36 protein-coding genes and 3 pseudogenes (1 of these 39 cut by a window edge) are annotated in these 45,081 nt (G+C 73.4%); 20 read left to right on the top strand and 19 right to left on the bottom strand.

Annotated elements, in window-relative coordinates; genetic code table 11:
- The first annotated feature begins 623 nt into the window (after nt 1–623).
- From ACIRST_RS32525 to ACIRST_RS32515, 3 genes are all read left to right on the top strand, one after another.
- Nucleotides 624–1,085 (top strand): hypothetical protein, encoded by a 462-nt coding sequence (locus tag ACIRST_RS32525; RefSeq protein ID WP_402806742.1) that lies wholly within the window; start codon nt 624–626, stop codon nt 1,083–1,085.
- A gap of 45 nt (nt 1,086–1,130) precedes the next feature.
- Nucleotides 1,131–1,520 (top strand): zeta toxin family protein, encoded by a 390-nt coding sequence (locus tag ACIRST_RS32520; RefSeq protein WP_402806741.1) that lies wholly within the window; start codon nt 1,131–1,133, stop codon nt 1,518–1,520.
- 912 nt (nt 1,521–2,432) lie between these two features.
- The gene (locus tag ACIRST_RS32515) at nt 2,433–2,822 is read left to right on the top strand and encodes a lytic transglycosylase domain-containing protein (RefSeq protein WP_402806739.1); all 390 of its coding nucleotides are present in this window, start codon (nt 2,433–2,435) and stop codon (nt 2,820–2,822) included.
- 463 nt (nt 2,823–3,285) lie between these two features.
- Here the strand turns inward: ACIRST_RS32515 and ACIRST_RS32510 are convergent, their stop codons facing one another.
- The 3 genes from ACIRST_RS32510 to ACIRST_RS32500 form a co-directional block, all read right to left on the bottom strand.
- Nucleotides 3,286–4,197, bottom strand: a complete 912-nt coding sequence (locus ACIRST_RS32510; protein ID WP_402806736.1) for a helix-turn-helix domain-containing protein — start codon at nt 4,195–4,197, stop codon at nt 3,286–3,288.
- Between the two features lie 155 nt (nt 4,198–4,352).
- On the bottom strand, nt 4,353–5,573 hold the full coding sequence (locus ACIRST_RS32505) for a hypothetical protein (protein ID WP_402806733.1): 1,221 nt from the start codon (nt 5,571–5,573) through the stop codon (nt 4,353–4,355).
- A 42-nt stretch (nt 5,574–5,615) separates the two neighbouring features.
- A complete protein-coding gene (locus ACIRST_RS32500) occupies nt 5,616–6,122 on the bottom strand; it encodes a SigE family RNA polymerase sigma factor (RefSeq protein WP_402806730.1) in 507 nt (168 codons plus the stop codon).
- 374 nt (nt 6,123–6,496) lie between these two features.
- Between ACIRST_RS32500 and ACIRST_RS32495 the strand changes: the two genes are divergently transcribed.
- The 4 genes from ACIRST_RS32495 to htpG all read left to right on the top strand — a co-directional run bounded on the left by ACIRST_RS32495 (nt 6,497) and on the right by htpG (nt 10,538).
- Nucleotides 6,497–6,760, top strand: coding sequence for a hypothetical protein (locus ACIRST_RS32495; RefSeq protein ID WP_402806727.1), 264 nt, complete (start codon nt 6,497–6,499; stop codon nt 6,758–6,760).
- A gap of 83 nt (nt 6,761–6,843) precedes the next feature.
- A complete protein-coding gene (locus ACIRST_RS32490) occupies nt 6,844–7,317 on the top strand; it encodes a PH domain-containing protein (protein WP_402806724.1) in 474 nt (157 codons plus the stop codon).
- Between the two features lie 403 nt (nt 7,318–7,720).
- A complete protein-coding gene (locus tag ACIRST_RS32485; RefSeq protein WP_402806722.1) occupies nt 7,721–8,416 on the top strand; it encodes a type III effector protein in 696 nt (231 codons plus the stop codon).
- A gap of 193 nt (nt 8,417–8,609) precedes the next feature.
- Entirely contained in the window at nt 8,610–10,538 is a 1,929-nt protein-coding gene (gene htpG, locus ACIRST_RS32480) for a molecular chaperone HtpG (RefSeq protein WP_402806720.1), read from the top strand.
- 207 nt (nt 10,539–10,745) lie between these two features.
- Here the strand turns inward: htpG and ACIRST_RS32475 are convergent, their stop codons facing one another.
- Entirely contained in the window at nt 10,746–11,414 is a 669-nt protein-coding gene (locus ACIRST_RS32475; protein ID WP_402806717.1) for a glyoxalase, read from the bottom strand.
- 396 nt (nt 11,415–11,810) lie between these two features.
- Here ACIRST_RS32475 and ACIRST_RS32470 point away from each other — a divergent pair, with 396 nt between their 5' ends.
- From ACIRST_RS32470 to ACIRST_RS32445, 6 genes are all read left to right on the top strand, one after another.
- On the top strand, nt 11,811–12,314 hold the full coding sequence (locus ACIRST_RS32470) for a hypothetical protein (protein WP_402806758.1): 504 nt from the start codon (nt 11,811–11,813) through the stop codon (nt 12,312–12,314).
- Nucleotides 12,284–13,702: a hypothetical protein gene (locus ACIRST_RS32465; protein ID WP_402806755.1), complete on the top strand. Its 1,419-nt coding sequence runs from the start codon at nt 12,284–12,286 to the stop codon at nt 13,700–13,702. Before ACIRST_RS32470 ends, ACIRST_RS32465 begins: the two co-directional genes overlap by 31 nt.
- Complete coding sequence (locus ACIRST_RS32460) at nt 13,699–15,135, top strand: VWA domain-containing protein (RefSeq protein WP_402806714.1); 1,437 nt, start codon at nt 13,699–13,701, stop codon at nt 15,133–15,135. Before ACIRST_RS32465 ends, ACIRST_RS32460 begins: the two co-directional genes overlap by 4 nt.
- A gap of 74 nt (nt 15,136–15,209) precedes the next feature.
- Entirely contained in the window at nt 15,210–16,325 is a 1,116-nt protein-coding gene (locus tag ACIRST_RS32455; RefSeq protein WP_402806712.1) for an AAA family ATPase, read from the top strand.
- A gap of 5 nt (nt 16,326–16,330) precedes the next feature.
- Nucleotides 16,331–19,132: a hypothetical protein gene (locus ACIRST_RS32450; protein ID WP_402806752.1), complete on the top strand. Its 2,802-nt coding sequence runs from the start codon at nt 16,331–16,333 to the stop codon at nt 19,130–19,132.
- A 482-nt stretch (nt 19,133–19,614) separates the two neighbouring features.
- Nucleotides 19,615–21,639, top strand: coding sequence for a sensor histidine kinase (locus ACIRST_RS32445; protein WP_402806709.1), 2,025 nt, complete (start codon nt 19,615–19,617; stop codon nt 21,637–21,639).
- A 164-nt stretch (nt 21,640–21,803) separates the two neighbouring features.
- Here the strand turns inward: ACIRST_RS32445 and ACIRST_RS32440 are convergent.
- A pseudogene (locus ACIRST_RS32440) lies at nt 21,804–22,445 on the bottom strand (aldo/keto reductase); the annotation flags it as partial.
- 299 nt (nt 22,446–22,744) lie between these two features.
- Between ACIRST_RS32440 and ACIRST_RS32435 the strand changes: the two are divergent.
- The 3 genes from ACIRST_RS32435 (at nt 22,745) to ACIRST_RS32425 (ending at nt 28,453) form a co-directional block, all read left to right on the top strand.
- The gene (locus tag ACIRST_RS32435) at nt 22,745–25,597 is read left to right on the top strand and encodes an AAA family ATPase (RefSeq protein WP_402806706.1); all 2,853 of its coding nucleotides are present in this window, start codon (nt 22,745–22,747) and stop codon (nt 25,595–25,597) included.
- Nucleotides 25,598–25,848: 251 nt separating this feature from the next.
- Nucleotides 25,849–27,180 (top strand): hypothetical protein, encoded by a 1,332-nt coding sequence (locus tag ACIRST_RS32430; RefSeq protein ID WP_402806703.1) that lies wholly within the window; start codon nt 25,849–25,851, stop codon nt 27,178–27,180.
- Nucleotides 27,181–27,952: 772 nt separating this feature from the next.
- Nucleotides 27,953–28,453, top strand: coding sequence for a hypothetical protein (locus ACIRST_RS32425; protein WP_402806700.1), 501 nt, complete (start codon nt 27,953–27,955; stop codon nt 28,451–28,453).
- A gap of 75 nt (nt 28,454–28,528) precedes the next feature.
- Here ACIRST_RS32425 and ACIRST_RS32420 read toward each other — a convergent pair whose 3' ends face one another.
- The 5 genes and pseudogenes from ACIRST_RS32420 to ACIRST_RS32400 all read right to left on the bottom strand — a co-directional run bounded on the left by ACIRST_RS32420 (nt 28,529) and on the right by ACIRST_RS32400 (nt 31,841).
- Nucleotides 28,529–29,173, bottom strand: coding sequence for a cysteine hydrolase (locus ACIRST_RS32420; RefSeq protein WP_402806698.1), 645 nt, complete (start codon nt 29,171–29,173; stop codon nt 28,529–28,531).
- Nucleotides 29,174–29,276: 103 nt separating this feature from the next.
- Nucleotides 29,277–29,882, bottom strand: coding sequence for a TetR family transcriptional regulator (locus tag ACIRST_RS32415; protein WP_402806695.1), 606 nt, complete (start codon nt 29,880–29,882; stop codon nt 29,277–29,279).
- A 272-nt stretch (nt 29,883–30,154) separates the two neighbouring features.
- A complete protein-coding gene (locus ACIRST_RS32410) occupies nt 30,155–30,361 on the bottom strand; it encodes a hypothetical protein (protein WP_402806692.1) in 207 nt (68 codons plus the stop codon).
- Nucleotides 30,362–30,369: 8 nt separating this feature from the next.
- A pseudogene (locus ACIRST_RS32405) lies at nt 30,370–30,487 on the bottom strand (3'(2'),5'-bisphosphate nucleotidase CysQ); the annotation flags it as partial.
- Between the two features lie 244 nt (nt 30,488–30,731).
- On the bottom strand, nt 30,732–31,841 hold the full coding sequence (locus ACIRST_RS32400) for an FAD-dependent oxidoreductase (protein ID WP_402806690.1): 1,110 nt from the start codon (nt 31,839–31,841) through the stop codon (nt 30,732–30,734).
- A gap of 128 nt (nt 31,842–31,969) precedes the next feature.
- Between ACIRST_RS32400 and ACIRST_RS32395 the strand changes: the two genes are divergently transcribed.
- A complete protein-coding gene (locus ACIRST_RS32395) occupies nt 31,970–32,563 on the top strand; it encodes a TetR/AcrR family transcriptional regulator (protein WP_396553483.1) in 594 nt (197 codons plus the stop codon).
- A 135-nt stretch (nt 32,564–32,698) separates the two neighbouring features.
- Here the strand turns inward: ACIRST_RS32395 and ACIRST_RS32390 are convergent.
- The 5 genes and pseudogenes from ACIRST_RS32390 to ACIRST_RS32370 form a co-directional block, all read right to left on the bottom strand.
- Nucleotides 32,699–32,947 (bottom strand): annotated as a pseudogene (locus ACIRST_RS32390) (nuclear transport factor 2 family protein); the annotation flags it as partial.
- A 235-nt stretch (nt 32,948–33,182) separates the two neighbouring features.
- The gene (locus ACIRST_RS32385; protein WP_402806688.1) at nt 33,183–34,202 is read right to left on the bottom strand and encodes an NADPH:quinone reductase; all 1,020 of its coding nucleotides are present in this window, start codon (nt 34,200–34,202) and stop codon (nt 33,183–33,185) included.
- 103 nt (nt 34,203–34,305) lie between these two features.
- Nucleotides 34,306–35,199: an aldo/keto reductase gene (locus ACIRST_RS32380; RefSeq protein ID WP_402806686.1), complete on the bottom strand. Its 894-nt coding sequence runs from the start codon at nt 35,197–35,199 to the stop codon at nt 34,306–34,308.
- Nucleotides 35,196–35,753 carry a TetR/AcrR family transcriptional regulator gene (locus ACIRST_RS32375; RefSeq protein WP_402806683.1) on the bottom strand — a complete coding sequence of 186 codons (558 nt, stop codon included), beginning with the start codon at nt 35,751–35,753 and terminating at the stop codon, nt 35,196–35,198. The genes ACIRST_RS32380 and ACIRST_RS32375 overlap by 4 nt, the downstream gene beginning before the upstream one ends.
- A gap of 65 nt (nt 35,754–35,818) precedes the next feature.
- Entirely contained in the window at nt 35,819–36,064 is a 246-nt protein-coding gene (locus ACIRST_RS32370) for a hypothetical protein (protein ID WP_402806681.1), read from the bottom strand.
- Nucleotides 36,065–36,143: 79 nt separating this feature from the next.
- On the opposite strand from ACIRST_RS32370, the gene ACIRST_RS32365 reads away from it, so the two are divergent.
- Nucleotides 36,144–38,390 carry a histidine kinase gene (locus ACIRST_RS32365; protein ID WP_402806679.1) on the top strand — a complete coding sequence of 749 codons (2,247 nt, stop codon included), beginning with the start codon at nt 36,144–36,146 and terminating at the stop codon, nt 38,388–38,390.
- Between the two features lie 100 nt (nt 38,391–38,490).
- Here ACIRST_RS32365 and ACIRST_RS32360 read toward each other — a convergent pair whose 3' ends face one another.
- Nucleotides 38,491–39,105 carry a DNA-binding response regulator gene (locus ACIRST_RS32360; RefSeq protein ID WP_402806677.1) on the bottom strand — a complete coding sequence of 205 codons (615 nt, stop codon included), beginning with the start codon at nt 39,103–39,105 and terminating at the stop codon, nt 38,491–38,493.
- Between the two features lie 86 nt (nt 39,106–39,191).
- Here ACIRST_RS32360 and ACIRST_RS32355 point away from each other — a divergent pair, with 86 nt between their 5' ends.
- Both ACIRST_RS32355 and ACIRST_RS32350 read left to right on the top strand, forming a co-directional pair.
- Complete coding sequence (locus ACIRST_RS32355) at nt 39,192–39,926, top strand: ABC transporter ATP-binding protein (RefSeq protein ID WP_402806674.1); 735 nt, start codon at nt 39,192–39,194, stop codon at nt 39,924–39,926.
- Nucleotides 39,923–42,406, top strand: a complete 2,484-nt coding sequence (locus tag ACIRST_RS32350) for an FtsX-like permease family protein (RefSeq protein WP_402806671.1) — start codon at nt 39,923–39,925, stop codon at nt 42,404–42,406. The genes ACIRST_RS32355 and ACIRST_RS32350 overlap by 4 nt, the downstream gene beginning before the upstream one ends.
- Nucleotides 42,407–43,410: 1,004 nt before the next feature.
- Here the strand turns inward: ACIRST_RS32350 and ACIRST_RS32345 are convergent.
- From ACIRST_RS32345 to ACIRST_RS32335, 3 genes are all read right to left on the bottom strand, one after another.
- On the bottom strand, nt 43,411–43,905 hold the full coding sequence (locus tag ACIRST_RS32345) for a hypothetical protein (RefSeq protein ID WP_402806669.1): 495 nt from the start codon (nt 43,903–43,905) through the stop codon (nt 43,411–43,413).
- A 101-nt stretch (nt 43,906–44,006) separates the two neighbouring features.
- Nucleotides 44,007–44,546 carry a transposase gene (locus ACIRST_RS32340; RefSeq protein WP_402806750.1) on the bottom strand — a complete coding sequence of 180 codons (540 nt, stop codon included), beginning with the start codon at nt 44,544–44,546 and terminating at the stop codon, nt 44,007–44,009.
- Nucleotides 44,543–45,081 carry the 3' portion of a winged helix-turn-helix domain-containing protein gene (locus tag ACIRST_RS32335; protein ID WP_350526862.1) on the bottom strand. The gene runs 1 nt beyond the window's last position, so 539 of the gene's 540 nt are visible here — the last part of the coding sequence; only part of the start codon is in view: it crosses the right edge, with 2 bases visible at nt 45,080–45,081; it ends in the stop codon at nt 44,543–44,545. The genes ACIRST_RS32340 and ACIRST_RS32335 overlap by 4 nt, the downstream gene beginning before the upstream one ends.

Raw genomic sequence — 45,081 nt, 5'->3', positions numbered from 1 at the left:
GGGTACTTCATCGGTGCAGCCATGGCAGAGGCTCCCTTCTCATGGCCCATCAGGCCATCTCCGGCAACCTTCCGCACGTCGGGGGAACCTCAGGTGGTGGCGCCCGGCGGGAACCACGCACCGCGGCACCGACAGCCCGTGGAGGCACGACATGGACGGCCACCCGGGCACCCGGCACAACCTCCGGCAGCCGCTGCCCCTCCTCGGCGCCGACTGCGCACTGTGCACGCGCTGGGTCGCCGGGGCCGAGCGCCGCTGCGGTGGCGAGTCTTCACCCGCGCGGGCCTTCTTGAACGTCCGGAGCCGCCTGTACTTGTTGCGGATCCAGCGCATCAGGTAGGCGATGATGCGCAGGAGGAGGGGATGCAGCGCGGAGCGGTAGAACGCTCCGTTTGTGCTCGCCTTCCTGATCCCCACCTGACGCCTGACAGGCGCCTTTTCCACATCGCTCACCACGATCGCGTCACCGCTCCCGCAGCATGTGGAGGTTTGAAGCCTCCCCCGTAGGGCGGCCCACCTTCGGTCCGTCCGGACACGATGACCTTTTCGAGGCCACGCAGGACTTCGACGGTGGACGGCCTGTCCGCGCCAGCCGGGCGCGGACGAGATCAGGGAGCCGCAGCGTGATCAAGAGACTTCCCGTACTTGCCGCAGCTGTCGGGCTGCTCCTCGCGCCCCTGGCCGGTACCGCGTCGGCTGAGACCACCACACCGGCGAAGCCCGCAGTGGGCTCCGCCCTCACCAGCGGTGTGTGGAACACCGCCACCTACAGCCTCGGCGGAAACACCAACACGGTCGAGATCAGCCAGTACGTCGGCAGCGACGGCCACCACTACGTCACCGGCTGGCTGTATGCCGGGAGCAGCAACGTCGCGTTCTACTACGACCAGTCCTTCGACGGCGGCCGGACCTGGAACAGCTTCCTCGACCGGCGGTACGTGGGCCCTGGCGGCTGGTACACCCTGCCGGTGAAGTACGACGACGGAGGCGTGTGGTACCGCGCCTGTTCGGCCGCCGAATGGGCGGGGAGCCCGTACGCGAACCCGCAGTGGGGGTACAACATCGCCTGCACCAACTGGTACTGACGCCAATCCCCGGGACGGCTCGCCGGATCGGCGGGCCGTCCCGGCTTGGAGCCAATCCGCGCCGACTACCGGGCTTGGCAGGCGAAGTCCGAGGCCTGTGTGCGCGAGCGCCGTGGCAGCCTCGTCGTCGGGACGACCCCCGCCGACCCCGCGAAGTTCGCCGCCGAGGCACGGACGTTCCGGCGGGCCGGGTACCAGGTGGAGCTGCTCGTGCCGGCCGTGCGCGCGGCCGACTCCCGCCGGGGCACCGCCCACCGGTACGCCCGGCTCAGCGCGCGGGGCCTGCCCGCCCGGTTCGCCACCGCGGCCGGCCACGACACCCACCACCTGGTGCTGCTCGCCGCCGTCGCGACCGCCGAGGAACTGGCGGCCGTCGACCAGATCACCGTGATGCGGCGCGACACCACGGCCCCGTACCGCAGCCGGCCGACCTGAACCGACCCCCATCACCCGGCGGCGGCGCCGGCCCTGCTCGCGGAGCAGGCGCGCCCCTGCACCGACCAGGAGGCGGTGTTCTGCTGCTCCTCCGTGCCGGGCGGGCACGGGCTCGGCCGGCGCGGCCGGTCCACCCTCGGACGCCGCCTTCAGCGCGGCGATCCAGGGGGTGGCGGTGGCGACGTAGGAGAAACCGGTGTACCCGGTGCGGATGTCTCCGCCGCTCAGCGCCCCGCTCGTGGTCGGGACGGGCGTGCGGTCGGCGCGGGCGATGAGGGCCCAGTACGACGTGCGGCTCGCGGGTGAGGGCGGCCGGGTCGTCCATCCTTCCGCCCTGGTCACACGGACTTCGGCGGTGCGGGCGCGCACGGGTGCCATCGGACGGCTACCGAACGTCACCACGGTGTGAGCCGGATCGCTTCCCGGAGAGTGCCGGAGGGGGGTGCCCGGTGACGGTCGTCACGCGCCCCGGGCACCTCCTACCCTTCCTAGTGGGCCGTTCACCGGTTCCGGTCACCGCGGCCGGGCCGTCCGCCTCCGTCGCTGCCGCTCCCCCGCCGCTACCGCAGGGTCTCCGGTGTTGTCGCAGGTCGAGACCTTGCAAATCGTCCGAAAAGTCTGAATTCGCCCAGGTTTGGACGCCTGGATGACGGGTGCCGGGCCGTCTTCCACCGGCGCGTTCACCCCGCCGCACTACGACGCCGCGTCGTAACGGGCACCCCTTGGAGCCGGGCCCCGAGCCCGCTAACAATGGCTGAGTCGCCAGCTGCGGCGGTGGTCCGATCCACTGCCGCACCTTCCGCCGGCGGTCACCATCCGTGACCGCCCCGGTGCCGACTCCCGCCCGCCGGCCCTCCCGGGTCGGCCGAGCCGCGGGACGAGGCACCCCCATGATTGAGGTCGAACTCCCACATGCCCGTGATCGCCACCCGCATGCGCAAGTCCGCCGCCCTGCTCACCGCCGCCGCCGGCATCGCCGTCATCGGCGCCGCCGTCGTCCCGACCGCCGCCTCGGCCACCACGCCGCAGGAGCTGGCCGCGAGCATCGTCCCCGCCGACCAGCTCGCCTCCTTCAGCCAGATCATCTCCCACGAGAGCGGCTGGAACGTCACCGCGACCAACGCCTCCTCGGGCGCCTACGGCCTGGGCCAGGCCCTGCCCGGCAACAAGATGGCCTCCGCCGGCGCCGACTGGAAGACCAGCGCCTCCACCCAGATCAAGTGGGCCTACGACTACATGAACGGCCGCTACGGCAGCCCGAACCAGGCCTGGGCCTACTGGCAGATCCACCACAACTACTGACCGGGCTCGGCAACGGATCGGCCGCACCCCGGCGATCCGCCGCTCGACCCGGCCGCCCCACGAGCCACGACGACGGCACGAGCCGAGCCCGCGGCCGCACGGGGCCGGCCCCGGAGGGGCCCGGTGCGCGTGGTACGCGCACCGGGCCCCTCCGCCGTTTCCGGGACCGATGGATACCGTGGGACCGGTGGGCCATATGTACCGAGTGACCGAGTGCGACCCCGCCTGACGGCGTGCTGCGGGCCCGCCGGCGGACCGACCCCACCCGGGTGACCGCGCCCGGCACTGCTACGCGGGCTCACGGCCGGCGAGGTCCGCTCGCGGGGGAGCTCCCGGGGTCGGGGTCGGGATCGACGGCGTGGTGACCGCGGTAGGCGGGAGACGAGTGCCGGGATCGTGGCGGCGGACCGGGGACGGGAGCGGGTCTCGGCGGTGCTCCAGGCGCCGGCGGCCCGGCGGCGCGTCAGGAGCGGAACGTGCGACGGTAGGTGTCGGGGGGCACGCCGACCGTGCGGTGGAAGTGGCGGCGCAGCGTGGTGGCGGTGCCCATGCCGGTCGCGTCGGCGATCCGCTCCATCCCGTCGTTGGTGGTCTCCAGCAACTCCTGGGCGTGGCGGATGCGTTGGGCGAGCAGCCACTGCAGCGGCGTGGTGCCGGTGACCGCCCGGAAGTGCCGGCCGAGGTGGCGCGAATTCATCCGGGCCTGCCGGGCGAGGTCCTCCACCGTCAGCGGCTGGTCGAGGCGCTCCAGCACCCACGGGAGGAGGTCGGCGAGCGGGTGGCTCTCGGGGGCGGGCACCGGGGTGGTGACGAACTGGGCCTGCCCGCCGTCCCGGTGCGGCGGGACCACCAGACGGCGGGCCACCGTGTTGGCGACGGCGGCGCCGTGGTCGAGGCGGACCAGGTGCAGGCACAGGTCCAGGGCCGCAGCCTTGCCCGCGGAGGTGAGCACGCTGCCGTTGTCGACGTAGAGCACGTCGGGGTCGACCGCCACCCGCGGGAAGCGGGCGGCCAGCACGTCGGTGTGGGCCCAGTGCGTGGTGGCGCGCAGGCCGTCCAGGAGTCCGGCGGCGGTGTGTACGTCGGCGGTGCCCTGGGCGGTGACCTGCGCGGCGGTGACCAAGGCGGCGGCGGTGGCGGTGAGTTGGCGACTGACGGCGGCGGTGAGCGCGTCGGCGGCGGTGTCGATCTGGGTGACGGCCTGGCTGATCTGCCGGCTGCCGGCGGCGACCTGGGAGGCCCGGTCCGCCCGGAACCGCCCGGCCCGTGCGCCACCAGCAGCCCCCCGGCCGGCACGTCCACGTCGACGTTCTCGAACACCGGCCCCCTCGGCCCCCTCGGCCCGCGGACACTGATTCCCCGTGCGATCACGCACTCCCCGGTCATCTTCACTACGTCCGGGTGACCCGTTTCGCCGATCCCATCCGCCCCGACGCCCGGCGCTTCCGGTGCACGTCGGATTCAGGCCGGACGACACGGTCGTGCTCCGCACGTCAGGAACGCCTTTCCGTCACGCGACTTGCGGGCGGCTCAGTGCCGCCAGGCTGGGGCGGTGGCGATCGTCTTGAGCTGGTCGACCGTCAGTGCCGGGATACCCGGCAGTGCCTGGGCCTCGCTGGCGCCGTTCCACTCGGACGTGAGGACCTTGGTGCCGTCGGGGTGCAGCACCTCCACGCTCCACCGCAGCGTCGGACCCCCGCCGGTCTTGGTCGCGCCTGTCTCCCGCACCAGCACGCTGGACCCGTCCGGGGTGTGCGTGAGCGTGCCCGACGTGTCCTTCTCGAACGCATCGCGTTCGCGGGCCACTGCGGCATTGTCGCTCGGGCGCGGCTGCACGTGGACGGCGAGCATGCTGGTGCGCCCGTCCAGGGTGAGCGCGAGGTGAGCCTGCCCAGGGGTGTGTTGTTCGGCGCCGGTGTCCGTGCGGGTGCCGGATGGCAGCAGGGTGGTGGCGGTGGCGAGGATCTGCGCGGGCGCGGGAGCAGCGGTGTCGGCCGTGTCTGGCGCCGTGCCCGGGGCGGGCTTGGCGAAGACCGGGTCCCAGGCGCTGCTGGTGACGGCCGCGACGAGCTGTGCGCTGGTCAGCGGCGGGGTGGGGCGGGTCAGCGGGGGCCCGAAGCTGGCGGAGTTGACCTCCCAGATGGTTACCTGGCGTCCGTCGGTGCCGGTGTAGGTCGCCTGCCACTTGCGGACCTGGGCCTGCGCGTCGGGGGCCAGCTTGTCGACCACCACGATGCCCCCGCCCGGCAGGACGGTGCGCTCGCAGCCCTCGCTCGGCGTCTCGACCGGGTCGGCGCACTGGGTGCCCCAGGTGGCGTCGGTGATCGGCAGGGCGACGCGGCCGGTGGACAGGGTCACCATGCCGGCTCCGCTGCCGTCGTCGTAGAGCAGGTGCGCGGACGGCGGGAGGTCGGGGACGGGCCCGTCACCGACGCCGTAGCCGCCGGCCGCGCCGACCTGGCCGGGCGGCAGGACGGAGGTGAGGGTGTCGGCCATGAACCGGGCGGTGATCTGCTCGGGCCACCCCCCGGCGGGCGCCGCGGTGCCGCTGCCGCCGGTGCCGGGCAGCGGTACGGCCAGAACGACGACGGCGGCCGCGGTGACGACCCCGACACCGGCCAGTACCGCCTGGCGGCGCCGGCGCCGCCGGTGGTGCCGGCGGGCGCCGCCGGCAAGATCGGCCGCCGGCGGAACGGGTGCCAGGTCGGCCGCGTCGCGCAGAAGGTCCGCGAACTCCTCGTCAAGGGACATGCCGTTACTCCTCATCTCGTTCGTGGGTGTGGGCGCGGTCGTTCAGGAGCGGGCGAGGTCGTCCAGCTCCGTGCCCAGCACGGCGCGCAGCCGTGTCAGGGCACGGGCGCTGCGCGACCGTACGGCGCCGGCGCTCAGGTGGAGGGCGTGCGCGGTCTCCTCGACGCTGCGGTCCTCCCAGAAGCGCAGGACGAGGACGGCCCGGTCCTGCGCGGGCAGTTCACCCAGTGCCCGCAGCAGGGTCAGGCGCAGGGAGGGGTCCGGGTCGGTGACCGGGGCCTCGGCGATGGTGTCGGTCACATGCTCGGTGCTGCTGCGACGCCGGCGGTGCGACAGGAAGGTGTTGACCAGGACGGTCTGTGCGTAGCCGCCTGGGTTGTCCAGGCGCGCCACGCGGCGCCATTTCCCGTAGAGCTTGCCAAGGGTCTCCTGAGTCAGGTCCTCGGCGAGGTGCGCGTCGCCGCCGGTCAGCAGGAAGGCGGTCCTGACCAGGTGTTGCCCCCGTGCCGCGGCGAACTCCTCGAATTCCGGCGTGGTTGTGCGGTCCATGCCTCTCTAACGCGATGGGGGCTGGGTTACGTCGCACGCATTTTCGCAGGTGTCGCAGACCGGCCCTGAACTCCCCACGTCGAAGTCGGCCCGCCCGAGCCCGCTACGGCAAGATCCGGTGGATCCGACTCCGCAGCCGGTGGCGGTTGGCCGTCCGGTCTCGCCGGTCGGCCAGTGCCCGTGCGTTCGTCCTCGGCCGGTGGCCCGATTGTCTGAAGCCGTGCGCCGGCGCAGTCTTCGTACGGCGCCGCTCCACGCTCTCCTGCGCGACGGCGTCCAAAGCCTCGGTGCCGCGCTCGCCGCCGCGCACCGCGGGACCAGGCCCCACGGGAGGGCCCGCCTCGGGTCCCTGACAGGATCGGCACCCACGGTGCGTGCCGCACCCCATTGCCCGGCCACCGCCCCGGCCCGCCACGAACGACGGCCGGGCCCTGCCCGGCATCCACACCCGCCTGGCACGCCGCAAACCGTTGCCCGCCGAGCACCTGGTCGCCGGCGAGTTCCTCGGTGCTGCGCTGCGAGCGGTGATCGGCGACGGCCGGGAGGCAGAGCAGCTCGCGCAGGTCGTGGTTGGTCACCACCGGCACGACCGTGCCCCGGCCGTTCTGCCGGCCATCCCGGCGGTGGCCTGTCGGTGAGCAACTCCCGCTCCTATACTGCGAGTTCGACCGTCCGTCGACCATGACGGCGGACCGGCGAAGAGGATCGAGGGGTGGGCGGGATGAGCGACGGTCGACTGGGAGTCCCTCACGAGTACCGGGTGGCGACGACGCGGGTCGGGGGGCTCGCGCTCACCATCCTGCTGCTGTCCTTCGGGGCACTGCTGCCGATCTGGAGCGACAAGGAGTTCGCGCCGTCCACCAAGGCGATCGGCTCGCTGCTGGTGATCGGCTTCTGCCTGCTGGTGATCGTCGGCGTCGCCCGGGCCGGCACACTGGTCACCGCCGACGGGATCACCGTCCGCGGGTTGATACGCCGCCGCCGGCTGCCCTGGGCCGAGATCACGCAGTTCGGCAAGGCTCCCAACCCGAACGCGCACACGGGCCGCGGCGCGCCGGCGTTCCTCACCTACGCGTTCCGTGCCGACGGCCGCAAGGTCCACCTCCCCTATGTCGACGACAAGCACGTCCTGGTAGACCGCGAAGTGGAACGGCTGAACACGCTGCTGGCCGAACGCCGCGGCGACGCCGACTGAACTCGGGATGAGCCCAGTGCCTGCCGCCGGACGGGCCGGCGCACGCCCGTTCGGCACCGCCGCCACGGGGAAGACCACCCCCTCCCGGAAGTCGGCCGCCCCTGCCGCCTTCACTCCGAGGACTCCTGCCTGACGGGGAAGACCGCCTCTGAGCCCCCTCGCAGGCGGCTCCGCCGTCGGTCGTCGCGGCCCCGATGTCCCCGTTCTCGGCGACGGGCCGGCGTCGTGGGAACTCTCGGAAGTTGCTGCGGGTCCGTGGCCGCCGGCCGCCCCGGGCCGACCGCGCGGCGCCCTGCGGATCGGGCGGCGGGGGCCGGTGCGGCGCGACACGGCGTTGTACCATCTCGCTCGGAACATGTCGTCCATGCGATGACATGGGGCAGGTCAACGAAAGGGCGACGGCATGACGGTGCGGGACACCGGCACGGCCGGGACCGGGCCGGCCTCGTTCCTGGCCGCCGCCGCCGCGCTGGGCACGATGGCCGCCGCCGCCCGCACGGCCCGCCGCGCACCTGCGGACACCGCGGACACCGCGCGCCGGAGCGACCCGCAGCAGGCCCTGTCCGCACTCCTGATGCTGCGCCACCTCCGTGAGGAACTCTCCGGCTGGGAGACCGGCCTGATCGAGACCGCCCGCGGCGCCGGTGCCACCTGGGCCGACCTCGCCGAACCGATGGGCGTCCGCAGCCGCCAGGCCGCCGAGCGCCGCTACCTGCGCATGCGCCCCGACAGCGACGCCGGCACCGAGGTGGGCAGCACCGGCGAGCAGCGCGTCCGGGCCGCGCGCGACCGGCGCGCCGCCGACCGCGCGGTGATCACCTGGGCCCGCGCCAACGCCGCGGACCTGCGCCGCCTCGCCGGACAGATCAGCTCCCTGGACGGCCTCGCCACCTCGGCGGCACCCGCCGTACGGCGCCTGCTGGACGCCCTCGGCCACCACGACCCCGCCCGCCTGCTCGCCCCGCTCGCCGAGACCCGGCCCCTCCTGGCGGCGGATCACCCGACGATCGCGGCCCGCCTCGACGAACTCACTGCCCGGACCGAGCAGTTGCGCACCGACAGCGGTCGGCAGCGGCGCAGACCCTCCACCGGCCAGTGACCGCGAGCCCGCCGGGCCGCGGCCCGCAGAGCACGGGACGTGTCGGACCCGACCCGCGGACCCGCCCCGCGCCGTCCCACCAGCCCTCGACCGCATCCGAAGACCGGGTCCGGCCGCGCGACACACCCGGCCGGCAGTCGCCCGGACCGAACCGAACCCTTTCCCGTCCGTACACCTGAAGGAGACGCCACCCGTGGCCAGCCCGACCGAGACGCTGGAGTTCCAGGCGGAGACCCGCCAGCTGCTGCAGCTGGTGATCCACTCGATCTACTCGAACAAGGACATCTTCCTGCGCGAGCTGATCTCCAACGCCTCCGACGCCCTCGACAAGCTCCGCCTGGAATCCCTCACCGACACCGGCCTCGCCGTCGACACGTCCGACCTGCACATCTCGCTGGAAGTCGACCAGGAGGCCCGCACCCTGACGGTGCGGGACAACGGCATCGGCATGACCCGGGACGACGTCGTCGACCTCATCGGCACCATCGCCAAGTCCGGCACCGCCGGTCTGCTGGCCAAGATCAAGGAGGCCAAGGACGCGGAGGCGGCGCAGAGCCTGATCGGGCAGTTCGGCGTCGGCTTCTACTCGGCGTTCATGGTCGCCGACAAGGTCACCCTGCGCACCCGCCGCGCCGGCACCGAGCAGGGCACCACGTGGGAGTCCGACGGTGAGGGCACCTACACCGTCGCGCAGGCCGACGGCCTGCCGGTGGGCACCTCCGTCACGCTGCACCTCAAGCCCGCGGACACCGAGGACGGGCTCGGCGACTACCTCGCCGCACGGAAGATCCGCCAGATCGTCAAGCAGTACTCGGACTTCATCCGCTGGCCCATCCGGATGGCCGCCGAACCCGTCGCTGCGAACACGGACGCCGGGGACGCGGCCGCGGACGGCCCGGAGACGCTGAACTCGATGAAGGCCCTGTGGGCCCGCCCGCGCAGCGAGGTGACCGAGGCCGAGTACAGCGAATTCTACCAGCAGATCAGCCACGACTGGCGCCCCCCGGCCGAGACCGTCCACATGCGCGCCGAGGGCACCTTCGAGTACGAGGCGCTGCTGTTCGTCCCCGCGCACGCCCCGTTCGACCTGTTCTCCCGCGACGCCAAGCGGGGCGTGCAGCTGTACGTCAAGCGCGTGTTCATCATGGACGACTGCGATGCGCTGATGCCGGACTACCTGCGCTTCGTCAAGGGCGTCGTCGACGCCCACGACCTCTCGCTGAACGTCTCCCGCGAGATCCTGCAGCACGACCGCCAGATCACCGCCGTCCGCCGGCGCCTCGTCAAGAAGGTCCTCACCGCGCTGAAGACCATGCAGACCGCGAAGGCCGACGCCTACGCCGAGCTGTGGGAGCAGTTCGGCCGGGTGATCAAGGAAGGCCTGATCGAGGACCGCGACAACGCCGACGCGCTGCTGGAGCTGGTCCGCGCGGCCTCGACGAACGACCCGGAGCAGGCGACCACGCTGCGCGAGTACGTCGCGCGGATGAAGGACGGCCAGGACACCATCTACTACCTGACCGGCGAGAACCGTCAGACGGTGGAGAGTTCCCCGCACATGGAGGCCTTCGCCGCCAAGGGCTACGAGGTGCTGATCCTCACCGACCCCGTCGACGAGGTCTGGACCGACCAGGTCCCCGCCTTCGACGGCCACCGGTTCCAGTCCATCGCCAAGGGGCAGGTCGACCTCGACCACGACGCCGACGCCGACGCCGAGGCGAAGGCCGAGAAGGCCCAGCGCGACAAGGACTTCGCCGACCTCCTCGGGTGGCTGCAGACCACCCTGGGCGAGCACGTCAAGCAGGTCCGCCTGTCCACCCGGCTCACCACCTCCGCCGCGTGCCTGGTCGGCGACGCCCACGACCTGACCCCCACCCTGGAGAAGATGTACCGGGCCATGGGCCAGGAGCTCCCGCCGGTCAAGCGCATCCTCGAACTCAACCCCGGCCACCCGCTCGTCACCGCCCTCCACCAGGCCCACCGGGCGAAGCCCGACGACCCGGCACTCGCGGACACCGCCGAACTCGTCCACGGCAGCGCCCTGCTCGCCGAGGGCGGCGACCTGCCCGACCCCGCCCGCTTCACCCGGCTCCTGACGGACCGCCTCTCCCGCACCCTGTAACCGCCGCGCACGGGCGCACGTCCGCCGGGGCCGAGGAGCCCTGCGGCCGGACCCGGCACGCCTCCTGCTGCCGCGTCGGCGCGGCGCGAGTGCCCGCGGTCCCCCTGCCGGAGCGTCCGGGAGGGGGGCCGTCACGGCCGGGACACCGGGACTGCGCCGGAGGCTGCCGTCTTGTTCACACCGCTTCCGGTGGAGGTCGGTCGCGGGTCAGGACCGTGCGGACGGGCCGGCGGCGGCCTGCACCGCGGCCTCCCAGGCGAACCCGTCCGGGTCGGCGAAGGAACCCGCGGTGCTGCCGAGGACGATCCGGTGCGAGCCGGTGCCGTCGACGGGAACGCCCACCTCCTTGGCCAGGGCGCGGCGCTTGTACAGCGCCAGCTTGACGGCGCCGGCCTCACCCGGGGCGAACTCGGTGTACTTGCCGCCGAAGCTCCTGGCCACGGTCAGGCCACGGCCCACGTAGAACTCCCTGGTGGCCTTGACGTTCTCGACGCCGAGCAGCAGGACGACGTCGTCGATCTCGCGGGTGGCCGGGCCGGTGTCCTTCTTCGCCGAGGTCGCGACCTTCCAGGCCGTCCCGTCCGGTGCCTGGACGGAACCCCCGTAGCCCCACAGGGACTTCGTCGCGGGCTTGATCACGGTGGCGCCGGCGCCCACGGCGGCGGCGAGGAAGGCGTCGACGGTGGCCGGCCCGGCCACGGTGAGCGCCAGCGCGAAGCCACGGAACCCGGTGGACGGCGCCCCGGACTCCCGCAGGCGAACGTGCCGGTCCACGCCGAAGGCGGTGTAGAAGCGGTGGGCGTCCCCGGTGTCGGCCACCTCCAGGGTGACGGACGCGAGGGACACGGTGGACGCGGTGGTTTCGTTGTTTCCCATGTCCGTCACGCTACGGTCGGCCCGGCGCCCGGGGCTTCTCGAATCCTGATCGGTCCGGCCCGGCCCCCGTCCCCTGCTGCGCCGCGCGGACGCCACCGCCGATGTCGCCGCGGATGCCCTCGCCTGCCAGGACGCCTCCGGTGGGAGTGGCGAGGTGGCCTCGCAGGATCGATGACCGCGCCGTTCTGCGCAACGCGGCGCGGGACCGACACGGACGCAACCGCAGCAACCTCGCACAGGTGCCGACGGGGGCGAGGCCTCGGGCCTCGGCGGGCCCACGGCTGCCGGAAGCCGCGCTCCGGCGGCCGTGTCAGTGGGCGGCCTTATGTTGATCAGCACGAACGCCGCTCCGATGCGGCGTGAATCCCCCTGTCATCCTGAGGAGCTGGTGTGCTGTTGCCTGCCTGGGAGGAATCGAGCACGGCCCGGGTGGTCCCACCCGCCCGGCCGCGCAAGCTCGCCAAGGTACCGTTCGTCCAGCTGGCCGACGGGCGCCTGCAAGGCGTCGTTTCCAGCGGCTCGGACATCGGCCGGGTCTACGTGTCGTCGATCGCGGCCGGCACCTTCGAGTTCGCGTGCAGCACCAACAACAACCGCCCCTGCGGCGGTGCCCACGGCGGCTACTGCAAGCACCTCCACGCCCTGATCGCCGAGGGAGTGGTGCAGTTCGGCGGCCCACGGGTCGTCCGCTACCTGCGGGTGGACACCGACACCGCGGAGCCCGATACCGCGGAGATCGGCCGCGTCATGGCTGCGGCCCGCCCGGCGAAGGCCGGGAGCTCGCCGGCGGCCTCGGTGTTCGCCCGGTTCCTGAACCACCTGGAATACCTGGAGTTCGACGCGGCGACCGAGCCCCTTCCGGACATGCACTGGTTCCCGACCGCCGGGGCGGTGGCGTGATGCGCACCGACCTCCTGTCCGCACCGGTCGACGGCCTCGACGAGGCCCTGGCCGTCGTCGACGCCTTCGACCGGGCCCTGTCCGCCGGCCTGCTGCGGCCCCAGCCCACCCAGGCCGAAGCACTGGGCCGGCTGGCCGACGCGCTCACCGGCTGCCCGCTCGCCGCGCGCGTCGCCGAGGCGGCCGACCGGGCGGCCTCGGGCGCAGCCGACGAGGAGCACCTGCTGGTGCTCGCCGCCGCGCGCACCGCGCTACTGGGCGCCGCCCACGACGCACTCGCCGCGACCGTCGGCGAGGCCACCGGCCGCACACGCGGCGAGTGGACGGCTTCCGGACCGGGCCTGCCGGGCTCGCCGAATCTGCTCGCCGCGGCCCGGTCCTGGCTCACCGACCTCGCCCGGTCCGGCTGGCGCGGGATGGACCACGACATCGTCTCCGGCGCCGCTCCGGTCGTCTCCGCGATGCTCCCGGATCCGGGGCTGCGCCGGTTCGGGGTGCTGCTCGACGGCTTCGCCGGCGAACTCGCCGCGTCGTGCCCGGGCGCGCAGCTGGACCGGGTCCCGGCACGTCGGTGGGCCGATCTCTGGTCGCGGGCCATGCTGCTGACGCACCCGGGTGCGGCCGGCGCCGGGGCTGCGGGGACGGTGACCGGCCGGCTGCTGCCGCTCGGTGTCGACCTGCAGGAGCACGCCACGGCCGCGCAGGCGCAGGTCCACGCGGTGCTGGAGCCGGCCGACGGCTCCGCGCCGCGCCTGGTCCGGGCATCCGTGTCCGTCCCCAAGCCGGACAGCGTCGTCGGCGCCGGAGTGTGGCAGCTGCTGCGCCCGCGCCTGTCGCTGCTCGCCGCGGCCGGTGAGGGCCTGGCGATGGACCTGACCGACATGCCGGTCACAGCCGAGGGCGACCTGCTGTGGCACGAGGGATGCGCACGGTCGGCCGGGGCCGCCGACCCGTTCGCCACCGCGCGGGCCGTGCTGCCCACCGCGGTCGGCGCGGCGGTCGCGCCGCTGGAACGGCACCCCGTCCGGCTGGCCGAACCCGTTCTCCTGGAGAACTACACCGTCCAGGAGGAGGAAGGTGGTCCGGTGTTCACGCTGGCCGGCCACCCGGTGACCGTCGACACCGGCCGCGTCCCGGCGGCCGGGCCGCTCACCCCGCAGGCGGTCGCCGCGTCCACCGCGTGCATCGGTCTGCTCCGCTGGGACGCCGGGGCGTTCCGGCTCCAGCCGCTCGCGGTGGAGACCCCGGTCAAGCGGCGCACGGTGGCCGTGCACGCGGGGGCGTGGGCCGGGGGCACCACCGACAAGGCGGCCGCCAAGGCCGAGGCCGCCGCGACCGAGACCGTGGCCGTGCTGCGCGAGCGCGCCGGAAGGCTGCTGCGGAAATGACCGACGACCCCATACTCCAGGCCGGCCCCGCCGTGACGCCGGAGGAGAACCGCCGCCAGGTCCTCTACTGGCGCCTGCTGGCGAACCTCTTCGACCCCGTGGAGCAGCCCGCCCTGGAGACGGCGAGCATGGCCGTCGTGGAGGACCTCGCACTGCCGGCGGGCCTGCTCGACCCGCGCACGTCTGTCGACTCCCTCGTCCAGCGTCACCCGGGCCTGGCAGCCGGGTTCGACGGCCTCATGGCGCCGGACGCCGACCCGGCCGACGCCGGCACGACCGACGGCGACCGGGACCGCGCCGCCGAGGTGCGGCGGGCGGCGCTGTTCTCCAAGGTCCTCCTCAACACCTTCGCCACCGGAACCGGCACGGTGACCGCCGGACAGCTGTCCCGCTGGCAGGGCGACGCCGGATGGCTGGAACGGGCTCTGGGCTTGCGTCCGGGCGATCTGCGCGCCGGGCGCACAGGCGGGACGGGGCCCGGGGCCGCCGGCCCGGTTGCCGGGTCAGGCAGCGCCGCAAGCCCGGACCTGTCGGCGCTGATCCCCGTGATCGGCCCCGAACTCGCCGCCCTCGAAGCTGACCTGGTCAAGCGGATGCATCTGCGCGAGGTCCTCGCGGACAGCACGCTCGCCGCCCGGCTCACCCCGAGCATGTCGCTGATCGAGCAGCTGCTGCGCGACAAGGGCAACCTCGACGGCACCGCGCTCGCCAACGCCAAGGCGCTGATCCGGCGGTTCGTCGACGAGGTCGCCGAGGTGCTGCGCACCCAGGTCGAGAAGGCCACCGTCGGGGAGCTGGACCGTTCGGTGCCGCCGAAGCGGGTGTTCCGCAACCTCGACCTCAAGCGCACGGTCGACAAGAACCTCGTCAACTGGAACCCGGAGGACGAGCGGCTCTACGTCGACCGCCTCTACTACCGGCAGACTGCCCGCAAGACCACGCCGCAACGGCTGGTCGTCGTGGTGGACCAGTCCGGCTCGATGGTCGACTCCATGGTCAACTGCACCATCCTGGCCTCGATCTTCGCCGGCCTGCCCAAGGTCGACGTCCACCTGATCGCCTATGACACGCGGGCCGTCGACCTCACCCCCTGGGTCCACGACCCGTTCGAGACACTGCTGCGCACCGACCTCGGCGGTGGCACCGACGGCACTGTCGCCATGGCCCTCACCCAGCCGAAGATCGCCGAGCCGCGCAACACCGTGGTGGTGTGGATCTCCGACTTCTACGAGTGGCGCGGCGAGGAGCTGTTCGGGCAGATGGCCGCCGTGCACCGGTCCGGGGTGAAGTTCATCCCGGTCGGCTCGGTCACCAGCTCGGGCCGCGGCAGCGTCAACCCCTGGTTCCGCGAGCGTTTCAAGGACCAGGGCACCCCGGTGATCTCCGGGCACATGCGCAAGCTCGTCCACGAGCTCAAGACCTTCCTCACCTGATCCGGCGTCCGGCGCACGCACCCGCCGCCCCCTACCGACGATTCCTGTCCCGCCACAGAGAGGCGACCACCCCGATGACCGACATGCTCCGCGCCCCCGCCGAGGCCAAGTACGCCGACGAGCTGGACTACCTGGAGTCGATCGACACCGGCCCCCGGCCGTCCACCTGGCGGCTGTCACCGAAGATGGTCCGCACGTTCGTTCTCGGCTCCGAGCGCTCCGACGGCCTGGACCGCGAGATCGGGCAGAAGTGGTTCGGTGAGCGCAGCATCGTCGAGCGCGCCATCGTGACCCTGGCCTCCGACCGCGGCCTGCTGCTGATCGGCGACCCCGGTACCGGCAAGAGCTGGCTCGCGGAGCTGCTGGCCGCCGCGGTGTGCCGCAACTCCACCCAGGTGGTGCAGGGCACCGCCGGCACCACGGAGGACCACCTCAAGTACTCCTGGAACGTGTCCATGGTGATCGCCAAGGGCCAGTCCCGGGAGTCGATGATCCCCTCGCCGATCATGACCGCGATGGAGACCGGCACGATCGGCCGGTTCGAGGAGCTCACCCGCTCCACCAGCGACGTCCAGGACGCGCTGATCTCCATCCTCTCCGAGAAGTACGTGTCGGTGCCCGAGCTGGGCGGCGAGGACGGCATCGTGTTCGCCAAGCCCGGCTTCTCGGTCATCGCCACCGCCAACAGCCGCGACCGGGGCGTCAACGACCTGTCCTCCGCGCTCAAGCGGCGCTTCAACTTCGTGCGCATCCCGGTGGTGACCGACAAGGCCAGCGAGGCGGAGATCGTCCGCTTCCGCACCGAGGAGCTGCTGCGCCGCCACGAACTCGACCTGGAGGTGCCGCCCACCCTGCTCGACGTGCTGCTGCGCAGCTTCGGCGACCTGCGCGACGCCGCCGCCTCGGCCGGCAGCGACGACGAGAAGCTGGAGTCCGCGCTGTCCACCGCCGAGCAGATCGGCGTGCTGGAGGACGCCGTCCTGCACAGCAACTTCTTCGGCGAGCGCGCGCTGACCGCCCGTACCCTCGGCTCCTCGCTGGTCGGCTCGCTCGCCCGGCGCGCCCCCGAGGACTCGGTCATCCTCACCAAGTACCTCACCGGCGTGGTCGGCCCGCGCAGCCGGCAGGAGGGCGGCGAGTGGCCGGAGTTCCTGGAGGCCGGCCTCGACACGCTGAAGGCGCTCGCGTGAACGACGTGACCACCCGGGTGTCCGCCGACGGCGCGCACCCCGCGCACGGCACCTTCGACGCGCTGCGCGCCCAACTCCAGGACGCCGCGGCCACGTTCGCGGGCGGCCCGGGAACGCTGGACGGCATCCTCCACGGACTCGTGGACGACGTCGACCGCGCGCTGCGCGAGCCGCTGGAGATCTTCCCCGTCTGCCACCACTCCCCCGCTTCCGCCACCGCCATGGCCCGCCGGCTGCGCGCCAAGCAGCCGAAGACGGTGTTCCTGGAGCTGTGCGAGGACATGACGCCGCTCCTCACCGAGCTGCGCAACTGCCGCCTGCCGGTCGCCGTCCAGGCCTTCGCCACGCACATCGACGGATTCCCCGCCGGCTGGGCGCCGCTGTCCGTCCTCGCGCCGATCACCGAGGCCTCCGCCGAGTACCAGGCCATCGCGTACGCGCTGGAGACCCCGGGCGTCGCGCTGATCCTCGTCGACCGGTCCTCCGACCACGTCTTCCAGTGGCAGCCCCGCGAGGACGCCGTGCCCGGCACCGCCCCCACCGAGCCGGAGGCCGCGCTGCACGGCGACGCGGTCGGAGTGGAACTCGGCGACCTGCGGCCCCGGTTCGCCGAACTGGAGCAGCACCTGCTGCGCCACGGCAAGGTCAGGCACTGGTCGGAGTGGTGGCACCAGTACGTCGAGCTGCCGCTCGGCGACGCGGACCACGACACCTACCGGCAGGTCATGTTCCTGATCGGCAGCCTCTTCCGCCGCCTGGCGCCCGGCGACCCCGGCCGGGTCCGGATCGACGAGGACCGCGAGCGGTACATGTGGACCCGCATCCGAGAGTACCTCGCAGCCTCCGGCGCCGACCCGGCCGACAGCGTGTACGTCTGCGGCGCCTTCCACGCCGCCAGCCGGGTCGAGGAGTTCGGCGTCCACGGTTCCTCCGACACCTTCACCATCTCGCCGCGCACGGCGACCGCATGGCAGTACGGCCTGATCCCCTCCAGCCACACGGCCATCGAGGCGCAGTTCGGCCTGGAGAGCGGATCGGTGTCCATCGCCGCCACCCAGTGGGAGAAGAACCTCAAGCGCACCCGTGTCCAGCCGTACCGGCTCAAGGGCCAGGCCGGCGCCAAGGCGGGACGGGCACGGAAGGCCGCCGCCCCGGCGCCGGTGGCGGCGGCGGACACCACCGACCTGCTGTCCGGGTTCCTGCGGCGCCCGCCGGTCCTGGACCGCCTCGACCAGCAGGAACTGCTCGGCTGGTCCGTGGAGATCGTGCGCGCCGCCCGCCGCAACGGCTACCTCGCCTCCACCGCCGACGCCATCGCCGTGTACGAGACGTCCATCCTGCTCGCCGGCATGCGTGACCGGGCCAGGCCGACGCCGTACGACTTCCTGGACGCGGCGGTCACCTGCATCGAGAAGGACAGCGTGCCCGGCCGGCGCGACGTCCGCCGTCTGGTCGAGATCATGATGGGCGGCGACCGGATCGGCCAGGTCGGCTACGAGTCGCTGCCGCCGCTCGCCCGCGACGTCCACGACCGGCTCGCCCCGCTCGGTCTGAACCTCCAGGCACGAGGCGTGAAGCGGGCGCTGCTGGACATCAAGTCCGACCCGCGGCTCAAGGCCTGCTCGGACGTACTGTGGATGCTGCGTCACCTGCTCCCGCACGGTGCGACCCGCCCGGTCATGGGCGAGCGCAAGCTCGGCGAGCAGCCCGTCCAGGAGTCCTGGGACCTCGCGCTCGGCACCCACCAGCGGGCCCTGATCGAGCTCGGCTACGAGGGCGTCAGCCTGGAGCAGGTCCTCGAACAGCGTCTGCGCCGCGAGGCCAACGCCCCGCAGGCGACGGCCGCCGAGGTCCTGCGGACCGTCGAGGACGCCACGCTGTACCTCGGCAGCCGCCGCCTCGCCGACGAGCTCGGCACCCGTGCCCTGGAGGTCCTGTCCACCGAGCGCAGCGTCGACGGCGCGCCTGAGGTGCTGCGCCGGGTCCGCACGCTGCTCGCGTACTACCGCACGAGCGAGCCGGTCCTGCCGTCGTGGATCGAGCAGTTCGCGAAGACCGGGTACGCGCACTACTGCACCCTGCTCCCGACCGCGTTCACCGACGAAACGGCGACGGTGCGCCAGGTCGCCGCCATGCTCGGCTTCCTGTTCGGCATGGAGGGCCTCGCCCTGTCCCTGGGCAGCGACCGCACCCAGCTGGAACTCGCCGTCGCCCAGTCCCACCCGCAGGAGCCCGCCAAGACCGCCCTGCTGTGGGCCGCGCAGGTCCAACTCGGCAGGCTCTCCCGGAAGGAACTGAGGGAACGCTGCGACGAACTGCTCGACAACCCGCTGCTCCTGCCTTCCTGCCCGCGCTACCTCAGCGGGCTCCTGCACGCCCTCGAACCGGTGCCCAGCCTGGTCGACGTCGTCGTGGAGGCGGTCTCCAACGCCTTCGCCCGGTTGCCGGACCGGGTTCTGCTGCCCTGGCTGCCCGTCCTGATCACCACGCTGCGCAGCAGCGGCGCGGAGCTGGCACCGCTGCTGACCCGCGAGGCCGGCCGAGTCTTCCCCGGCCGCCTCGCGGACCTGGACGCCTGGGTGCCGCCGTGGCGTGCGCCGGCAGGCCCACCCGCCGCCCTCACGCGGCCGTCCGCCCGCCGGGGATCCGCACTGCTCGCCAGGCGTCCGGCCACCTGCGACGCCCTGGCGCAACTGCTCGGGTGTGACGACGGCTGGACGGTCGAGGGGGCGCCCGCAGGCCCGGCACTGCTCTCCCGGCACCCCGCGACAGCCGACGCACTGGCCCTGCTGCTCGATCCGGCGTGAGCGAGGGCCGACCTCCCAGGCCTGACGGGGGGCCTCGTGGACGGGCGGCAGGAATGCCGTACGCGGCATTCCGCCCCTGTCCACAGGCCGCCCGTCCAACGAGCGATCTCCAAGTACAACGCCCGCGGACCCGCCGTCGACCGCGCCGGCCACAAGGCCGCCATCAGCATCAACAGGCTCACAAGCGACCTTGAGCCGGTATGCGGATGGAGGCAGCTACATGGAGGCAGCTATGACGAGTGCCGTTGCCACAGCCGAACGCGGTTGTCGTCGCCACCGGCGGCGCGCCGTTCGTGAGGGTGGTCGCGGCGCGCCGAGTCCGTTGGAGCGGGGTGGTGGCGTTCAGTTGCAGGGCGGGCGCGGTGGACGGCCGCAGCGCTGTACGCCCACCCGCCGCGCCCCGGCGGGGGACGGGACCGGTGGCCCGTACGGCCGAGACGACGGGCCGAGCAGCATGGAACGGGTCAGGCAGGTGATGGCGCATGAAAGGGTTCAAGGTCGGCGGTGCCGGTGTCGCCACGGCTCTCGCGGCAGCCGGGACCACACTGCTGTGCGCGGCGGTGTGGTCGCTCCTCGCGCTCACCCACCCCGCCGTGGCGGGTGTCAGCGAGCACTACTTCTACGACGGCCTCTGGGTCGCGGTCGGCCTGACGTTCACGCTCGCCGGCCTGTTCCTGGTGGTCAACCGGAACGGCCAGGCCCTGGGGGCACTGTTGCTGGCCGCCGGTGTCCTGCAGTCGCTGCGCATGGTGCTGCTACTGGCAGCCGGGCTGGCCGGTGCCGGGCCGGCGGTCGTCGGGGTCATCGCGGTCGTGGTGCTGGCCGCGGACATCGCCAACGCCTTCGTGGTGGTGGGCTTCCCGCTCTGGCTCCCGGACGCCCGGCTACCCGGTGGAGCCTGGCGCTTGGTCACCGTGCTGGTGGGCGGGTGGAGCGTCCTGCTCGCCTTCGCCAACACCGCCCGGGTACCCGAGTGGTACGGCCTGCCGAACCCGCTCCACCACACCGCGCTGTACGGCTGGCTGGACGGGTGGCTCAGCCCGTACACCTTCGACCTGTTCGCCGCGAGCCTGGTGCTCACCCTGACGGTGGCGGCGGTCCGCTGGTGGCGCCTGCCCGGGGCGCACCCGTACCTGTGGGCGGTGATGACCGCCTACGTGGTGTGGGCCGCGCTGGCCGCCGTCCCGCACTTCGTCACCGACTCCCCCGGGTGGCTGCCGTACGCGGTTGTCGTGGCGGGCGAGGCCGCCTGGATGCTGGTGCCGATCGCCGCCTTCCGGCGCGACCGCCGATTCTCCCTGGACCGGGCCACCCGGCGATACCTGGTCGCGTTCGTGTTCTGCGCGCTGCTGTTCGTCGGCGCCCTGCTCGCTGCCTACCTGACGCACCGGCTGCTACCCGACACCGGGCCCGACGCGCGCTGGTGGCAGGTGGCGACGGCGGCGGTCCTGGGCGCGCTCCTGCGCCCGGCCGCCCACACGGTGGGGCATGCCGTGGACCGCTACTACTACGGCGAGCGGGCCCACCCGTACCAGCTGATCCGGCAGCTGGCGGAGCGGATGAGCCACGCCGTCAACCCGGCGGACGCGCCACCGCTGCTCTGCCGGACCGTGGTGCAGGCCCTCGGACTGCCCGCCGCCGCGGTCCGGGTCCGGACCCGCAGCGGGCCGCGCGAGCTGGCCCGAATCGGGGCACCCGACCCGACCGGCGTGCGTTTCCCGCTCACCTACGAGGGCGCCGAGATCGGCGAACTGCTGGTGCCGCCCCGCCCCGGGCAGTCCGAGCTGGACCGACAGGACCGCGAGGTGCTGCGCCTGCTCGCCGACCAGGCCTCGCCGGCGATCGCCTCGCTCGGCCTGTACGAAGACCTCCGAGCGAGCCGCGAGCAACTCGTACAGGCCCGCGAGGAGGAACGCCGCCGGCTGCGCCACGACCTCCACGACGGTCTCGGCCCCGCCCTCTCCGGCCTGCGCCTGAGGATCGATGCCGCCAGTGCCGACCTGCCCGATGACTCCGAAGCCGCTGACTCGCTTACCGCGGCCTCCGTCGGCATCGGCGACGCGATCACCGAGCTCCGGCAGATCACCCACGGTCTGGGTCCCGGTCCCCTCGACGGCAAGGGTCTGGCCGACGCGCTCCGTCGGCTCGCGGACACCCTCGGGAGCCGGTCGCTCGACGTCACCCTCGACCTGTGCCCGGACCCGCTGCCCGTGTTCTCTGCCGCGGTCGAGGTCGCCGTGTACCGGATCAGCGGTGAGGCCCTGAACAACGTGGTCCGCCACGCGGGTGCCACGGCCGTCCGGCTCAGCCTGCACGCCCTCCCCGACCGGGTCACCGTCGAGGTCGCCGACAACGGCACCGGCTTCCCCATCGGTGCCTCCACGTCCGGGGTCGGCCTCCGTTCCATGGCCGAGCGCGTCGAAGAGCTCGGCGGCACCTTCACCGCAGGTAACGCCCCCGTCGGTGCCGTCGTCCGCGCCGTCTTCCCCTGCGGTCAGGCCGACTGACCCGGGCCGCCGTCAGGACCTCGGCGCCGTGACCGCCGGCCTCACCCCGTCACAGTGTCCTCGACTTCCCTGATGATTGGGCGAGTTCAAGCCTCGGGGAGGGGCTGTACGTGGACGAGTGGCCTGACAGCCCCCGGCCGGGGGCTTCAGCCGACCGTCTTGCCGAGCTGGACGGTGGTGACGCCCTTGGATACGGCCAGCTCGGTGAGCGCGGCGACGGCCTGGACGTTGGCCTGGAAGTTCTCGCCCTGCCAGCGCGGGTCGAGTCGGCGCCAGTCGTCCGTGCTGTACTGGTCGGCCGGCTTCATCGCTCCGGTCAGGAAGCCGCGTCCCAGCGGGGCATAGGGCACGAACCCGATCCCGAGCTCACGCACGACCGGCAGGACGGTGTCCTCGACGTGCCGCTCGAAGACGGAGTACCCGGTCTGCAGGACCGAGACCGGCTGCACGGCATGGGCACGGCGGATGGTCTCGGGACCGGCCTCGGACAGACCGAAGTAACGGACCTTGCCCGACTCGATCAACTCCTTCACCGTCCCGGCCACCTCCTTGATCGGCACACCCGGATCGACCCGGTGCGGGTAGAGGACGTCGATGCAATCGGTGCCGAGGTAGCGCAGGCTGTTGTCGGCGACCCTGCGGATGTTCTCCGGCCGGCTGTCGAGACCGCCGGGGCTGGCGAGGTCGTAGCCGAACTTGGTGGCCAGCATCACCTCGTCGCGGAAGCCCTTGACGGCCTCACCGAGCAGCCGCTCATTCGAACCGGTGCCACCGCCGTAGACCTCGGCCATGTCGAACAGGGTCACCTACTAACCCGACTACCGGGAGTGATACGCAAGTCCACCGCGCCCGGGATCTCACGTAGCAGATTCACCGGCATCGGCACGGCGGCCGGCCAGTTCTGCGGAACGGCCGTCAAGGACGGCAGCGCCGGCCGGAGGCCGACGGCGAGCACCGACGAGCGACGGCCGGGACGACCAAGCCCAGCGGCGGGTCAGGGCCTGACGCCGGGCCGGGGCCGCATTGTCAGCGGCCGCCCGGTTGCACCAAGCTGACGGCATGTCCACCACCAACGGCGGCGCGGTGGACGGACCGGGGAGGCGCAGTGGTGGGGTCGGGGAAGGGCGGCGCGGGCGTGCTGGTGGGGCGCGGGCGGGAGTTGGAGTTGCTGGGGCGGGTGGCCGACGGTGCGCCGGGCGGGCCGGCCGTCGCCGTGGTCGAGGGCATGCCCGGCATCGGCAAGAGCCGGTTGCTGGACGAGCTGCGGGGGCGGGCCCTCACCGCCGGGCATCGGGCGGTCGCGGCGCGGGCCTCGGCCGCCGAGCGGGAGACGCCGTACGGGCTCGTGCTGAACCTGCTGTGGGCAGCCGGGGCGCGGCAGCTGCTGGACGAGGTCACCGCCGAGTTCGAGGCGGCGCGGCCCGGTCCGTTGGGACGCCACCGCTGGCACGGCCGCCTCCTGGACGCCCTCACTGGGCCGGCCGGGAGCGCGCCCGCCGCCACTGGCCGGACGCTGCTCCTGCTGGACGACCTGCAGTGGGCGGACGACGAGTCGCTGCCGCTCCTGGACCGGCTGGTGGGAGGCCCGTCGGACGGGCGGCTCGGCTGCGTCCTGGCGTACCGGCGCGGCGGCTGTCCGCCCGGGCTGGAGCGGGCTCTGACGGATGCCGCCGCCCTCCGGATCACGCTCGGGCCGCTGACCCCCGACCAGGTGGCCGAGCAGGTGGCCGGCCTGGTGCCGCAGGCCTCGTCGGAGCACCGGCGACGGCTCGCCCGGGCGAGCGCGGGCGTCCCCCGTCAGCTGCACGAGCTGGCCGCGCTGCCGGCCGCGCTGGTCGGCGGGCTGGCCGCGGGGGACCCCCGGGCGATCGCCGACGCGCCGGAGTGGTCGCCCGGTCCGGAGATCCGCGGCGAGCTGGACACCCTCTCGGCGCGGGCCCACGACGTGCTGCGGGCGGCGGCGGTGGCCGGCGCGGAGTTCGACCTGGCGACCGTCGCCGCGGTGGCCGACACGCCGGCGTCCGAGGCCGGCGGGGCCGTGGACGAACTGGTGGTCCACGGATGCCTGCGGGAAGTCGGCGAGCGCTACCGCTTCACCCGGCCGCTGCTCGGCGCCGCGGCGTACCGGCTGGCCGGTCCGGCGTGGCGGCGGGAGGCGCACCGCCGGGCCGCCGACCACCTGGAGCGGTGCGGGGCCGTCCCCGCCGACTGGGCCGCGCAGGCCGAGAACTTCACGTGTACGGCGAGCCGCGAGCAGCTCGCCCGGCTGACCGAGGCCGCCCGGACCGCCCTGCGGCACACTCCGGAGGACAGCGCCCGCTGGCTGCGGAAGGTGCTGCGGGCGATGCCCGCTCGCCCCGGCCGCACCGCCGACGGCGGCGGGCCCGGCCGCGGCAGCGCGCGGGCGGAGACGACCCTGCTGCTGGGCCGGGCGCTGACCGTGTCCGGGCGGCTCGACGAGGCGATCGCGGCACTGGCGCCGCTGCTCGACGAGCCCGGTCCGGTCCGGGGGCGGGCGGTGGCCCTGATGTCCCTCGCGGACCGGCTGCGGGGCCGGACCGGCCGGGCGGTTCAGCGGCTGAAGAGCCTGACCGACGCGGACGGTCCCGTGGGCCGTGCGGAGGCCGGACTCCAGCTCGCCAGGGTCGACATGATGAACGGACGGATGGACCGGTGCCTGCGGCGCACCACAGAACTGTCCGGCCGGGCCAGGACGCCGCTGAGCGAGCTTGCCTCCCACACCGTCACCAGCCTGGCGCTGATCGGCACGGGCGCGATCCCCGAGGCCCGGCGCGCGCTCGACTCGGCCGAGGCGCTCGTCGACCGGCTGGACGACGAGGAGCTGCTGGACGCCCTGCCCGCGCTGCCGGACCTCGGCTGGGCCGCCCAGCTCCTCGAACGCCGGCACCGGACGGTCCCCCGGATCGATCGCGGGGTGGCCCTCGCCGAGCGCCGCGGACACCGCTACCTGCTGCCGCACCTGCACAGCGTGCGGACGGCCCTGCTGCTGATGTCCGGCCCACTCGACGAGGCGGTCGCCGCCGCCGACGCCGCGATCGAACTGGGCCTGGAGATGGGCACGGTGGAGACACTGGGCGTGGCGGCCGGCCTGCGGCTGCGCGCGGTGCTCTGGCGGGACGGGCCGACGGCCGCCGCGGCCGCGCTGCAGCTCGCCCGCAGCCTGCCCGAACCGTCGGCCGCGGTGTGGCGGGCGGTGGTGCGGCACGCGACGGTGGAGGCCGCGGTGGCCTGCGGCGAACCGCTGACCGCCGCGCAGGCCACCCAGCGGCTGCAGCTCGGCGACGGCCGCCTGCGCGACCCGATGCCGGCCCACGCGCACGACATCGCCGCTTCGCTCTACGCGGCCGAGGGCGACACGGCGATGGTCCTCCAGCACGCGGAACTCGGGGAGCGGGCCGCCCGGTCGGCCGGGCTGCCCTCTGCCGTCGCCGTCGCCGGGGTGACCGCCGCCCGGGCCAAGCAGGCGTGCGGCGAGCTGGCCGGTGCCTGGGCCACCGCCCGGCGGGCGGCCGACCGACTGGCCGCCTCCGGCCTGCTGGTCCGGGCCGGCGGTGCCCAGTTGCTGGCCGCCGCCATCGCCGGGGAGCGGGGCGACCGGGCCGGCCGGGAGGACGCGACCGCCGCCGCCCGTGAGCTCTTCGAACGGGTCGGCGCGCACGCGCTGCGCCGCGCGGCCGAGGCGGGACCGCAGGCCGTCAGGAAGGATCCTGGGCACGAAGCGCACCCGGTCGAGGCGCCGCTGTCCCGGCGCGAGGCGGAGGTCGCGGACCTGGTGGCCCAGGGCCTGACCAACCAGGCGATCGCGGACCGGCTCTTCGTCAGCGTCCGGACGGTGGAGTCGCATCTGACCAAGGTCTTCCACAAGCTCGGCATCGGTTCGCGGGCGGGCGTCGCGCGGGCGCTGGACGCGGTCCTGGCGGCACCGCAGGGCCGCTGAGCGGGCCGCCCGGCTCGCCGCACGATCCTCGTACGCCGGGGACCGCTCCGGCATCGGGGATTCCCGCATGCCCGGGCACCGGGTCGATACGGGTACGGGACTGCGGGATTCCACGATGCCGCTGCCCGGCACCGGTTCGTTAGCGTCCAGCCATCGCCACCGGCTCCGGCCGGGCCCGCGACCGGGCTCGGAGGCCCCCGCCTTCCCCGGCCGCCGGTGGCGCGTCCCCGGCCCCGACGTGAGGAACCGTCATGCCACGCAAGCTCACCACCGCCGCTGTCGCCTTGTCGGCGGCGTTGTCGCTCCTCGGCGCCGCACCCGCGTTCGCCCGGCCGGCCACCGACTCCTCGGGCGTGCCGGCCGCCGCGAAGCAGCTGCTCGCCGCCCAGGCCTCGCTCGACGCCGCCGCGGCCCGGATCCAGGCCCTCGCCGAGGCGGCCCCGTCCGACAGCGGCTACGCCGGCACCTGGGTCGACGCCGGCACCCGCACCCTGGTGCTGTACTGGAAGGGCGCCCCGAGCGGCGACGTCGCCCGGCGCATCGAGGCCGAGAAGTCCCGCACGGTGCACGTCAGCATCAAGCCGGCCGCCTACTCGGCCCGCCGGCTGGCCGCCGAGGTGGAGTCGATCCGGCCGGCCGTCGCCGCCGGGCAGGACCACCTGGTCGGCGTGGGCGCCCGTCCCGACGGCAGCGGGATCGACGTCAAGGTGGACACCGCCGCCGCCGCGAAGGCCCACCCTGCGTCGGCAGCAGCGCCGTTGAACAGCCAGTCCGAGATACTCCCCGCCGCTGTCCGGGCAGCCGGCAGCAGGGTCGACACCCGGATCGTCCCGTCCGCCCCCGGCGGCCTCTACGTCACCAGCCGGGAGAACGAGAACCCCGCGGACGTCATGGCCGGCGCGCTGATCCACCAGGGCGGCGGCGGGATCTGTTCCACGGGGTTCGGCGCCATCTGGCGGTCCGGCTGGGGCCACGACTACCCGCAGATCATGACCGCCCTGCACTGCCAGGTGAACACCAACGCGTGGTACAGCCAGACCGGAGCCAGGCTCGCCAACGGCGACTACACGAACAGTGCGTCGCCGGCCACCGACTCGGTGATCGTCGCCGCGGACAACGGCATCGCCGGGCGCGGCTGGGACGGCGGCGCGGCCGGCGCACCGAACCAGGGCACCAAGCCGGTCTCCGGCGCGGCCCACACCAACCCGGGCGACTACCTGTGCTTCTCCGGCGGCATCACCGGGATCAACTGCGCCGCCCGCACCACCGCGGTGGGTCAGTGGGACGGCGCGGTCAAGGTCGACATCGCCACCTCCACCGACGGCAGCAACCTGGCCGGCCACGGCGACAGCGGCGGTCCGGTCTTCACCGTGGGCCCGGCCGACAACTGGGCCTCCTGGACGGCCCGCGGCATCATCCACGGCCGTCCCGGCACCATGGCGGAGAACACCTGCCACAGCCCGCTCGTCGGCGACTACGGCTGCACCCCCACCGTCGAGTTCACGGACGTGGTCGACGCGCTGGCCGCCGTGCCGAACACGCGAATCGCCACCGGGCACCTCACCTGGACCAGCGGCCCCTGAGCCCGTCCCCGCGGCGACCCGAACCACCGGCCGTCCCCGGCGCGCACCCCGCGCCGGGGACGGCGCAACCACTCTGTGACCGCATAGATCCAGCCGCTTCCGGCCGTCGGGCTCGGCCTCTTCGCCCTGGTCGTCGTCGTGGTCTTCATCGGCGCGGTGCCGGGCGAGGGTGGCGTGCAGCGTCAACCCGGCCTGCGGTCGGGTTCCTCGGGGGTTCCGGGAGTTGTGCGGTTCCGTGATGACGACCCGACGTTGTGGTGCGTGGGCCGCAACGTGAGTGACGACGCGACGTTGTGGTGCGTGGCCGCAACGTGAGTGTGTGGTGGGAGCGGCGGTGTGGTGTCCGGCAGGCGGATCCGGCGTCGGTGCCGGTGTTCTTCCGCGCGCAGCCGCTGGGGGACCCCGGTGTCGGTGAACTCGCCCGCGCCGCAGGGGTGCCGGCCGGTGCCCGTGCAGCGGCCGGGATCCACCGGCGGCCCGGGCAGTGCGCTCCCGCGCCGTCTGCCGTTGCGCTGACCCAGGCTCCAACGGCCTGAGGAGTGTGCCGGGCTACTGGTGCCGGTTGGTCCTTGCTACCGGGTGCGCAGGGGTGTGCCTCTGCGGGTGTGCCTGGTACGGGTTGCCGACCCTGTGGTGGGTGAGGTCGGCGGCGACTCGGCGGCCGTAGGGGAGCACGTCGCCGTCGTAGTCACCACTCGCAGTCGTACTGGCTCGGCTTCGGCAGGGGCAGAATGGATTGCCACAACGGCGCAGCAGGGTGAAGGGACGCGCGGTGCATGACGACTCCTACGGAATCTACCTCTCCCGATCCGCTGTGCAGCATAAAGCCCAGGGAGAATCGTCCGGGTATCTCGCCAACCAGTCGGAGCAGGCGCGCTGGTCGAAGCGGGAGGCCGACCTGCTGAGCTACGGCCCTTCCGCTGCACAGGAGGCCGACGAGTGGGAGCGGATCGCCGAGCTCGTCCGCGTCCAGGGGTGGGAGACCTACGACGTCGCACGCGACGAGCAGGCTCGGGTCTGGATCGCGGAGTACCGGGACCTCGTGGCGGCGCAGCAGGAGGAGACGCGGCCGGTTCACCGGATGCCCCGGGTGGAGGCCGGACGGCGGCTGGCAGTGGAGCTGTCCGCCACGGCGGAGCGGCGCCTGGTGGTGCTGGCGGCTGAGTTGGGGGTGTCTCCGGAGCGGGTGTTGGAGGTCTTGGCGGAGAGGGTCGAATCCGGTGGTGAGGGCCTGGTCCACGTGCCCGTGACGCGGGTTTCCCAGTCTCTGTGAATGGTTGAATTCCCTTGCGGTGATCTCGGTTGCCTCGCCGTCAGACCGGCTTCGGCGGCGGCGTACTCCTCACTGTCATCGTGCGGTGGTCACGGTGTCGAGTGAGGCGGTGAATGCGGCTGCGTCGGTTTCGGCGCCGAAGTGGTGGATCACGTGTTCGCGGACGTGTTGCTGCTGGGCGTGGGTGAAGGCCGCGCAGGCGTCGTGGATGACGTGGGTGGTGTATCCGCGGTCGTGGGCTTCGCGCAGGGTGGATTCGACGCATACGTGGGTGGCGAAGCCCGCCAGGTACAGGTCGGTGACCCCGAGTCGGCGCAGGATCAGGTCGAAGTCGGAGGAACCGGCGAAGGCGCTGGCGCCGGCGCGGCCGCGCACGACCGGTTCGCCGAGAGCGGGCTGGAACGCCTCGGCGAATTCGACGCCGGCGCTGCCCTGGATCCAGGTGCCGGCCTTGGGGATCGCCGCGCGCAGGCCGAGTCGCGCCGGGGTCCAGCTCTCCAGTTCCGGTGCGCCGGGGGTGAGGACGAGTGGCACGTGCACGACGGGGACACCGTGTGCGCGGGCGGCGGCCAGTGCGGCGGCCGCGCCGTGCACGGCGGTGTCGAGCAGGCCGCGGTCCTCGACGAGGTGGTTGAGGCGGCCGTGATCGGGGTCGAGCCACTCGCGCTGGAACTCGATGAGGACGAGGGCGGCGTTCGGGCGTGCGGACATGACCGTCATGGTCGGGCTCCTTGTCCGGAAAATTTCCAACTGATGAGTTGGACACTAGCGCGAGCGGACCCTCATTTCCAACCCGACAGTTGGAAATGAGGGTCCGAGCGGGTCAGAGCGCGAGCCTGCGCACCATGTCCACGACGGCGGCCCGTCGGGTGGCCGGATCCTCGTCGACCGCACCACCGAGGATCATCCGGGCGAGCTGCGGCGCGGCGAACTGCCAGCCGGCCAGTGCCACGACGGCGTACAACAACTCCTCGGGCGCGAGCGGTGCCCCGGCCTGCGCGGAATCCACTTCTCCCCGGCGCGCGCGGGAGACCGCGGCAAGCTTCTCGGCGTAGTGGGCGGCCCGCCGCTCCTCGCCCGCGACCGGAGCAGCGGCATCGCCGTACAGGGCCTCCCACTGCAGCAGGCGCAGCAGGTGCGGATGGTCGAGGTGGTAGTCGAACACCCGGCCCGCATACTCCGGAAGGTCTACCGTCCGCCCGTCCGCCTCCTCCATCGGCACGGCGGCGGCGAGCTGTTCCAGCTCGCGCTGGAGCGCTGCGGCGAACAACTGCCCCTTGCCGCCGAAGTAGGGGTAGATCCGCTCCTTGTTGACCCCGGCTGCGGCCGCGATGCGGTCGATCCGGGCACCCTCGGGCCCGTGCGCGGCGAACTCGTCCACGGCGGCGTCGAGCAACAGCCTCTTGGTCTTCGCGGTATCCCATGCCATGCACCCAGCATACGAAGCAACCAACCCGCCGGTTGGAATCGGACCGTCCGGCTACCCGGGAGCACTGTCCTCTGCCCCGTCCACACGAACTCGCAGGACCGGCGCCACATCATCGCCTGGAGTGAAACGGTGAGATTCCGACAACACGGATGAGATCCGGTGAGAATTCGTCAGCCTCGGTGCGACAGGACAGCTCGGAGTGAGTTCGGACCGCAGCTGCCGTACGGCTCCGCGCTGGTCGCGTCCGGAGGCGGCGTCGGCGGCCGCCGTGGTCACCGAGTGGCGCAGCACAGGACGTCCCGGCGGGCGAGGGCGTCGGCAAGCGTGCCGCCACCCTCGATGAGCACGGTGGAGTTGGTCCGGTTCTCCCCGCGCCAGCCGAGGTCGATGAGCAGGTCACCCACGGTCTGCTTGGCCTGCGGGTCGACGCCGGAGAGGAACGCGGTCGGCGGCCGGGTGAGCGTGGAAGGGACGGTCATCACCGGGAGTGCAGGGTCGCGGGCACGGCGGTGCGCACGACGAGCGCGTCGAAGAGCATCGCGGTGATCGAGGAGCCGACGCGCCCGTACGACCTTCTCGTCCTCGTCGGGCCGGGCCTGGCTGGTGCCTCGACGACGCCCTCGCCCGGCTCGGCCTCAGCCGCCGCGTGGTGGCGACCGCATCCACCGAAGCGACCGCGCTGGAGTGCGCGCGCACCGCTTCGGTCGTACGTGCGCCACCTCCGCGTGACCGCCTCGATGCCGCGGACGGCCGGGCGCTGCGAGGACCCGCACCGGCTCGCCGGCCCCGCCTGCGGCTCACGAGCGCGGATCTGTTCGCTCCGCCCACGCGGCCGGATGTCGAGCCGGTTCAGGGGGCCGTCGCGGGAACGAGGTGGTCGAGTCCCTTCGCACTGCCCGTCGCGGCCTCGATCGAGCGCGGCAGCATGATGCTCTCGTAGGCGCGGACGGCGTCGTCGAGCCTGGATCCGGTGACGACGGCTCGGGCGAGGTCGCAGCCGTCGAGCATGGCGAGGTTGGCGCCGAGGCCGACCGGGGGCATCAGGTGCGCGGCGTCGCCGAGCAGCGTGACGCCGGGAACGTGGTCCCAGGTGTGCGGGGCGGGCAGGACGAACAGGGGCCGGTGGGTGAAGCCCTGGTCGCCGTTGCGCAGGATGTAGCGCAGGCTCTCGTCCCAGTCGTCGAACATCCTCAACAGGTGTGTCCGCAGGGCCCGCTGGTCACCGAGGTCGACGCCGGCGGCCTCATGCCAGTCCTGGGGCACCCGGAGCGCGATGTAGGCGCGGATGTGGCCGTTGCTGTTGCGCTGGGCGACCAAGGTCCTGCCGGCACCCTTCGCCAGCATCGATCCGTTGCCGACCAGCCGTGCGAGATCGGGATGACGGGTGTCGCAGTTGTCGAATCCGGTCTCGATGAAGGTGACACCGGTGTAGCCGGGGGCGGCGGGCGACAGAGCCGGGCGCACGCGGGACCAGGCGCCGTCGGCACCGACCACCAGGTCGAAGTCCTCGACGGCGCCGTCACCGAGGAGCAGCCGACAGGTGCCGTCCGCCGACGGGGCGACGCCGGTGACGGCGTGGCCCCACCGCACCGTGCCCTCGGCGAGCGAGTCCAGGAGCAGGCCGCGCAGCTGGCCCCGGTCGATCTCCGGCCGTCCTCCGTCGGCGGAAGGGCCCCGCTGCGCCAGGAGGGCGGCGGTGGCGAAGTCGATCACGCGCCACTCGTCCCCTTCGGGGCGGGCGAGGGCGTGGAACGGGTCGAGGAGCCCCGCCGCGCCGAGGGCGGCCTGGCCGGTGCCGGGATGCATGTCGAGAGAGCCGCCCTGCGGGCGGGCGTCGGCGGAGGCCTCGCGCTCGAAGACGGTCACGGAGCGGCCGTGTTGCTGCAGGACTCGGGCGCAGGTGAGGCCGCCGAGGCCGGCACCGACGATCGCGATGCGGGGATCACGGGAAGTGTTCACGGGAGGGTCCCTCGGTCTGGAGGTGGGTCGGTCGCCGGAAGGCCCGGCCACACCACGAAAGCACACTCGCTAAATAAGTGCAATGACTACACTTTCACAGCGAATGCACATCGCGGTACGGTGTGCGAGTGACCGAACCGACCGGGCGCCGCGAGCGCAAGAAGGCCCAGACCCGCCAGTCCCTGGCCGACGCCGCACTTGAGCTCTTCCTCGAACGCGGCTACGACCAGGTCGGCGTCAAGGACGTCGCCGACCGCGCCGACGTCTCGGTGACGACCCTGTTCAAACACTTCTCCGGCAAGGAAGCCCTGGTCTTCGATCAGGACGACGAACTGGAAGCGGAACTCGTCGCCGCCGTGCGCGAACGCGCCCCGGGCCAGTCGATCCCGCAGGCGCTGCGCGAGCACCTGCTGCTGAAGCAGACCCAGCTCGCCGTCCATGCCGAGGACCCGCGGTTCGCCGACTTCACGCGCATGGTGGAGCAGACCCCGGCGCTGCGCGAATACGCCCACCGCATGTGGATGCGCCACGAAGCGGCCCTGGCCAGAGCCGTCGCGGAGGCGGTGGGCGCGCCCGAGGACGACGTCAGCTGCGCAGCCCTGGCCCGCTTCGCCCTTGAGGCGCGCGGCCTCGTCCTGCGACACGCCGACCCGCGCCGGGCCGCCGACGAGGCCTTCGCGCTGCTCGAACACGGCTGGGCAGCCGCCCATCCGAGCGCCTGACCGGGCGGCCGAGCACCCCGGTGCGGGCCCGGTCGCGGACAACCTCGCCGAGCCGGACGAGCACGCCCGCCGCCGTCGGGGGGCCCGAGGCCGAAGGGGGCAGATTCAGGAGAGGGGCAGCGGCAGAGGGACGACTCAGGAGGCGGACGGTTTGATCTCCCCCGCGAAGACGATGACCTGGTCGATGAGGTTCCGCCGCAGATGGACGACGTCCGTGGCCGCCAGGCGGGGACCTCCGTCCGGCATGGTGAAGACCCACTGGTACCGGGCCCACTCGTCGGGCATGTCCACCTCCGAGCAGCGCACCATCGTGCCGGTCCCCGCCGGATGGCGCCGGATGTCCAAGACGAACCGCTCGACCGCCGCGATTCTCTCGCTGCGTCCCTGCTGGAGGCCATGCTCGCGGCCGAACCGCCCGGACCGCCCGAACCGCCCGGACCGGCAGCCGCGCGGAGCCCGCCGGTGACGGCCCGGGCAGTGCGTTCCGGGACCGGCGGGCCAGACGGCAGCACGGGACCGGCGGACAGCGGATGAACAGGACCTTCTCCTCGAATGGGGCGCGGGACCTGTGGATGGAGGCCTCACGGCTTCCCCCGAGGCATCCGCGCCGAACTGGAGGTCAGGCCGTGATGTCCACCAGGACTTTGCCGACCACACGGCTCTCGACCGCTCGGTGCGCGTCGGCGGTGCGTTCCAGGGGAAAGCGGAGCAGCGGCAGGCCGTGCCCCTCGCCGATGGGCAGCGCGCCGTCGCGCACTGCGGCGGCGACGTCCTGGGCCGCCGCGGCGCGTGCTTCCGGACCGGCCAGGAAGAGGATCAGGAACTGGAGGCGCGCGTTGAGCACCATGTTCTGCAGTACGTCCAGTTCGACCGGCCTGCCGCCGTCGTTGGCGTAGGTCGAGATCGTGCCGCGCGTTCGCAGGACGGCGAGGTCCAGGGCGAGGTTCGCTCCGAGCGCCACCTCGGCGATGATGTCGACGCCGTCCGGTGCTGCCGTGCGGATCGCGGCAGCCGGGTCGCCCTCGCGGTAGTTGATCACGTGGTGGGCTCCGGCGGCGGTGGCCAGGCGGGCCTTCTCCGGACTGCTGACCGTGCTGATCACGGTGGCGCCGGCCCATCGGGCGAGTTGGATCACCGCGTGTCCGACGGCTCCGGCCCCGCCCGCGGCGAGCACCACCTTCCCGTCCAGGGCCCCGGGACCGAGCCGGCGCGGTCCGTCCTCGGCGACGGTGAGCGCGCGGTGCGCGGTCAGCGCGGGGACGCCGAGTGAGGCGCCGAGGTCGAAGCCGGCTTCGTCGGGCAGCGGAACGGCCTGTTCGGCCGGCACGACGGTGAACTCGGCGGCGGTGCCGGTGGGCCGCCCGGCGGCGGCCATGAACAGCCAGACCCGCTGACCGACCCGGCCCTCGTCGACGCCCTCACCGACGGCGTCGATCGTGCCGGCGCCGTCGAGGTGCGGGGTGACCTCGGGGAAGTGCTTGGGGTGGCCGATGCCTGCGCGTGCCTGCCAGTCGGTCGGGTTGACCCCGGACACGGCGACCCGTACGCGAACCTCGTCGGGGCCGGGCTCGGGCAGATCGCGATCGACTAACCGGAGGATGTCGGGGGTGCCGTTGTCGCGGTAGATGATGGCCTTCATGATCCGTCCTTGGTACCTGGTGGAGAGGGCTCCCGGCGTGGCCTGACGTTTCGCCGGGGTGTCGGCGGGGGCGTGGCAGCGGCCCGGGCCGCGTCGGTTCCGGTCAGCCGATGGGGACTTCGTTGGAGCGGGACTCGATGCCGTCGAGGGTGGCGAGGGTCGCGGCGTCGAGGGTGATCCCGCTGACCGCGGTGTTGGCCTCCAGGTGGGCGGTGTCGGCGGTGCCGGGGATGAGCAGCACGTTCGGGGCGTGGTGCAGCAGCCAGGCGAGGCCGACCTGGGAGGGTGTGACGCCCAGCGACGCGGCCACGGCGTGCACCGCCGGCTCGTCGGTCGCCTTGGGCAGGCCGGGGAAGGCCCCGCCGAGGGGGAAGAACGGCACCCAGGCGATGCCCTCGGCCGTGCACAGCCTCAGCACGTCCTCGTCGTCGCGTGAGACGAGGCTGTAGGCGTTCTGGACGCAGACGACGCCGGCGGGCAGGGCGCGGCGCAGGCCGTCGAGGGTGACGCTGCTCAGGCCGATCGCGCCGATCTTGCCCTCGTCGCGCAGGGCGGTCATCACCGCGAGCTGGTCGTCGAGGTCGACGACCTGGTCACCCTCGGGGCGCAGCCCCGGGCCGGTGTCCAGGCGGCGCAGGTTGACGACCGCGAGCCGGTCGACGCCAAGGCTGCGCAGGTTGTCCTCGACGCTCGCGCGCAGTTGCTCGGGGCGCTGTGCCAGACGCAGCGGCAGGTGTCCGCCGGGGTTCGGGTCGGCCCCCACTTTGGTGACGACCAGGACGTCGTCCTCGGGGCGCAGTGCCTCGCGGATCACGTCGTTGGCGAATCCGAAGCCGTAGAACTCGGCGGTGTCCACGTGGTCGACGCCCAGCTCGACCGCGCGGCGCAGCAGGGCGACGGCTTCGTCGCGACGGTCGTGCAGACGCTCAAGCTGCAGTGCGCCGTAGCCGATCCGGAAGACGGTGCGGGCGGCGATCGTAGCGGTCGTGGTGGTCATGACGCTGTCTCCTCGGCCGGTGTTCGCAGGGCGGTGTAGAGCAGTTCGGCCTGGTAACGCGCCATGACCTGGTGGGCGATCGGGGTGGCGTGTTCTCGGGCCCGGGCCGGCTCCCGGTGCTCGACCTTCACGAGCCAGGCGGTGACGCAGTCGTGCAGCATCGCGCGCATCCGGTCGGTCGCGTCGACGACGATGTCGTGGATGGCCGCGTCGGTGGTCGCCTCGCCCCAGGTCTGCACGCCGACCCGGGCCTCGGCGGGGTTGATTGCGGCGATCAGGCGGCGGAGCAGTTCGTCGGGGTCGGGCGGGGCGTCGCCGGCCGCGTACGCGGCGAGGACGTCGGCACGCTTGGCAAGCATCTGGCGGGCGGTGGCGCGGACCAGGTCGGCCTTGTTGCGGTAGTGCGCGTAGATCGAGCCGGTCGACAGGCCCGACTCGGCGGTGATGTCGGCGATCGAGGTCCGTTCCAGGCCGTTGCGGCTGAAGCAGCGCACGGCGGCCTCAGCGATCTGAGTACGCCGGAGTTCCTTGCGCGCGTCGGTGAGCCGAGGCATCGCACCCCCACAAAAAGAATCGCTGTTCTGCTTATGAGGGAACGTTAGCAGAACCTCGGTTCTGTTTACGATGGGGTGGCCCTCGGATCGGGCAGCCCCGGCCGAGACGCGGCCCGGGCAGCCCCGGCCGGTGGTGAAAGGGCGACGGAGCCGGCGTCGAGGTTGAGGTTGTCGTAGGCGGTGATGGTGTCGGCGTACGGCACCAGGGCCGGGAACCGGGTGGCGATCACGTCCTTGACGGCGGCAGTCAGGGCGGCGGTGCTGCCGGTGGCCCGGGTCGGGTGCGGTTCGAGCCGGCCCAGCCGGTTCACGAGCGGGTGCCCATCGGGGTTTCGGCAGGCGCGACGGGCCGCGGTCCCGCCGGATCCGGCCGGTGCGTACGATGCTCCGGTGCTGGGGAGACGGGGGAGGGACGTCCCGCTGTGGCGGGCGCGGGCGTTGGTGGTCGCGGTGGCCGTCGCGCTGGTGGCGGTGCACCTGCTGAAGGGGCTGGCCCGGGTGCCGGCGGAGCCGGTTGCCGGGATGGCGGTCACGGCGCTCTGCCTCGCACTGGTGGCGTTGCAGCTGCGGCACACCCGGTCCGCTCCCTCGGGGGCCCTCGGGTGGGCGGGCTGGACGGCCGTGGAGTGGGCGGTCGCTTTCCTCGCGGTCGGTCCGCTCGGCGTCTCGATCGGCCTGCTCTGCCTGCCGGCGGCCTCACTGCTGTTGGAGCGGCGCCGGCTGCTGCTGCTCCCGTTCGCCGCGGGCGCCGTCCTGGCCGGCGGGGCACGGTCCGGCGGCGTCCGCGACACGGCCGACCTGCTGCTGACGGTCGCGCTCGGCGGCGTCATGCTGTACGCCGTCACCACGCTCGCGCTGCTGGCGGACCGCGTCCACACGGCCCGGCTGACGCTGGCCGCCTCGGCGGTCACCGACGAGCGGCTGCGCATCGCGTCGAGCCTGCGCAGCGAACTGTCCGCGGGCCTGGCGCGGATCCACGACCTGGCCGTACGGGCCGATCCTTCCGTACTGGGGGAGCTGATCGACGGTGCCCGCGCGACGCTGGCGGCGGCCCGCGCCACGACCGCCGAACTGCGCAGCCTCTCGCTCGCCCCGGAGGCGGCCAGCGCCCGGGCCCTGCTCGCCTCCGCGGGCATCGCGGCCGACATCCGCATCGGGCACCGCGAACCGCTCGGTCCCTCCGGGACGGTGCTCGCGACCGTGCTGCGCGAGGCGGTCACGGCGGTCGTGCGGGTCGGCGACGCCCGCCGGTGCGAGGTCATCACCGGTGAGCGGACCGGGCGGACGGTCCTGCGCGTGGTCAGCGACGGCGTGCCGACGGCGGCGCTGGGCGCGGACGTCCTGGACGGTCTCGCGGAACGGGTCCGCGCTGTCGGCGGCCGGCTGACGGCGGGTCTGGAGCCGGACGGGCGCTTCGCCGTGGAGGCGGTGGTCGCCGCCACGCCCGCGCCGGTGGCGGCCGCCGATCCGCCCGAGCTGCGTGCCGCGCTCGGCCTCTACTACTTCCTGCTCGCCGCCTTCTGCGGCAAGGCGCTGCTGTTCTTCCCGGCGTCGCCGTCCGGCCTCGGGCTCGGTGTGGCCTGCACGCTGGCGTTCTGCGCCTTCCAGGTCCGCTTCTCGATCCAGGACGCCACGCGCCACGCGCGCCCGGCCCTGCTCGTCTCGGCCGTCCTCGCCCTCGCGCCGCTGCCCTGGCTGGGCCGGAACTGGATCGGTGCGGCGGGCATCCTGGCCGGCTCGCTGCTGATCGCGCTGCCGCTGCGCGCGGGCGCGGGCCTGGCGGCCGCCCTGGCCGTCGCCGCCGGGGTGATCGGCGGGGGTGGGCCGGCCGCCGTGCCGGTGGCCGCCGTCAACGTGGCGATCACCTGCGTGGTGGTCTTCGCGGTGCTGCGCCTGGTGCGGTTGGTCCGGGAGTTGCAGCAGGCGGGGGCCGGCCTGGCCCGCGCCGCCATCGTCACCGAGCGCCTGCGGGCGGCCCGGGACCTGCACGACCTGCTGGGGCACGGGCTGGCCGCGATCCTGCTGAAGGCCGAGCTGGCCCGGCGCCTGGCGGACGCCGCAGTCGTCGCCGGGGCCGCCGTCGGGGCCGGTGTGGAGGCCGTCGGGGCCGGTGTGGGCACCGCGAACGCCGCGGGCACCGCGAACGCCGCGGGCACCGCGGACGCCGGCGCGGCCGACGGCGCCGCTGAACGCTGCCGGGCCGAACTGGCCGACATCGCGCGGCTGGCCGCGCGCGGGCGGGCCGAACTGGGCGCGGTGGCCGACGACAGCCCCCGGCTGTCCTTCACCGCCGAACTGGCTTCCGCGGCAGCGGTCCTGGAGGCGGCCGCCATCGCAGTGGAGGTGGATGACGACCCGGTGCCGGACGAGGCGGGAACCGTGCTGAGCGTGGCCCTGCGCGAGGCCGTGACCAACATCCTGCGGCACAGCTCCGCCCGTCACGCCCGGATCGCCACCACCGTCACCGGAGGGTCGGTGCGCCTGGAGGTGGAGAACGACGGCGTCCGGGCGGGCGTCACCCCGCCCGGCTCCGGGATCGGCGGCCTGACCGTGCGCCTGACCGAGGCGGGCGGCACGCTGAGCGCCGGCGCGGACGACGGCTGGTACGTGCTGCGGGCCGAACTGCCGCTGCGCTGAGGGCCGGCGCGGCACACGCCGGCGGCCGACCGTCCCTTCCGGGCGGCCGGGCGGCCCGGCGACCCGGCGGCCCGCACACCCGTCAGTCGGCGCGCCGCGCCTACGACTCCAGCCAGCCCGCCTCGCGGGCGATGCGCACCGCGTCCGTCCGGTTGCGGGCGTTCAGCTTGGTGACGACCGCGGTGAGCACGTTGCGGACCGTCCCGGTGGACAGGTGCAGCCGCGCGGCGATCTCGGCCGGCTCGGCGCCCCCGGCCAGCTCCCGCAGCACGTCGTTCTCGCGCGGCGTGAGCGGATTGTCCGCGAGGTCCCACGCGACCACGGCCAGCGACGGGTCCAGTACCCGGCCGCCCCCGGCGACCTGCCGGATGGCCGCGACGAGGTCCGCGGGCGGGACGGTCTTCAGCAGGAAACCGTCGACCTTCGCGGCCAGGGCGCGGCGGAGCAGTCCGGGGCGGCCGAGCGACGTCAACATCAGCGTGCGGCAGTGCGGAAGCTTCTCCTTCAGCGCCGCGGCGGCCTGCAGACCGTCCGTCAGGCCCGGCATCTCGATGTCGAGCACCGCCACGTCGGGCGTGAAGACCATCGCACGGGGCACCACGTCGTCGGCCGAGTCCGCCTGCGCGACGACCTCGAAGTCGGGTTCCAGTTCCAGGAGTGCCACCAGCGCGCCGCGCACCACGTGCTGGTCCTCCGCCAGCAGGAGTCTGATCATGTCCCGACCCTACCCGTGATGACGTCACGGGTGCCTCGTGATCCCGCCCCTGGGACGGGAGTTCGCAGGTCGGCAGGCTTGGGGACATGAACGAGGCAATCACTCTGGACGCCGTGAGCAAGGTCTACGGCAAGGGGCGGGGCGCGGTCGCGGCCCTGCGCGAGGTGACGGTACGGCTGCCCAGGGGCGGCTTCACCGCCGTGATGGGGCCGTCCGGTTCGGGCAAGAGCACCTTCCTGCACTGCGCGGCCGGCCTGGACCGCCCGAGCTCCGGCACGGTCCGTCTCGGCGACACCGACCTGTCCCGGCTGAACGAGACCAAGCTGACCGAACTGCGGCGCGAGCGTGCCGGGTTCGTGTTCCAGTCCTTCAACCTGGTCTCCTCCCTGACCGTCGAGCAGAACGTCACGCTGCCGCTGCGGCTGGCCGGCCGGCGTGCCGACGCCGGACGCCTGGCCGGGCTCCTGCGCCGGGTGGGGCTGCAGGAGCGCGCCGGGCACCGGCCCGGACAGCTGTCCGGCGGCCAGCAGCAGCGGGTGGCGATCGCCCGGGCGCTGATCTCCGACCCGGAGGTGGTGTTCGCCGACGAACCCACCGGCTCCCTGGACACCATGACGGCCCGTGAGGTGCTGACGCTGCTGCGCCAGACCGTCGACGAGCTGGGCCAGAGCATCGTCATGGTCACCCACGATCCCGTCGCCGCGTCCTACGCCGACGAGGTCCTCTTCCTGGCCGACGGGCGAATCGTCGACACCCTGTCCGGACCGACCCCCACCGAGGTCGCCGACCGCATGATCCGCCTGGGAGCGTGGAACCGATGATGCTGAGCCTCGCCCTCACCACCCTCCGGCACCGCACGGCCGGATTCGCGGGCGCCTTCGTCGCCCTCTTCTGCGCGGCCGCCCTCGTCTGCGGCTGCGGGACCCTCCTGGCCACCGGCCTCACGGGCACCGTGCGTCCCGAACGCTACGCGGCCGCGCCGATCGTCGTCTCGGGGGACCAGGACGTGCACACCGTGCAGGGCGGCGGCAAGGGAAAGACCAAGGAGAAGAGCAAGCCGATCGCCGACCACGCCTGGGTGCCGGCCCCCCTGGCCGAGCGCATCGCCGCCCTGCCGTCGGTACGCTCCGTCGCCACCGAGGTGACCTTCCCGGTGCTGCTGCCCGGCGGGCCCACCGGCGGTTCCTGGGGCCACGGCTGGGAGTCGGCGCCGCTGGCCGGGCTCACCCTCGCCACCGGCCGCGCACCCACCGGCCCGGACGAGGTCGTCGTCGACGCCGGCACCGCCACCCGGGCCCACCTGTCCACGGGGTCCACCACCGCCGCCCGTACGACCTCGGGCACCCTGACCGTCCGCGTGGTCGGCGTCACCGCCGAGGGGTTCGAGAGCCAGGCCGCCCTCTACTTCTCCCCCGAGCGGGCCCGCGGCCTCGCCGGCCACGACGGCCTGGTCGGCGCGATCGGCGTCTTCCCGGCGTCCCCGTCGGCGGCCGACGACGTCCGGGCACTGCTCGCCGGCAGCCGGAGCGTCCCGGCCCCCGTGGTCCGCACCGGCGACGACCGCGGCCGGGTGGAGTTCCCCGACGCCGCCAACGCGCAGGTCCGCCTGGTCAGCATGGGCGCCGTCCTGGCCGGCACCTCGCTGCTGGTGGCCCTGTTGGTCGTCGTCGGCACCTTCGGCCTGTCGATCCAGGGACGGCAGCGCGAGATCGCCGTCCTGCGGGCCGTGGCCGCCACCAGTCGGCAGGTCCGCAAGATGATCGGGGGCGAGGCGCTGGCGATCGGTCTGCCGGCCGGAAGCCTGGGCGCCGTCGCCGGTCTGCCGCTGGGCGGCTGGCTGCACGGCCGCTTCGTGGCCCTGGACGTCATCCCGGCGAACCTGCCCGTCGTCCTCTCCCCCTTCCCCGCCGCGGCGGCCGCGGCCTGTGCCCTGCTGACCGGGTGGGCAGCCGCCCGCATCTCGGCCCGGCGCGCCACCGCCATCAAGCCGGTCGAGGCCCTCGGCGAGGCCGAGCTCAAACCGCTGCGCCTGGCCTGGCCGCGGATCGTCTCCGGCGTCCTCGCCGCCGCCGGCGCCGTCGTCCTCACGTCCCTGCTCACCGTCCTGCACTCCGACCAGGCCTCGACCCCGGTCTGCTTCATCGCCGTCCTGCTCTGGTGCACGGCGCTCGCCCTGCTCGGCCCCCTGGTGGTCAGGGGCGGCGTCGGGCTCCTCGGCCCGTCGCTGCGGGTGTCCCGGGTCGGCGGCTACCTCGCGGCCCACAACCTGCGGGCCGGGGCGCACCGGCTGGCTTCGGTCGTCACCCCGCTCACCCTGCTGGTCGCGATGGCCTGCACCATCCTGTTCACCCAGACCACCGTCGACGGTGCGGCCGACGCGCAGCGCGACCGCGGCAACGTCGCCGACTTCGTCGTGGGACCGCGCGTGCCGGGCACCGCCGCCCAGGCGCTGGCCGCGGCCCCGGGCGTCCGGACCGTGACCCGGGTGCTCCACACCCAGGTCCGCGACGGGCTGACCAAGCGCAGTGTCCAGGCGGTCACGCCCGAGCGCCTCTCCGACACCCTCGACCTCGGCGTCACCGCCGGTGACATCGGCCGGCTGACGGACGGCACGGCGGCGGCCGCCGACGGACTGGGCTACCGGCTCGGCCAGCAGGTCCACCTGGTGCTCGCCGATGGCAGCCCGGCCGAGGTGACGGTCGTCGCCCTCTACGGCCGCGGTCTCGGCTTCGGCGACCTCACCCTCGCGCACGCGCTGGTCGCCGCCCACGTGGACGTGCCGCTCGACAGCGAGGTGCTGGTGCGCGGCGACGGTCCGGCCGGCACCACCCGGCAGTCCCTGACCGCCGCCCTGCACGCGGAACCCGGGCTGGGAGTGCTGGACCGCGCCGCCGCCCAGGCCTCGCAGAACCGGGTCAGCGCCCAGATCGGCTACGTCACCCTCGGGCTGATCATCGCCTTCGTCGCCATCGCCGTCCTCAACACCCTGGCCGTGAGCATCGCCGACCGCCGGCAGGAGTTCGCCGCGCTCGGGCTCACCGGCGCGACCCGCCGCCAGATCCGCAGGATGCTCGGCTGGGAGGCCGCGACGTCCGTGGCCATCGCCACCGCACTCGGCCTCGCGATCGCCTCCGCAGTGCTCACCACCTACGCCCAGGGCATCACCCGCGGCACCGCCGGTGTGACGGTACCGGCCACCGGCCTCGCCGCGGTCCTCGTCGGCACGGCCTCCCTCGCCGCCGTCGGCACCTGGCTCCCCGCCCGGGCCACCCTGCGCGGCCTGCGCCGCCGCCGTGCCTGACCCCCCACACCCTTGGCGACGGCCCGCCCGACCGGTACGACCGGCGCGAGGCGGGTGCACGCCGTGGGGCCGGGCCGGGCGCGCGGGCACAGCCGGGCGGCACACGGCCCCGGGAAGGATTTCGACGCGGACGTGTCCGGCTCCGGCGCTCGATCGCACGCCGCGGCTTCCCGGTCGGAGCGCGACTGCCCGTGGGACTCCAGTTCGGGTGCCGTCCATGCTCAGGAGGGCTCCCGGTCAGCACAATCGGCCGGGTGCCCGCAGCGGGCCGAGCCGGTCGGCGGGAACGGGCGGGCGGCGCAGCAGCAGGACGGCAGACCGCGGGCAGCCACACGAACCGGACCTCGACCGGAACGGCGGCGGCAGCACCCCGCGGCCCGCCTGTTCACGCTCCGGCTTCATCTGCAATCTCCTCGGCCACAGCGACCACGTGCGGCAGGCACCTTGGCCGACGGCCGCCCACCCGACGCGCCGGTGGGTCCGAGAACGTGTATCGCCCCCGTGCCCAGGAGTAGGCGCGGGGGCGACGAAGTGGCCGACTTACGGGTGGCCCGCGATGGCGTCCGCGACAGCCCCCGCGGCGGTGGCCACGTAGCCGGCGGTCACCACGACGGTCGACACCGCGACCACGACGATCCGACGAAGCTTGCTCATACGATCCCCCCTTCAACGCGACTGGCCCCTGCTCTGCGTGGAGGTCGGTTTCGATGCTATGGCGTACAACTGCCGGTAGGGCGCAAGCGGAACGCAGGACACTGGACCGGGCCGGGCTACGGCGGACAGCACGACGGTCGCCGACCCAGCGCAGCACCCGACCGACCCAACCCCCACCGCCGGCAGCATCCAGGACAGCCGCTGGCGGCCCTGGGGCGCCCCCGGTCAGCCGACTCCTCGACGGCCAGCGTCGGCTCGGTGTGCCGGCCCTCACTTCTTGCGGAAAGCGGGACGCCGGTCGCCGTACTGGGTGGTCGGTGCCCCGCATCCGTTTCGGAGTTGTGCGCAGGTCAAGGGCGCTCACCTGGTTCTGCCCTACGCGGGCCGCGCAGAATCTCTTTCAACTCAGCCCGCATCTCATCCTCCAACGCCGACAACCCGTTTCCCAACCGAGCTGCGCAGCCGGTCTCTTCCAGAGACAGGCGCCCGTCGCGGAGTTGGGCCTCAACGGCTGAGAAGGTCGCCTGCACCTCGTCGAGCGCCAGTCGTACCGACTGCGAGGCAATCAAAGAGGCCTCCGCTGACCACATCAGTGCCGATCGGCGCAGACTTGCGAGGTCCTCTGTGCTTGCCCTCTCGCTCAACAGCGCCTCGCACCACTGACGGAATACCACCAACAGGTCCCGAAACAGTGGCTTCTTGTCGGCAAGCCACCGCGCCTGCTCCTGATGGGCGCGCTCCTCTCGCTGCATCCGTGTCTGCGCACGCTGGGCAAGCCACGCTCCGGCAAGCCCTGCGACAGCACCAACCGTGGTCCCAAGTAGTCCAGCCAACGCAGCATCCACACCGCGCTGTTTATCACTCCCCGCTGCCGACGCACTTCGGAGTGTTCTGCAGTGTCTGGTTCTCAACTGATCCGGCTGGAATGCAGCACTTACTGAGGCTTTCAGGGTGGAGTCGGTGGGGTAAGTGAGAGACCGGTGCCGGCCAGGCATCCCTCAATCAGGTTGGGCCGAAGTTGGATGTGCCGCAGGCCTCGCCGCAGAGTGCGGGTGAGATGGTCCGGATCGGTGAAGGCGGTGTTCGCTGTCGGGCCGCGCCGCAGGAGCGACCAGAGGCCTTCGACCGGATTGAGGTCCGGTGCGTATGAGGGCAGTTGGAAGACGGTGAGCCAGTCGTGCTCCGCCGCGTATCGCTTCATGCCGACGGCCAGGTGAGTGTTGAGGTTGTCCCAGACCAGGACGATCGGGCCGCCGAGCTGGATGTGTGCCCGTACGGCGAGGTCGCGATAGTCGGTCCAGGCGAAGCTCTTGCGGGCCCCCTTGAGTGGCATGTGGAAGCGGGGCCGGTAGATCACCCTGCTCTGCTCGCCGGGCTTGTAGCAGCACAGCGCGGCCACCGAGATCCGGCGCCGGGAACGTCCTCGGACCCGGACCACGGGTGTGTGTCCGCGCCGGCCCCAGGTGCGGGCGCGCGGCGGCGTCATCGCGAACCCGGCCTCGTCCTCGAAGACGATCCAGGCTCCGAGCGCCGCCGCGATGCTTTTACCCGCGGCCACACCTCCTGCTTCCACAGCTCCACCGCGCGCTCGTCCCGCTCGAGAGCCCGGCGGGCCGGCGCCTGCCAGGACCAGCCGTGCCGCTTCAGCAACCGCCACACCGTCGCAATCGACAGCGTCATGCGGAACCGGCGGCCGATCACCGCCTGGACCCGGACCAGCGTCCAGCGCTGGTCCTCGAACCCATGGGCGGCCGGCCCCTTGCCCAACTCTGCTTCCAACTCGGCGAACTGGGCCACCGACAACTTCGGTACGCTCGCCGGACCCGACGACCGCAGGGCAGCGGTGCCGCCCTCGCGCCAGGACCGTCTCCAGCGTTCCACCGACCGCTCGCTGACCCGCAGCTCCCGGGCGATCACCGCGGTCCGCTCACCCGCCTCGAACCGCGCAGCGGCATCCAGCCGCACCTGTTCACGAAACGCCCGCCGCTCATCGGTCAGGCCCCCACCCTGCGCATACCGCA

Source organism: Kitasatospora sp. NPDC101447 (assembly GCF_044767225.1).
Taxonomy (GTDB): Bacteria; Actinomycetota; Actinomycetes; order Streptomycetales; family Streptomycetaceae; genus Kitasatospora.
This window is presented reverse-complemented; position numbering and strand designations above follow the sequence as displayed.

Bases quoted from the DNA above. Each gene is read 5' to 3' on its own strand.
- ACIRST_RS32460 (WP_402806714.1), top strand. From the start codon at position 13,699: ATGACCGACGACCCCATACTCCAGGCCGGCCCCGCCGTGACGCCGGAG.
- ACIRST_RS32410 (WP_402806692.1), bottom strand. From the start codon at position 30,361: ATGACCGTCCCTTCCACGCTCACCCGGCCGCCGACCGCGTTCCTCTCC.
- ACIRST_RS32430 (WP_402806703.1), top strand. From the start codon at position 25,849: ATGCCACGCAAGCTCACCACCGCCGCTGTCGCCTTGTCGGCGGCGTTG.
- ACIRST_RS32500 (WP_402806730.1), bottom strand. From the start codon at position 6,122: ATGGACCGCACAACCACGCCGGAATTCGAGGAGTTCGCCGCGGCACGG.
- ACIRST_RS32355 (WP_402806674.1), top strand. From the start codon at position 39,192: ATGAACGAGGCAATCACTCTGGACGCCGTGAGCAAGGTCTACGGCAAG.
- ACIRST_RS32375 (WP_402806683.1), bottom strand. From the start codon at position 35,753: ATGCCTCGGCTCACCGACGCGCGCAAGGAACTCCGGCGTACTCAGATC.
- ACIRST_RS32475 (WP_402806717.1), bottom strand. From the start codon at position 11,414: ATGGGAAACAACGAAACCACCGCGTCCACCGTGTCCCTCGCGTCCGTC.
- ACIRST_RS32350 (WP_402806671.1), top strand. From the start codon at position 39,923: ATGATGCTGAGCCTCGCCCTCACCACCCTCCGGCACCGCACGGCCGGA.
- ACIRST_RS32415 (WP_402806695.1), bottom strand. From the start codon at position 29,882: ATGGCATGGGATACCGCGAAGACCAAGAGGCTGTTGCTCGACGCCGCC.
- ACIRST_RS32515 (WP_402806739.1), top strand. From the start codon at position 2,433: ATGCCCGTGATCGCCACCCGCATGCGCAAGTCCGCCGCCCTGCTCACC.
- ACIRST_RS32505 (WP_402806733.1), bottom strand. From the start codon at position 5,573: ATGTCCCTTGACGAGGAGTTCGCGGACCTTCTGCGCGACGCGGCCGAC.
- ACIRST_RS32385 (WP_402806688.1), bottom strand. From the start codon at position 34,202: ATGAAGGCCATCATCTACCGCGACAACGGCACCCCCGACATCCTCCGG.
- ACIRST_RS32455 (WP_402806712.1), top strand. From the start codon at position 15,210: ATGACCGACATGCTCCGCGCCCCCGCCGAGGCCAAGTACGCCGACGAG.
- ACIRST_RS32485 (WP_402806722.1), top strand. From the start codon at position 7,721: ATGACGGTGCGGGACACCGGCACGGCCGGGACCGGGCCGGCCTCGTTC.
- ACIRST_RS32340 (WP_402806750.1), bottom strand. From the start codon at position 44,546: ATGACGCCGCCGCGCGCCCGCACCTGGGGCCGGCGCGGACACACACCC.
- ACIRST_RS32420 (WP_402806698.1), bottom strand. From the start codon at position 29,173: ATGACGGTCATGTCCGCACGCCCGAACGCCGCCCTCGTCCTCATCGAG.
- ACIRST_RS32445 (WP_402806709.1), top strand. From the start codon at position 19,615: ATGAAAGGGTTCAAGGTCGGCGGTGCCGGTGTCGCCACGGCTCTCGCG.
- ACIRST_RS32360 (WP_402806677.1), bottom strand. From the start codon at position 39,105: ATGATCAGACTCCTGCTGGCGGAGGACCAGCACGTGGTGCGCGGCGCG.
- ACIRST_RS32490 (WP_402806724.1), top strand. From the start codon at position 6,844: ATGAGCGACGGTCGACTGGGAGTCCCTCACGAGTACCGGGTGGCGACG.
- ACIRST_RS32380 (WP_402806686.1), bottom strand. From the start codon at position 35,199: ATGACCACCACGACCGCTACGATCGCCGCCCGCACCGTCTTCCGGATC.